A 52,287-nucleotide genomic window follows, 5' to 3' on the forward strand; every position below is an offset into this window, starting at 1 on the left:
GTTTTGTGCCACGCAGACGAGTTGACTTATGACCTCGAGCATCAGGGAGTCGGAGCTGGATTGGGTTACGAAGCGCCGTAAGGCGGTCTTGATGATATTCAATGTTGGTTTTATCCAGTTTTGGGCGAACAAGCTCATCTGTCTGGTAATGATGGCGAAGAGGTCACACCCGTTCCCATACCGAACACGGAAGTTAAGTTCTTCAGCGCCGATGGTAGTAGGGGGCTTCCCCCTGTGAGAGTAGGACGTTGCCAGGCAGTATAATTTATAAAGCGAAGACGACCGCTTTGATGCAATATGCATCAGGAAGTCGAAGCTGGATTATACATATTAGTAGTATTTGGTCCCGTGGTGTAGCGGTTAACATGCCTGCCTGTCACGCAGGAGATCGCCGGTTCGATCCCGGTCGGGACCGCCATTTATTTAAACTTTCAAACCGATTCGGGAATACCCGGATCGGTTTTTTCATGATTTCTATGACTGCCGGGTGCAGCCGCGAGCACTTTCCGGTACACTGGTACTATCAACAGAAAAGGAACGGATGCGCTATGAAATTTACGATTGATACAGCCGCGGCTTCAGAAACACAAGACTTCGCTGAACGGCTGGCTGCGCACTTGGCTCCGCCTGACGTCATCACCCTGGAAGGCGACCTCGGGGCAGGAAAGACGACATTCGCTCAAGCCTTGGCCCGGGCGCTCGGAGTCACGCGCACCGTGAGCAGCCCGACGTTCACCATTGTGAAGCAATATGAGGGGAAGGTCCCGCTCAACCATCTGGATGTATATCGGCTGGAAGGAAGCGACGAGGATTTCGGATGGGACGAGCTGTTCTATGGAGATGCCATTACGCTCGTGGAGTGGGCGCAATTCATCCAGGACGAACTGCCGGAAGACCGGCTGGACATCCGGATCCTCCGCACGGGTGAGACGTCCCGGCTGCTGGAATTGGAACCGCACGGCATTCATTTTAAAACGATTTGTGAGGCGATCACGAAATGATCTGGTTAGGCATAGATACTTCAAACGCTCCTTTCAGTGCAGCGTTGGTGGAAGACGGAAAGATTCTTATCGAACAGACATCTGCGATGAAGAGGACGCACTCCATCCAGGCGATGCCGGCTGTGGAGCAGTTGCTCGCGGCCGCTGATTTACAACCGGCTGATCTGGATGCCATTGCTGTGGCAGAAGGTCCCGGGTCCTATACGGGTGTGCGGATCGGCGTCACCCTGGCGAAAACGCTGGCGTGGACGCTGGATATTCCGCTCGTCGGCGTCTCCAGTCTGGAAGTGCTGGCAGCGAACGCAGTGCCTTTCGAAGGGGTGATCTGTCCGCTGTTCGATGCGAGACGCGGCAACGTCTATTGCGGGCTGTACAAGTCGAAGGGGGAGCGGCTGCACCGGATTTGGGAAGACCGGCACGGATCGCTTGAGGAGCTGCTTTCCGACGTTTCTTTCATCCATCAGCCGGTCTTGTTCATCGGTGCGGATGCGGACATGCATAAGACTGCTATCCGTGAGTCGCTCGGGGAGCAGGCGGTCTTTGCGCCGTTTCCGCAGCAGCTGCCGCGTGCCTCCCAGCTTATCCAGCTGGCTGAACAGCGTCTGCCTGTCACTGACGTCCATGATTTTGTACCGTCCTATCGGCGGATCCCTGAAGCGGAAGCGAATTGGCTGCAGCAGCAGGAGTCCCGCCATGATTGAGGGGATACTTTACCGGCAGATGGTGTCTCAGGACATCGAAGCTGTCGTCGCGACCGAAACAGAAGTGTTCCCGACTCCGTGGACGGCAGAAGTGTTCGAGCATGAACTGACGGGAAATGACTATGCCACCTATATTGTTGCAGAGTATGATGGGTCAGTGATCGGTCATGTCGGCATGTGGGTGGTGCTGGATGAATGCCATATTACGAACGTGGCTGTCCGGAGACAATACCAGGGGCACGGCATAGGAGAAGCCCTCATGCGGCAGGCGATGGATCTCTGCAGGAACCACGGTGTCCGTGCGATGTCCCTGGAAGTGCGTGTGAGCAACGAAGCTGCCAAGAACTTGTACAAGAAGCTCGGTTTCCAGCCGGGCGGAATCCGGAAAAACTATTATACGGACGACCATGAAGATGCGCTCGTCATGTGGGTGGAATTGACATGAAAACAGATATCTATGTGTTAGGAATCGAAACAAGTTGTGATGAGACAGCGGCGTCTGTCGTGAAAAACGGCACGGAAATCATATCGAACGTCGTCGCGTCCCAGATCGAAAGTCAGAAACGGTTCGGCGGTGTCGTTCCGGAGATCGCTTCCCGGCATCACGTTGAAGAGATTACCGTCGTTATTGAACAGGCACTCACGGAGTCCGGACTGAAGCCGGCTGACCTGGATGCCGTTGCGGTGACGGAAGGGCCTGGCCTTGTCGGTGCCCTTCTGATCGGCGTTAATGCGGCAAAAGCGTTCGCTTTCGCCAATGGGCTGCCGCTGATTGGCGTCCATCATATCGCCGGTCATATCTATGCGAATCAGCTCGTCCAGCCGATGGAATTCCCGCTGCTGGCACTGATCGTCTCAGGCGGCCATACAGAAATGGTCATCATGAGAGGGCATGGTTCCTTCGAACTTATCGGGGAAACACGGGATGATGCGGCAGGGGAAGCTTATGACAAAGTCGCTCGGGTGCTCGGCCTGCCTTACCCGGGTGGACCGCATGTCGACAAGCTGGCGCTTGCCAGTGAGATAGCTGTCGAATTCCCGCGCGCCTGGCTGGAGCCTGACTCGTATGATTTCAGCTTCAGCGGCTTGAAATCCGCGGTGATCAATTATAAGCACAATTTGGAGCAGCGCGGTGAACAGCTCGATCCGGGAGCGGTAGCAGCAGGTTTCCAGCAGAGTGTCACCGAGGTGATCACGACAAAGGCCGTGCGGGCAGCGCAGGCATACAGCGTGAAACAGGTGATCGCTGCAGGAGGCGTTGCAGCAAACAAAGGCCTGCGTGCATCGCTTGAAAATGCCTTCAATGAACTGCAGATCCCGTTCGCTGTCCCGCCTGTCCACTTATGCACAGATAACGCTGCCATGATCGCGGCAGCAGGCACCCAGATGTATTTGAGCGGTGTCCGCAGCGATTTGGCTATGAATGGCCGTCCAGGAATGCAGTTAACTTCTTGGAATGAGTAAACCTGCATGGAATTCGTCATTTTCAGACGGATTTCATGTTTTTTTGTCCTCAGCTTTTTCAGTTTGTCAATAGAGAACATTCGTACTTATGCACAATTTGTGGATAACATGTGTGTAAGTACAGAAGTAGTTGATAAATTCACTCGCTCGCTTGGATAACTGTGTGTACATAAAGGATAGCAAATGTGGATAACGTGGATAACTTTGTGTATAGCGATAAAAACAGGCTTGCTCATGTGGAAAAGAATGTGGACAACATACATTTCGGAATGTCGAAACGGCGCGGACAAATGTCTTATCAACACGGATGCTCTGTATTGCATATTCGTTTGACAAATAGGAGGATGGAAAAAAGCAGCGGACAGGTCCGCTGCTTTCATGTTTATACCGTTTCGAGCTGTTCCTGGAGGTCGAGCCACGTTTCCGCGTGCTGATCGTGCTCTGCCTGCAGCGCATCGATCGACGCCTGCAGCTCCATAAGTTTGACGTGATCATCTGCATGCAGGGGATCCTCGAGCTCCTGCTGGAGACGTGCAATCTGTTCATCGAGCTCAGTCATCTTCGCTTCTGCCTGCTCACTCGCGCGTTTCAGCCGGCGTTCCTGTTTCTGTCGTTCTTTGTCGAACTCCTGCGTCTGCGGCTTCACAGTCGTTTCCGGCTGCAACGTGCCGATTGACTCCGCAAGCAGTTCTTCCTGCTCCGTCTTCTTCTCGACGAAGTAGTCGTAGTCCCCAAGGTACTCGACAGCCCCCGTATCAGTCAAGTCGAACACTTTCGTCGCGATCCGGTTGATGAAATACCGGTCGTGCGAGACGAACAGGATCGTCCCCGGGAAGTCATCGAGGGCATTCTCGAGCACTTCCTTGCTGTCGAGGTCCAAGTGGTTCGTCGGTTCATCGAGGATGAGGGTGTTCGACTTCGCGAGCATCAGCTTGGCGAGCGACAGCCGGGCTTTTTCGCCGCCCGATAACGACTGGACGGGCTTGCTCACATCGTCTCCTGAGAACAGGAAACGGCCGAGCAGTGTCCGGATGTCCTTTTCGTTCATGAGCGGCCAGTCGTCCCAGATTTCCTGGAGGACAGTCCCGGTTCCGACGAGTGTCGCCTGGTTTTGATCATAATAGCCGAACTGCACGTTCGTGCCATATGCAATTTCCCCGGCGATCAGCTCCTGCCGCCCGACGATCGTCTTCAGGAGTGTGGACTTGCCGACCCCGTTCGAACCGAGTATCGCGATCCGGTCCTGCTTATAGACACGCATGTCGATATGTTTAGAAACGGCCTTGCCGTCATACCCGACAGACGCATCCCGCACGCCGAGAACGTCATTTCCGCTCGGCCGGTCGATCGTGAAGGAGAAATTCGCCGATTTCTCCCCGCCGTCCGGTGATTCCATCCACGTCGTCCGTTCCAGCTGCTTGCGTCGGCTCTTCGCCATCTTGCTCGTGGACGCCCGGGCGATATTCTTCTGGATGAATTCCTCGAGCTTCGCCTTTTCACTCGTCTCCTTCTCGAACTGCTTGCGGTCTTTCTCATAGTTCTTCGCCTTCTCATCGAGATAGGCGCTATAGTTGCCGGCATACCGCGTCACTTTGCGGTGGGACACTTCATAGACGAGCGTCACGACCTGATCGAGGAAGTAGCGGTCATGCGACACGATCAGCAGGGCGCCTTCGTACGATTTCAAATAGTTTTCGAGCCAGCCGAGCGTTTCGATGTCCAGATGGTTCGTCGGTTCATCGAGAATCAGCAGGTCGGGTTTGCTCAGCAGCATCTTCGCAAGCGCGAGCCGGGTTTTCTGGCCGCCCGACAGCAGGCTGACCGGCTTGCTGTAATCATCCGGATAGAAACGCATGCCGTGCAGGATGGACCGCGTGTCCGATTCGTACTGATAGCCGCCGAGGTCTTTGAACTCGATCTGAAGCGCATCGTATTCGCCCATCACACGGGCTGCCGCTTCTGCATCTTCGTAAATATCCGGTTCCGCCATACGGGCTTCGAGCGCACGCAGACGCCGTTCCATCGCCTGCAGCGGCTCGAACACCGTCATCATTTCGTCCCAGATGGTCAGCTCGGACCTGATGCCGCTATGCTGCTCCAAGTAACCGATCCGGACCCCTTTCGGAATGATGATGTCCCCTGAATCCGCCGCCATTTCCCCAGCGATGATCTTCAGCAGCGTCGACTTGCCGGCACCGTTGCGGCCGACAAGCGCGACCCGGTCACGATGCTGGACTTCCAATTTCACATTTTGCATAATATCGGTACCTGAAAACGACTTCGTTACACCGTTCACTTGCAGGATTATCATCGTGTCACCTCAATTTCCATTCCTCTTCAGTTTACTGGAACGGCGTCACAGGCGCAATGATCGGCTTTACAACGGGGCGCTTCTCCTGTACGATAGAAGCGATTCGAAACAGCAGCAGGAGGTTTACGATGGCTGAAGAAACGGTTAAAATTCCCCAGGCAACGTCCAAGCGTCTGCCTCTGTACTATCGGTTTCTTCAAAATTTCGCGAACAGCGGGAAGAAGCGTGTCTCTTCAAGCGAGCTCAGCGAGGCGATGAAGATCGATGCGGCCACCATCCGCCGTGACTTTTCGCATTTCGGCGCACTCGGCCGGAAAGGCTATGGCTATGATGTCGACTACCTTGTCAGTTTTTTCAGGAAAACACTCGATCAGGATGAAGAGACGGACGTCGCACTTATCGGTGTCGGCAGTCTCGGCCATGCCTTCTTAAAATATAATTTCCACAAGAACCACAATACACGCATCGCTGTCGCTTTCGACCCGAAAGCACCGCCGGAAGGGAAGATCATGGCGGACATCCCCGTGTACCCGCCGGACCAGCTGGAGGAGCGACTGGCCGATCTCGGCATCGACCTTGTCATCCTGACCGTGCCGTCACGTGTGGCACAGAAGCTGACCGACCGGCTCGCCCAGATCGGGGTGAAGGGGATTCTGAACTTCACGTCTGTCCGGCTGTCCGTACCGGAGTCGATCCGCGTACATACAATCGACTTGTCCGTTGAACTTCAATCCCTCATTTACTTCATTAAAAATGACGTAAAAGATTCACAACTGTAATGGGGTGAGGGTAGTCAAAAAATGTTGATAGGTGTAGAATAGATGTATTCAGAAGGAGGTGTCCGAAATGTCACCAGGTATCGGAAGTTTACTAATGATCGCTGTAATTGCCCTTCTCATTTTCGGACCGAAAAAGCTGCCTGAAATCGGTAAAGCGTTCGGTTCTTCACTCCGTGAGTTCAAAAACGCCACAAAAGGACTTGTCGAAGATGACGACAAAGCTGACGTGAAAAAAGTGGAAGACAAGAAAGAGCTTTAAGTTAGGATGTCTGTCCAATGGAAGAACGCGATCTGACCATTATTGAGCATATAGAAGAAATCCGGAAACGACTGATTACGATCGTCGTTTTCTTTGCGATTTCAGTCATCGGCGGCTTCCTGTTAGCGAAGCCGCTTATCAAGTTCCTGAAGTCGAACGGACCGGCTGCCGATCTGTCGCTGAACGCATTCAATGTCATCGACCCGATCGCCATCTATTTGAAGGTCGTCGTCTTCATCGGCATCATCATCATCCTGCCGATCATCATGTACCAGTTCTGGGCATTCGTCTCGCCGGGCCTGCTGGAGACGGAGCGGCGGGTGACGCTGAGTTATATCCCGTTTGCATTCCTGCTGTTCCTGGCGGGGATCTCGTTTTCATATTTCGTCCTGCTGCCATACGTCGTGAAGTTCATGTTCACGCTGTCGCAGGACCTCGGCATCACACAGACGATCGGCATCAACCAGTATTTCTCGTTCCTGTTCCAGATCCTGCTGCCGTTCGGCTTCGTCTTCCAGCTGCCGGTCGTGCTGCTGTTCCTGTCCAGGCTCGGCTTCTTGAATCCGAGTGTGCTGGCCAAGTTCCGGAAGATCGCCTACTTCATCCTGTTTGTGATCGCGGCCTTCATCACCCCGCCGGACATCGTGTCGCATCTGTTCGTGACAGTGCCGCTGTTCCTGCTCTATGAGATCAGCATCATCATCGCGCGGATCGGTTACCGGAAATTCCTGAAAGCGGAAAAGGTGCGGATCGAAGAAGAGGAAGAAGCGGAGCGCGCCCGGCTGTTCGCGGAAGCAAAAGCCGAACAGCAGCGCCAGATCGAAGAGGTCACTGCACGGAGTAACGAAGAGAACTGAAAAAAAGACTTGCAGAACCGGCTGACGGCTCTGCAAGTCTTTTTTTGTGTCGGGAAACGGCTTACCAACCGATGAGCTTGAGCAGATGGATGGCACCGTTCCTGAGTTTTTGCAGCTCGAGGATCTTGTCTTGGTTCAGCGTCACCGTCATGACGAACCCGTTCATGAGCAGGTGGGCGATCATCGGCGTCCAGATGCGCTTCGTCCGGTAATAGATGTAGGAGAACACTAGGCCCGGCATGAGATAGATGAGGATATGCTCCATCTCGTTATGCACTGCCGCGAAGATCAGCGCGCTTGCGACCGCCGCAATCCAGAAATTCGTCTTTGTGTAAATGCCGCCGAAAACGACCCGTCGGAAGACGATCTCCTCGAGGATCGGAGCGAACAGCACGATGCAGACGATCATTATCGGCGCGATGGCGGAGACTTCCGTCAGACGGGCGGTGTTATCGGAGCCGTTCTCGATGCCGATCAATTTCTCGATGATGCCGGCGATCATCTGTCCGCCGAGCGCAAGGAAGAATCCGAAGATGCCCCAGAGGATGGCCTGCCAGACGGGCGCTTTCTTCCCTTTGAACACCTGCCAGAAGTTTTTGTCCGACCGGATGACTAGGAAGAAAGCAAGGATGGCGAGAATATTGGAGATGAACAGTCCCCATGCGACCCCGCTGTACCGCGCTTCCTGATCAGCCATTCCGTTGCCTGAGAAAATGGTGATCATCCCTTTGGAGATCGGAAGGCTGCCGAACTGCATCGCAATATATAGAAGGAGAATGGTAAGGTACAGGATCCATGGCCTGCTGGTTCTTTGCTTCAAACGAATCGTTCCTTTCCGACTGTGTCCTGATTAGTGTAGCCGTTTTACAAAAGAATCGCAAAGGGGAACAGTGAAGTGTTTTACTTGCAATTCTGTCTCAAAGGTTTTATGATAGGAAATGTGTTAGCACTCCTGTTAAGTGAGTGCTAAAAAAGAAAACTAGCCGTATGAGGAGGGTGTTTCAGTTGTTGAAACCTTTAGGTGATCGTATTGTAATCGAACTGATCGAAGTGGAAGAGAAAACGTCAAGCGGCATTGTATTGCCCGATTCCGCAAAAGAAAAACCTCAAGAAGGTAAAGTCATTGCAGTCGGTACAGGACGCGTCCTCGACAATGGCCAGCGCGTAGAGCTGGAAGTCAGTGAAGGCGACCGCATCATCTTCTCAAAATATGCAGGCACTGAAGTGAAATATGAAGGCCAGGAATACTTGATCTTGCGCGAAAGCGACATTCTGGCGAAACTCTGAAATCGATGATTGAACTTATGGATGTACGATAAAGGAATAACGAAACGACAACAGGAAGGACTGATTGACGATGGCGAAACAGATTAAGTTCAACGAAGACGCACGCAGCGCAATGCTCCGCGGCGTGGATACATTGGCAGACGCAGTGAAAGTGACACTCGGACCAAAAGGGCGCAACGTCGTCCTGCAGAAAAGCTTCGGATCTCCGTTGATCACCAATGACGGGGTGACGATTGCGAAGGAAATCGAACTCGAAGACGCATTCGAAAACATGGGCGCACAGCTCGTTTCTGAAGTAGCTTCGAAAACGAACGAAATCGCAGGGGACGGAACGACAACTGCGACTGTCCTCGCACAGGCGATGATCCGCGAAGGGCTGAAAAACGTCACAGCAGGCGCAAATCCGGTCGGCATCCGCAAAGGGATCGAAAGCGCAGTGGCAACAGCAGTAACAGAACTGAAAGGCATTTCCGATGAAATCGAGAGCAAGCAGGAAATCGCACAAGTCGCTGCAATCTCTTCAGGCGACGAAGAAGTCGGCAACCTGATCGCTGAAGCGATGGAGCGCGTCGGAAATGACGGCGTCATCACACTCGAAGAATCGAAAGGCTTCACGACGGAACTTGACGTCGTGGAAGGGATGCAGTTCGACCGTGGATACGCATCTGCCTACATGGCAACCGATACGGACAAGATGGAAGCGATCCTCGACAACCCATACATCCTGATCACCGACAAGAAGATCACGAACATCCAGGAGATCCTGCCGGTGCTCGAGCAGGTCGTCCAGCAGGGCAAGCCATTGCTCATGATCGCTGAAGACGTCGAAGGCGAAGCACTTGCAACACTCGTTGTGAACAAGATCCGCGGAACGTTCAATGCTGTCGCTGTCAAAGCACCAGGATTCGGCGACCGCCGGAAAGCGATGCTCGAAGACATCGCCATCCTGACAGGCGGCGAAGTGATCACAGAAGACCTCGGACTCGACTTGAAATCCGCAGACATCTCCCAGCTCGGCCGTGCATCGAAAGTTGTCGTCACAAAAGACAACACGACGATCGTTGAAGGTGCAGGCGAAGCGGATAACATCGCAGCACGCGTCGGCCAGATCCGTTCACAGCTCGAAGAAACAACGTCTGAATTCGATAAAGAGAAACTGCAGGAGCGCCTCGCGAAACTCGCTGGCGGCGTAGCAGTCATCAAAGTCGGTGCAGCAACTGAAACAGAACTGAAAGAACGCAAACTCCGCATCGAAGACGCCCTCAACTCGACACGCGCAGCAGTCGAAGAAGGCATCGTCTCCGGCGGCGGTACCGCGCTTATCAACGTCTACAGCAAAGTGGAAGCACTCCTCGAAGGTATGGAAGGCGACGTCGCAACAGGCGTCAAGATCGTCCTCCGTGCGCTCGAAGAGCCCGTACGTCAGATTGCGAACAACGCAGGCCTCGAAGGCTCCATCGTCGTCGACCGCCTGAAACGCGAAGAAGTCGGCATCGGCTTCAACGCAGCTAACGGTGAATGGGTCAACATGATCCAGGCCGGCATCGTCGACCCAACGAAGGTCACACGCTCTGCCCTGCAGAATGCAGCCTCCGTCGCAGCGATGTTCCTGTCGACCGAAGCAGTCGTCGCAAACCTCCCGGAACCAGCAGGCAGCGGTATGCCTGACATGGGCGGAATGGGTGGCATGGGCGGCATGATGTAAGCGAACCTTCGCTAATATTGTAGTGCCGGGCTTTGTTCAGCTTTAACTTGCTAATTTGCTCTAAAAACTAACAAGAAAGAAACATTTCTTGAGAAAAATTTAAAAAGTGGTGCCTTGAAGGATGTTTCCGTACAAGTTTGTTAACTTGTCGGAAGCATCCTTTTGCATTTTCTGAGTGACGTGTGTATAGATCCGCATTGTCGTATCCATGTCATCATGTCCGACTCTTGCCATGATGGTTGCGATGTCGACTTCCGCTTCTGTGAGCATACTGACATGCGTATGCCTAAGAAGGTGAGGGGTGGCATGTTTCTTGATCGTCGTCTTCTCCATAAGACGTTCCATCCGCAGACCGATGTTTTTGGGTGCGAAAGGGTAACCGTTACTTCGGGCGAAAACAAAATCCATGTCATGGTACTCTTTATGGAGGTGGCGATATTGCAGGTTATATTTGTCCCGCTTTCGAACAAGCTGCTTCAGCATATCCATGATAGGTTGTTCGACATGAACATCGCGAATTGAGCCCTCTGTTTTTGGCGGAGTCAACTCGTACTTCCTCATGTTGTTTGTTTCATTATAGAGCGTCTTTGTAATACTGATTATATTATTTTCGAAATCCAGATCATCTTTCTGAAGGGCACATATCTCACCTGATCGCATGCCGGTAAATGCTAAAGTGAAAAATCTCTCTAGGTCTAGGGGCAACCCCTCATTCCTCACAACATCCAGGAACTCCATCAATTCCTCTCTCTCAAAGTAACTCTCCTCAACAGGATCATTTTTGATTTCATCCACAGTCTTGCGTTTTTTGGGGATAACTACCCCGACAGTGGGATCGTCCTTGATCTTTTTATCGCGGATGGCGTACCGGAAAATCATGCCTGCAGTAACGTTTACCCCTTGCAGCGTAGTCCGAGCGTACAAGGGCGCGAGGTCATTTAGTACTCGCTGGTAGACGGAATGAGTAATGTTCCCAATAGGCATCTTTGCGACATAACGATTCAGGATTTGAATTTCTTTTTCCCTTATCCGGACTGTGTTTCGCTTCACACCTGTTAGTGCATAGGTGATCAACCACTCTGCGGCCAAATCATCGAAAGTCATCGTTCGGCCAATTCGTTGGTCAATCCCCTCTTCTTTCATTGAGCGAATTGCTTCAGTTACTCGATCCATCGCTTCTCGTTTTGTCTTTCCTCTTCTCCAAATTTGCTTTCGTTTCCCGGTTGCCGGATCCGGCGGCCCGTCCTCTGCACATCGCCAACGGATCTGCCCGGATTCTAAAGTGATTTTATCGCAGTACATAGAAATCCCCCTATCTCAGTTATAGAAAAGACTTTTCTCCAAAGAAGCCCCCAAGAGTTTTTGATGGTAACGAGCCATTCGTTTCTCGGCGAAGGACAGCTCCACGTTGAAAAGTTCAGCAACAAGGGCTGCAGCTCTCGGAAGTTCTGGCGGAAGTCGAATCCGATCTAACATAAAACTTGGGACACAGAAGTGATAAGCAAAATGCGTGGCCTGGTACTCTTGCAGCTCAACAAACAGTTCATGCATAAACCGTTGATCTCCGCAATGCCGCAAATAGTGGCAAATTTCATGGCCGAAGCGTTGCCAGTTTTGCTGCTTCGTTCCTCCTCGAATCACTAGAATGCCATCCCAACGGAATGACAAAGCAGGATGAAGGATAACCTCTAATCCAATCTCACGGGCTATCTTGTAGATATCCAGCTGTCCTGGCGTAGCGATGCCAAGTTCGTAATAAAACTGCTTGACGAACAATTCTATTGGCGAATCTGTTTGAGGCATAGGCGTCTCTCGCTTTCTTTGGTGGGAATGTATGTTCTTTTTGCTTGTATAAAAAGAGGCACACTTGATGTGCCTGGTTATTGAATGTTACTCCGATACTGATCAGCAATTTTTTCAAGTTCACTTATTTTTACCCGACTATTCTTGATTGTTTCAAGCGTTTTTCTCTCCAAAGAAATTTTGGAGGCAAATATATTTTCAATCGTACCGTCCTTTCGTTCTATTGGGATGGACCAAAAGTAAGTGATGCTGTCTATAGTGAAATTGATGTCGGGATTCTGGTAAATTGCTTCTGTGATTTCAAGAGTCTGCATGTCAATCTTTTGCTGCGTTTTGTTGTTAGTCAAACCGATAGGGGAGTTCAGATGAATTAAGATCAACTTACTACCATCATTCTTACCCACATTATCGTTCACTTGAACTTTATCGATCACAGCTACTTCCTCGTTCTTCACCTCTATATACTCGCCCATCACTTCTTCGACATCCATTTTTATGTCTAAAACGTAAGTGTCGTTATTAATTGGCTCATCTTCTATATCTGCAGCGTCTTCAGTAGGCTTATAGGCTAGGTCGTTATTAACTGAAATACGCTCTTCCTCTAAGTTATTCGGAGTTCCATATAAAATGTAGTAGTCGCCCCACTGCCGATCTTCTGGAAGATTTCCTTCAAGGACGTAGTGAGATTCATCGATTTTTCTTAGCGAAGCACCTTCATCGCTCCTGGGCTCGAAAAACTCAACTGGAAGTCCTTTGCGAACTGTAATAGCTAACGAGAAATCACCATTTTCATCAGTAACTGCAGCTGATTCTTCATAAGAAAACACCGGGAGTGCCTCATCTTCTGTTGCAGTATTTTCTACAGCTTCATAGTTATCTTGGGCTTCGGCTGCAATATTTTCTTTGTCAGTATCATCTTGAAAGTTAAGAGAAACAATCATGAGGACTAATGAGCACAAAAATATACCCACAGAAGAATAGAATCCTTTCTTCAACATCCCGGGAGCCCTGCTGCGCATGATTAGAAAACATATCCCTGTTCCTATACTTGCAAAGAATCCAAGAATGACAAGGATTGCAAAGACAGCAATTAGATTGTCCATATCATTTTCCCTTCTTCTCTTTTTTACTCCGCAGATACTCCATGAAATCAAGGGCTTCTTTTCTTTGATCATCATCCATTTCAAGCCAACCGTCAAATAATAAGTTGGTTTGAGGATCTCTTAAATCATCTTTATGTTCATCAGTCTTTTTCTCTTCAGATGCCGATCTCCCTAGTAAATAGTCAGAGGATACATCATAAAAGTCAGCTATCTTTTTTAGGGTCTTGTAATCTGGTTCGCGGTTTCCTTGCTCGTACATGGCATATGTAGTTCGAGCAACTTCTATTTTCTTAGCAAATTCAGCTTGTGTGAAATTTGTCTTTGATGTCCTTAGTGATCGTAATCTATCAGCAAGCATAATAAAGCCTCCTTTACCCACATTATACCTACACAATAAGTGTAGTAAATACTAATACACAAAATGCGTAAATATTGTTTGACATTACACAAAAGGTGTATTAAGATGAATACAACAACTACACAAAAGGTGTACAGGAGGTGAGAGGGTGCGAACTTGGTTAAAAGAGAAACGCCTCAAGTCTAAAATGACGCAAGAGCAAGTGGCTAAGAAGGTAGGGGTTGCTAGAACTACTTATGCCATGTACGAGCAAGGAGAAAGAGATCCTAGCGTAGGTGTTGCCGTAAGCATTGGAGATGTACTCAAATTCAAATGGACTCTTTTTTTTGAAGACAAAGTACACGAAACGCGTATTAAAAAACAAGTCGGATAGGAGGTAACACCATGCAAGTGACACTAGATGAATTTCTCGCTGGCCACATGCAATTGAAGCTGGAAGCCATGTTTCAGCAAGCGTACGAGCAAGGAGTCCAGGATGCAAGGACACAGTACGAACTTCCGCAGCTAATGACGCGCAAGCAATTCATGGAGTTCGCTAATATCAGTGAACCGAAATGTGCTGAACTGTTTCGCCGGGCAGATTTTCCCCTTACCCGCGAATTCGGTCATCCACGAGTACCGACTCGCTTGCTGTTCGAATGGATTGCAGAAAACACAGAGTGGGTGCGATTCAATGCGCCGGCTATGCGGCAGCGTCAAAAGAAGATTTCAGGATGAGTAACCAACTCAGAAGAGGAGGAAAAACGATGAATCAACTGACAAAGGTTTTTGACGGCCAGGAGATCCGCATGATCGATCTGGATGGTGATCCGTGGTTTGTCGCTTCAGATGTATGCGGAGTGCTCGGCCTTACGAATCCATCCGTGGCACTCAGCCGACTGGATGAGGATGAACGGTCTAAGTTCAACTTAGGGCGACAGGGAGACGTGAATACAGTGAATGAGTTTGGCCTGTATGCGCTGATCTTGGGAAGCCGAAAACCTGAAGCGAGAAACTTCAAGCGCTGGGTAACGCATGAAGTCATCCCATCTATCCGGAAAACAGGAACCTACGAAATGGGGCAGCAGCCTAACAACACGAAGCTCCTTTTGCAGGCGGCGCTCGAGCAAGAGCAAAGGTTGGGAACGGTGGAAGGTGATGTGAAATACCTGAAAGACAACATGCGGATCAACGGACCGCAGGAGCAGCGGATCAATATGAACGCCCGCGGCAAGATCATGGAGTGTCTCGGCGGTAAGGACGCCAACGCTTACAAGCGGATCGGCAAGAAAGCTTTCTCCCAGTTCTGGCGAGAATTCAAAGCTTACTTCCAGATTCCAAGGTACGGTGAATTGCCGAAGGTGAAATTTGAGGAAGCGCTGCAGTTTATTCAGGAGTGGACGCCAGATACTGCGCTGCGCATGGAAATTAGAAAGTTGAATGACCAGCAGCATTTACGACTGGCGGAGTAGCGGGGAGCCGGGCGGCAACCCGGCTGATATGAAAGGCTTTGGAAAGAAGTGGAGTTGCGAAGAGTAGAGGGGTTCTACATCTATAGAGTACACCATCCCCAAGATTGTGAGTATGTGAGATGACGTAGTAAAAATGTCAATTTCACATATTTAATTGAAAGGGGGTGAGCGGGGTGGAGTACGGAGCGATTTTGAAAGCCTGCCGGAAACGGAAAGGCTGGACGCAGGAGGACTTAGCACACGAGCTGCAGATCGAGCAAGCAGACGTGTCCCGGTTCGAAAATGATCGCCGGGAGTTGCCGATGTCCATGTTTCAGAAGTGGGCGATGGCCACTCAGTCACAGGACGTGCTGGTTGCGTTTATCGCCGGCATGGACGGCATCACGATTCTGGCAAATCTCTTGACCACAATGGCGACACCGATAACCGGTTTTATTTCATTTTTTGGAGGATTGGCATGAAACTAGCAAACTACCGCCGCTCAGACATCGAGCAGGCAATTGAACTGAAGAAAATGATCCAGCATCAGATCAGCACCATCGAAATGTGCAACTGGACGGATCAGCTGGAGGAAGCGATATTGCGGACAGAAAACGTGCTGCAGAACCTGCAACTGCTGCGGCAGATGAAGATGGAGAAGGTGCTCGACAACCGGGAGAATATGATGGTTGCCAAGCTGAAGTCACAAGGCGTCAATGCAATGGCATTCCGTTTTACACACAAAAAAACCGACTGACGTTGGAGCGTCAAATCGGTCACACAAGAAAATTCATTTGAACCAAGTATACCACAGAACGGAGGCAGACGACATGCTCTCAGACTTAAATAAAATTCAATTGTTGCTCATCACGATCCCTTGGGCAGCTCTCTACATTACTTGGCTGTATATGTACTGCAATTATGAGGAGCGCAAGACTGCTCGGAAGGAGCAAAGCAATGGGTGAATTTGCAGATCTAATTCTGGAAGGCGTCTATTGCGAAAGCTGCGGCTGCTTCACTGGTGTCGAGCCGGGTCATCCCGTCAAATGTGAAGGCTGCCATGCGGAAGCTATGAAGCAGGACATTGAGGACGCATACGAGCGAGGTGAGCGGCTGTGATAGATCCAGTGACCGAACACATCATGCTGACCGGCTACCCGTCGCGGGACTACCTGGACTATGAGCGGCAGCAAGAAGAGCAGCTGGACCACGGACCGTACGACAGTTTCAATGACTTCTTTATAGAGGAGGAAGCGGAATGAACAATCTAAATGAAATCTATCAGGATCTGCGCGATCCGGAAGGTAACATACACGACGACTTCGCTACGCTCAGAAGATCGTTCGCCCTCTGCGCGAAGCTCATTAAAAACACTGCGACAGTCGAAGATTTCCAAAAACTTGTGGATGACTATCAGGACGCGGAACGTGCCCTACACGCTGAAATGAGGAGGCGAAGAGCATGCAAGCCGAAGTCTTGATCAGCACGGTGGACATGAGCCGGGAGGACTGGCTGCAGGCACGGAAGAACGGCATCGGCGGCAGTGACGTCTCGGCCATCGCCGGCCTGAATAAATGGAAGTCTCCTGTCGGCGTGTACCTGGACAAGATCGGTGCTTCTCCGGAAGAGGACACGGCGGGCGAGGCGGCCTACTGGGGCAACGTGATGGAGGACATCGTGGCACAGGAGTTCACGAGGCGCTCAGAGCTGAAGGTCCGGCGCCGGAACGCCATCCTGCGCCACCCGGAGTACCCCTGGATGCTCGCGAATGTTGACCGGCTTATCGTCGGGAAAAAAGAGGGGCTCGAGTGCAAGACGGCCAGTGAGTACCTGAAAGGCGAGTGGGAAGGCGAGGAGATCCCGGCGGCCTACCTGCTGCAGATACAGCATTACATGGCCGTGACCGGCTTCCAAGCCTGGTGGATCGCGGTCCTGCTCGGCGGCAATAAATTTCATTTCAAGCGGATCGAGCGCGACGAGGAAATGATCCAGTACCTGATCGAGATTGAGCGGGATTTCTGGAAAAACCACGTGGAGAAGGAAGTGCCTCCGGTCTTTGACGGATCGGATGCCTCAGTCGACTTGCTGAAGGCCCTCTATCCGGAATCGAAAGCGGAATCGGAGATCAACCTGCCGGGTGAAGCAGAGACGCTCATCGAAGCGCTGGACGCTCTGAAAGAGGAACTGAATGCAACGGAGGACCGGAAAAAAGAGTACGAGAATCGCCTGAAAGACATGCTGAAAGATAACGAGACGGGTCTGGTCAGTCACCGGATCGTCACTTGGAAATCACATAGCCAAAACCGGCTGGATACAAAACGTCTGAAAGCGGAACGGCCAGACATCTACGAAAAATTCGTCAAAGTCTCGTCCGTCCGTAAGCTCACCATCAAATAAGGAGGAATCATACAATGGCATCGAAAGAAACGGTAAAAAACCAACTCGCCCAGCGCGCAAACAACGGAGTACAAAAGCAGGTCAGCCCGGAGAATCAGCTGAACTCCCTGCTCAAGAAGATGGGGCCGGAGATCCAGCGAGCCCTTCCGAAGCACTTGGATGCAGACCGCATCGCCCGGATCGCCATGACAGCCGTCCGGACCACCCCGAAGCTGCTCGAGTGCGATCAGATGTCCTTTATCGCGGCGATCATGCAGTCGGCCCAGCTCGGCGTCGAACCGAACACAGGACTTGGGCAGGCCTATCTGATCCCGTACGGAAAGCAGGTACAATTCCAGCTCGGCTACAAAGGGCTCATCGACCTCGCTGTCCGCAGTGGGCAGTACAAGTCGATTTACGCCCATGAAGTATATGCAGACGATGAGTTCGAGTTCCACTATGGCCTGACGAAAGACTTGATTCATAAACCGGCTTCCGTCCCGACAGGTGAGCCGATCGGTTACTACGCAGTGTATCACCTCCAGAATGGTGGCTACGACTTCGTGTACTGGACTCGGGAGCGCATTGACAACCACGCACAGAAGTTCTCGCAGGCCGTCCAGAAAGGCTGGACAAGCCCTTGGAAAACGAACTATGACGCGATGGCGAAAAAGACGGTCCTGAAAGAGGTCCTGAAGTACGCGCCGAAATCCATCGAGCTGCAGAAGACGGTGGAGGCGGATTCCACGATCAAGACAGAACTGTCCCAAGACATGAGCGACGTGATCGATGTGACCGACTTCTCGGTCATGGAAGACGAGCAGCAGACGGTCCTGGAAGATCCTCAGCAAGAGGAAAAGACGACACGGAAACCGGCGGCCGAAGTCATGAAGGAAATGGTGTGAGGGGGCTTTCCCCTCCTCCCTCTATATAAGGCGGTGGCAATATGAACTACATCAAGGAACTGAACGCATTCTATGATTGGCTCGAACTGAATTCCGTGCGACCATCGACAGTTATCTTATGGCATTCGTTGATGCACTTAAATAACAAGTCGGGATGGGCTGAAGAATTCACGGTAGCCAGATCAGTGATAGAAGCGAAAACGGGTCTGAAAAAAGACGCCTACTATACTGCCAGAAATCAGCTGAAGCAACTCGGTCGGATCGACTTCAAAGAGCGGGGAACAAAAGCTACTTCCTTCCGGATGATTCCCTTCTCGTCTGAAAAACAGACAACAACCCAGACGATAACCCAGACAACAGACCCGACAACAACCCAGACAACAACCCCGACCGTTACTAAACAAAACGAAACAAAACGAAACGAAACAAGACCGGAAGAAGGTAAAGGCGCGCAGGCTGTCCCGGTCAATCCGTTCGTGTTCTACGAGCGAGAAGGATTTGGCACACTCAGTTCCTTCACCGGAGACTTGATCGGTGAACTAATTGACCGGTATCACGAAGTAGCTGTCCTGGCTGCCATGAAAGAGGCTGTGACCCGAGGAGCCCGAAATCTGAAATACGTGGAAGCCATCTTGAAAAATCCGAACAAGGGGAAACCGGCAAACAACGTGCATCCCTTCACGCAACCTGCAAAGCCGAAGCAAGACGAATACAAATACGATTACGGATTCTAGGAGGTGCAGCCATGCAAGGCATACAGGAATTGCTTGAACACCAAACACAGCCCATTCCGCTCAACTCGTACACCTGCGACGGATGCGGCCAGGAAGTCACCGTGACGGAAATGACGATCGCCGGCGGCCCGGACAAAGGTAAGCGAGAACCATTCTACCTCGGCTGTCGATGTGAAGATCGCATGCTGGCCGAGCGAGTCATCGAGAACGAGAAGCGGGCCAAGATGAACCGGGCGAAGGACGTATTTGACCAGAACTCGCTGGTCAATCAGTCGCTTCTGAAAGCATCATTCGAAAACTACCAGCCGACGTCTCAGGAGCTTAACCAGGCTAAGCAGGCGCTGCAGTCGTTCGTGCAGCAGTTCGACCCGGCTTCCGGGCACAATCTGCTGCTGACAGGCACCTACGGCACCGGCAAGAGCCACCTGTCCTTCTCGGCATCGAAGCAGCTGATCCAGGACGGATACACGGCGCTCTTCCTGTCAGTTCCGAAGCTGTTCACGAAGATCAAGGACACCTACAACAGCAAGGCGGCCTTCTCGGAAAACGACCTGCTGGACTACATCGCAAACGTCGACCTGCTCGTCCTGGATGATCTCGGGGCCGAGTATACGAATATCCGGAACGGCGCCGACAACTGGGCGCACACCAAGCTGTTCGAAGTCATCGACAGCCGGTCCGGGAAATGCACGATTTACACGACGAACCTCGCGGCGGCCGATCTGGAAATGAAGGTCAATCCCCGCAACTTCTCACGGATGATGGAGAACACGGAAATTGTGAAAATGCATGGCCGGGACTACCGGAAAAAAGATTTCTAGGAGGCTCACTCATGACAAAAGAACAACTCATCGACCTGCTCATCCTTACTGCCGGCAGCTGGAACGCAACCGGCCAGACGGACCAGCGGCTCGAGCGGCAATTCGACAGCTACCTCACACAGCTACAGAAAATGACCGGCACAGACCGGGAAGGCGCCATGCAGATCCTGCTCACGAGTCAGAATGAAAAGGGGGCTGCGGCATGATCACATTCATCGGCACCTTTGGGGTGCATGACAGCATGTCGGATCGCTATCAGCCCATCTCTGCTCATACGGAGGCAGCAGCTGCCCAAGCCATGGAGCGGCAGCACGGCACCGGCTACTGCGCCATTTACACCGCAGACGAGTTTCTCCAAGAGCGGAACGCCGGACGGTATGCCGGCACTCGTCCGCTTAAATTGATCGGGGAGGAGATCGCATGAGCCGGGAAACGGAAAAGCAGATCATCATCGCTGAATTAAACAGACTCGGAATTTTTGAAACTACGCAAAAGCGTCCGCTGCAGGAGCAGTCGTATTACTCGCTCCGGTCGATGCTGGCGCAGGAGAGGGCGGTGCGGTCGTGAGGGAGATTAAGTTTAGGGCATGGGAAGAATCCGAAAAACGGATGTACGCCGACATTCAAAAAGGCATCTGGGAAGACCCTGACGACTGGCTTTACTTTGGGGACATTTTAGGTCTTGAAAGATTTAAAGTCATGCAATACACCGGCCTGAAAGACAAGAATGGCAGGGAGATTTACGAGGGAGACATAATCATTTGCAGAAAATATATCGATGGAAATATCGTCGAATATACGCGCGAAAGAGGTTACGTTAATTGTGCATTTGGAGCATTTGGTCTTCACAGAAAACAAGGGTATTACAGGCCGTTTAAAGATTGGTTGGAAGATTATGAATTCGAAGTCATCGGCAACATCCACGACAACCCGGGGCTGTTGGAGGTCGCGGAATGAAGCAGGTTATCTGTTCAAGTGATATCGGCCTCCTTATCGCCAAGCTTGAAAAAGAGATTCGCCAAGAAGCTGCGGACGCAAAAGAATGCCCCTCTTACAGCTTGACGAGAGGCTGGCATATGGGCAAAGAAGAAGCATTTCGATACACAGCAGAATTACTTCGGGAGTTATTGGAGGCGGAAGAATGAGGACGTGCATCGTATGCGAAAAACAAATGGACGATGGTTTTTTACATGAGCCGAGTGGCCTGACATTCTGTGAGGAAAAGTGCGTGAATGAGAAGTACAGCCGAGAAGACCAGGAAGACATGATTCCCGATGAGCTATTTTGGACGAAATGGCACGACGAAGCGGAGGAGTCGCGATGCTAAACCGCATCATACTCGTCGGCCGTCTCACAAAAGATCCTGAATTGAAGTACACCCAGTCAGGTATCGCCGTCTGCCGCTTCACCCTCGCCGTCAACCGGCCGTTTAAGAACGGCCAGGGAGACCAGGAAGCCGATTTCATCAACTGCGTCGCCTGGCGCAAGCAGGCGGAGAACACGGCGAATTTTCTCCGCAAGGGCAGCCTTGCCGGCATCGATGGGCGGATCCAGACGAGCAACTTCGAGGGGCAGGACGGTAAACGCGTGTTCCTGACGGAAGTTGTGACGGACAGTGTGCAGTTCCTGGAACCGAAGGGCAACCGTTCGGAGCAGTCGGATAGTTCAGCGAGACATGCCCGTCAGGATCCACCACCTGCCCAGAACAGCTACGAAAATCAAAATGCGACCCGACAGCAGGACTACAGCCAAACAAGCTATGACGAGCCTCCTGACGACCCTGACGATCTTCCGTTCTAAATTCGAAAGGAGAGGATAGCGATGACTAGCAAACCAACAGACTGGGACCGCCTGGAGACTCTGGAGAGTGCCGTTTACCAGGCAGGAGACAGCCTGACAATCACAATCAGCCGTGCCAACTTCAACTGGCTGCTGCTCCAGGCCGGCAGGTGGTTGTCACGGGACGAGCGACGCATCAAGAACTCATACAGCTGGACGCCGGAGGAACGGCAGATCATGAAGGAGAACGGTTTGATTCCAAACAACTGTGTATCGCGGATGCAGTTGGGCTGGAGCCGGGAGGATGCTGTCAATACACCCAAGCTGTCCGCAAAAGAACGGGGCAGCCGGTTGAAGGATGGCGCACAATGATGCCCGGCAAGATACTGGACGCCTGCTGCGGCAGCCGGATGTTCTGGTTCGACAAAGAGCATGAGGATGTTGTGTACATGGACAATCGGGAGATCAACGAGAAACTATGCGACGATCGGCAGCTGATCGTCTCGCCTGATGTCGTTGCCGATTTTCGGGACATGCCATTCCCGGATAACTCGTTCTACATGGTCGTATTTGATCCACCGCATCTGATCAAAGCAGGTGAAGATTCCTGGTTGGCCAAAAAGTACGGTCGTCTGGACGATCTCTGGCAGTTCGACATCCGGCAGGGGTTCAATGAGTGCATGAGGGTCTTGAAACCGAACGGCACGCTGATATTCAAGTGGAACGAAGATCAGGTTTCCCTGCAGGAAGTCATGCAAGCAATCGATCACCGGCCGCTTTTCGGCAACCGGCGGAGCAAGACACACTGGCTTGTGTTCATGAAGGAGGAATCGGAATGACAGCTGAAACGAATGAGGAGCGGTTGGATCGGATCAAAAGAAACTGGGGCAGCGATATTCAGGAAAACTGGGAATCCGTTGACGGTCAGGAAATAGATTGGCTCATCCAGCAAGCCGAGCGAGCAAAGGATCTTGAAGGTGAAAATTCTTATCTCATCAGAATTTGGGATAAAAAGTATGCAAGCATCATGCAGGAAAACCCTCGTCTGCAGAAAGAAATTCAATCCATGCGCCACCGCATTCTCAAAGTCTGCAATAATGTCGGGGCGTTTCCGAAAGCGACTGTCAAAGATTATGTGCAGGGCGTGTTTAAAGACTATCTGCCAGGGAGGAAAGCTGAATGAAAATCACAGTAGGTGATGTCATGAAAAGCAAGGCCAACGTCCGAGATTATTTATCCGTTCATCCGGAAAACGGCAGGATATATGCGAATATCGACTGCGTAGACATTGTCCTGATTGACCGGACAGAAGAATGGGATGTACTGCGAGCTGAAAACGCCTGTCTGCGGGAAGCGTTGAAGTTTTATGCGCTGAAAGGTTGCTGTACTGATGCTGGTCTTTTGGACGACGGTAACAGAGCACGCCAAGCCCTGAAAGGAGAATCACAATGACAGACAAAATAAAAGCAAACCCGGTCACGCCGGAAATGGTCGCGGATCTCATCCGCAAGATCGAGGAGGACTCACATGAACCTACAACCACTCTTTGAATCTCAGAAAATGCTAGACGCACTGATAGTCGAACAACACGGATTGGAAGGACAGGACCTGCTGCCGGAAAAGATTCTTGCTCTGCAGGTGGAGCTGGGAGAGCTCGCCAACGAGTGGAGGGGCTTCAAGTTTTGGAGAGAGGATCGGGAGCCTTGGGGTGAGATGGAGTGCGGTCATTGCACAAATGGATACAGTCACAAAAATCTTGGAGACGGAGATGTCTGGATAGAGACGTGCAAGACGTGTGATGGTCGCGGAACTCACAATCCAATGCTTGAGGAATACGTAGACTGCCTGCATTTCATTCTGTCGATTGGTAATGACATCTACGCTGCAAATATAAAGCCAACAAAGCTAATATCATTTAGCGCTAATATAACAGGTCAATTTAATGCGCTATTTCACTTGATATCGCATTGCGATACAGTAACGCTCTTGATTGACGACGGAGCATATAGAGTTATTTTCAACAACTTCTTGCACTTAGGCGAAATGCTCGGATTTACTTGGCAGCAGATCGAAGAAGCCTACTACGCCAAAAACAAGATCAATCACACCCGGCAGGCCACCGGTTACTAACCACGAGGAGTGATCCGGATGCTCACGACGATGACCAAGCGTGTCAGCAGGCAGCAGCTGTACATTTACGGGGATCTTACCAGCCGGGAAGTGCAAGAGTACCGCCGCGACGGTTGGGTCGTGGAGCATCGGGACAAGCCTTCCGGCAAGCACGGCATACCACAAGAGGGGGCGAGGGGATGGCAGCATGCGGACGATGCGGGCGGCCGCTCAAGACACCGGAAAGCGTCCGGGACGGGTACGGGCCGATCTGCAAAAGGAAGCAGGAGGAGGCCGAAGCAGAGTTCCTCCGAATCCAGGTGACGATTGATGAGGAGCTCGAATATCAGAAGAAGGTGAAACGATGAGGAACCGACAGAAAGGCGGGCGCGCCGTCCGGCAGCCCCGTCAGTTCATTGCCAAGAAGATCACGGTGGATGGCGTGGAGTTCGATTCCCAGACCGAGGCGGCCTATTACCAGCTGCTCCGCCGTGATCCGACCATCCGAGACATCGAGATCCAGCCGCAATACAAGATCATCGACAATTACACCGTCACCTGCAAGCGCTGTGCCGGCTCTGGTAAGCAGGTGAGCGTCAAGACAGGCAATCCTATCAACTGCAAGCTCTGCCGCGGTAACGGCGAGCGGGAGAAGGCAGGCGCGGTGTACACGGCAGACTTCCGTGTGACGTATATGGACGGGTTCCAGGAGATTGTGGATGTCAAAGGCGGCCCGGTGACTCGGGACTTCCCGCTGCGGAGAAAGTTGCTTGAGAGAGCGATCGGCCGGGAGTTGGTCGTCGTCCGCCGGAAAGGCAAGGAATGGGTCCGGGAGTGAGACGGATTTGACGGAGAATATGTAAACGGAAAGGGAGATGAAAATGCCTAAATACAGCATCTACGGCGTTGTAATAGGAACAAAATATATCGGTGAATTTGAGGCTGATAGCAAAGAGGAAGCGGAAGAAATGGCGTGGGAGCACGACAATGCTAGCGTTTCACTTTGTCATCACTGCGCAGGAAAAGAAATTGATGAGCCGGAAATTGACAGGCTAGTAGTGGAAGAAAGCGAAGTCGAATGACGTATTCCGAAGATTACCCGCAGCGAGGGGGAAGGTTTTTGCAGAACTACATTGTGAAAAATAACAAATCGTACCGGATTGGTCCATTGAGTTTTCGATATGTAGAAGTGGACATAGGGAATGACGAAATCATAAAAGGTGGGGGCTTTTATATCTCCAGTAAATGTTTTCTAACTATCGGCTACTGCAATCAGCCGTGGATCGATGAGGAAGGGCGCCCGTACAATTTCAAGGTTGACGGCGATATATTGTTCCTCCGCAAACTTGCTTTCAGTTTGAAATAAGCCGTAGCACGAATGTTTTCTAGGCAGATGACAACATGACGATTTTGACAACACCCGAGGTAGTGGCGTTCGTCGCGGCCGGCGTGCTCCTGAGTGCTTCCGGCTTTGCGTTGGGGCGATGGAGCGCAAGAAAAAAAAGACAGCTGATCTTACTCGGTCAGCCGTCTCTTTACAGTCACCTTTATGGCGAAGTTTAAGTGTTTCCGAATTGAAAACGCATTATACGTGAGGAGTGAGGGCATGGCGGAAAATCCGTTGAGAGAAATAGCAAAGATTTCGCACAAGCTGCCGCTGGCCGTCTTGGAGGATATCGATTACAGGGTCACCAGCTGGCTCGCTGGCGGCGGGAAAGAGACCGATCCGTATATTCATCAGCAGCTGCGATTCGCTTTGAATGCCGTTGCGCGAGAGGAGAGGATGAGTTCGTGACCAAGCGAGAAAAATATCCACCGCTGAAGCCCTGGCAGCAGGCGGTCGTGAAAAAGCATCAAATGAGGGACCGTCTTACAAACGGCACTCCATACGACCAGGCGAAATACGCATATATGACGTGCCGCGATATGAGTGAAGAAGAGTTCGACAAAAATAGCGAACAAGTCGGCTGCACATCAGAGTTTCAGCGCATATTGTTCCGCAGAAAATTCATCCGATCGGTAAATGATTTTGCCGAATCCCTAGCAAAGCGGTTAGGTCGTTATGGTCGCTAAACACGAGCCGATCTATCTGCTGTTTGAGGACGCGGACATCAAGTGGAAATGGATAGAAAGCGAGCTGATCCGGTTCAGGGAGTTGTGGAAGGAAGGCAAGGGAATTAAAGAATTGGCGAGTGAATTCCGAACCAATCAGAAGAGCATTGCTCTCGCAGTTATGGACCAGGCAGAAGCAGGGCATATCCGGCAACGGGACGGTGGGTTGTTTGGAGACAAATAAAAAAGACGAGGATCCCTCCCCGTCGTAGCTGACATTATCTTACCACATTGGAGGGGTCCTAGTGGGGAAAACAGAGGAAGTTATCGATTTGAGCAAGAACGGGACGTACATCGTAAAAGACGGCAAGCTTTTACTCGTCCCAAGTCCTCCGGCAGGGTTTGGCAAGCAGGTCATCAACTGGCAGGGCGGCAAACCTTGCAACGGCACTATCGAGGAATCAGTGAAATTCTAATACGCTTATCGGAACAACCGAGGGCACTGAGAATGGCGTGTATTCGCCGTTTCTTGGTGCCCTTTTAATGTTTACAACTTTTGTACCTAAAAAGCACGATTTTCACAACCGAGGGGGATGGCGATGCAGAAGCCACAGGAGCCACAAAGCAAGCCGGGAACATCACGGAATACCAATACAGCGGACAAGCCATCAGAGTGTCTGTCTGCACGAGAACTGGCAGATCTGATGGGCATGAATCGAGATACGTATACACGGCGGCGGGGAGCAGTTAGAAAACGATAAGAGGGGGAAGCGGGATGGAGAACTGGGCGGATAAGCTGCTGCAGGAGTATGAGGTGGGGAAAAGAAATTTGACGAAAATGCGGGACGGACTCGATCGGCTGGATCCCTCAGCGAAACAGGAGCTGACACAGATCAATAGCATGATCGACAGCATGGCGTATTCCATGGACTGGATGGCAACCGGGCGACAACCGGGGAACTATCGTGGCGCGGACAAAAAGGCGATCTACCAGCAGCAGTATTTCGAGAGCATGGATCTTATTCCGGACATTCAGGAGCAGCTGCAAGACATGGGTGCGAAACAGCTGTACATGACGCAGGAGGAAAAGATGATTCTCTCGCAGATTTTCGGCGCGATGTCACTTCGGGAGCGGCAATGTTACATCCTGCATGTCGGGCAGAAAATGAGTATGGGACGGATTGCTGAAGAGATCGGTGTGAGCAAGGCAACGGTCCAGAAGTACATCAACCGCGCGAAGGAAAAGGTGCTGGAACGGGTGTCCTGAATGTTCCTTGTCATACGCTTGTCATACGAAGTCTGTATAAGTGAGGGGAACCATTAAAGGAGGGGTGCGCTCGAGCGACTCAGCCACCTCTGTATGCCCCGTACATAACGAGTGATTTTTAGAGGGTTTGCATAAGATTTGGCGAAAGGTGCCATATGGAGGTGTCAGAAATGGTGGAATCAACTTATGAGAACTTTTTAATCGAATTAAACAAACTCGCTTTTTATAATTCGGAGGCAGAAGAACAGCGCTATTCTTTGAAGGATGTAGTGAATGAGGATGATATTAAGCAATTTTACGTGAAAGGTTTTTACTTTAAGGATCAGCCTTTGGAGAACACAGAAATCCTATTACTCACCGAGAGCAGTATTCGCATTATCAGGTTAGTAGAGGATGGTTATATCGAGGTTGTCGATCGAAGTTATGACAGTCTGAGTAAAGTGAGTCTCATACACCGAAACAGAAAATCCACTTCGCTAAAGTTGAGCTTCGCAGATAACGTCCTGTTCGTTTTAGACAGCGTTCGGGACAGTGAGCATCGGAAATCGGAGTTCCAAACAAGGATCATGGAAATCTACAAATTTCTGTTGTTAAAACTAGAAAAATAAATTGTCTACCTAACCGCTTCTTAGAGGCGGTTTTTGTTTGGGAAAATACACAAAGCAAATAGCGCAATGAGGTGATCAAGATGGCAAAGAAAACTGGAAGAAAGGGGAAATACCATGACTGGCTGACGAATGAAGGGCTGCTGACGCTAGAAGGATGGGCACGTGACGGCTTGATCGATGAACAGATCGCTCACAACATCGGCATCAGTCGTTCCACGCTGAATGACTGGAAGCTGAAATACCCGGACATATCGGACGCCTTAAAGAGAGGCAAGGAAGTGGTTGACCGGCAAGTGGAGAACGCACTGTTGAAGAATGCCCTCGGCTTCCAGTACGACGAAGTGACCCGGGAAAACGTGTGGGACGAGGACAAGCAGGTGCACCGCATGACGGTCACCAAGGTGGTCACGAAGGAAGTGAAGCCAGATACCACCGCCCAGATCTTCTGGCTGAAGAACCGCAAGCCGAACGAATGGCGCGACAAGCGGGACATCGAGCACTCCGGTACTGTACAGAACAACGTGGACCTGTCTGCTCTGTCAGTTGAGGAGTTGAGAAACCTTGCCAACATTGACGATTGAGCAGCGGGCGGCACTTGCGGAGATGGCACAGAACGAACTGGCAAAGCGCTCCTACCGAGATTATGTGGTTCGTGTTCATCACGGCAGCTTCCAACACTTCCGTCACACCGAGCTCGTCTGCGAGACCCTGCAGCGGATTGCAGATGGGGAAGAGCTGTCCGTCCTGATCGAGATGCCACCGCGGCACGGGAAGTCGATGACCGTCACCGAGACATTCCCCAGCTATTACATCGGCCGCAACCCAGACAAACGGGTTATTGCAGCTGCCTATTCAGATGGACTCGCAACGAAGTTCGGTCGATTGAACCGGAACAAGTTCAGCGAGTTCTCTTTTTTGTTTGGAGAAGACTTGTCCGATTCCAACAGCGCGACGAAAGACTGGGGCGTGGAGGGAAAGCGAGGCGGCATGATCTCCACAGGAATCGGCGGCTCTATCACCGGTCAGGGTGCGGATCTTATGATTATCGACGACCCGGTGAAGAACGCTGAGGAAGCTGCCTCGAAAGTCATGCGGGAAAAGATATGGAGCGAATGGGAGTCCACGCTGTCCACTCGTCTACATAAAGGCGCCTCGCTCATCGTGATCATGACTCGCTGGCATGAAGACGATCTGATTGGCCGGCTGCTGAAGAAGAGTCCGCGAAAGTGGGTCCGGCTCCGACTGCCTGCAATCGCAGAAGACGAGGATGATCTGCTCGGGCGAACAGAAGGCGAGCCGCTTTGTCCGGAACTAGGCTTTGACGAGCAGTGGGCTGCAGACAAGAAGACGGAGGTCGGAACCCGTACCTGGTCCTCACTGTACCAGCAACGGCCGACACCAGACGGCGGGGCTATCTTTAAGCGAGAGTGGATCCGATTCTATGTTCGCGACAAAGAGACGCACCGGGAACACCGATTGAGCGATGACGTGCTGATCATGCCGCGCGTCTGGGATAAGCAAGCGCATTCCTGGGACTGCACCTTCAAGGGCACCAACACTAGTGACTATGTGGCCGGTCAGGTATGGGGCAAGAGGGACGCGAACTTCTTCCTGCTCGACCGCCGTAAAGAGCGCATGGGATTCTCTGACACGATAAAAGCGATCAGGCAGATGGCCGACAAGTGGCCGAAAGCAAAAGCGAAATACGTGGAAGACAAAGCAAACGGGCCGGCGGTCATCGAGATGCTGAAAGACGAAATCAGCGGCATCATTGCGGTCAATCCGGAAGGCGGGAAGGAGACACGGGCAAACGCCGTGTCTCCTCTTTTTGAAGCCGGTAACGTTTACCTGCCTCACCCGCTCATCGCACCGTGGGTAGAGGAACTGATTGAGGAACTCGTCAGCTTCCCAAATGCCGCGCATGATGACGAGGTAGACGCCTGTACTCAGGCATTGAATCAGCTGTTCTCCGTCAAGAGCAATCCGCTCGATCGCTACAAAAAAATGATGGGAAGGGGGTAAGGCTATGCGGACAATCGATCGAGCACGAAAACAAATGCGCACCGACTTCATGGCGGCGCCCGGTAAAGGATATGGGAAAGACGCGCTGTCCCGGCAGGAACCTGGCTTCCGCCGGGGGTTGACGGATGCCGATATCTCCGAAATGTACGCGACCAATCGGATCGTGCAGAATATCATCGAGATTCCAGCCGAGGACATGACCCGCAATTGGTTCACCCTCCGGATGGATGACGAAAAACTGAAGCGGAATATCATGAGCAAGCTGGCTGACCTGAATGCTCGAGAAGCATTTAAGAAGATGCGGGTATTTGAGCGGTTGAGGGGCGATGGGTTCATCTCTCTCGGGGTAACGCAGAGCAGCCAATTCCAACTGTCCGATCGCTTAGATGAGACGAAGCTGAAGCGCGTCGATTACATCCATGCATTCAGCGGCCAGAAGGTAACAGATTTTATCCTGAATGACGACATGTTCAGCCCTCAATTCGGGCAGGTCGAGACCTTCAAAATGAAGCGCCGAAATAACAACGGAATCATCCTTCCAAATAACGGAGAGACGTTGGTACACTCTTCCCGTCTTTTGCACGACCAGTCCAGGAGGCTGGAAGACGAGCACCGCGGGCAGTCCCTGCTTGAACCGCTGTACGATATTATCACGGTGCTGGATACGTCCTTGTGGTCCGTAGGTCAGATCCTCTATGACTATGCCTTCAAAATCTACAAGTCCGAAGGCATTGAGGACATGAACCCGGAGGAGAAAAACGAGCTATCCATGTTGATGGACTACATGTTCCGCACCGAAGCGCTTGCCATCATCGGCAGTAAGGAAGAACTGAAGAAGGAGTCCACCAATACGGCCGGTCTGAAGGACATGCTGGACTACACTTGGGACATGCTGTCCGCTGCTGCACGGATGCCGAAGTCGGTCATTAAGGGACAGGAGGCGGGCACCATTACGGGCGCGCAGTATGACGTGATGAACTACTATGTACGGATCGCGGCCCACCAGGAAAACGAACTGAAGCCGAATCTCGAGCGCCTCATCCGTCTTCTCATGATGGCGGAAGATGAACTCGGAGGGCGTATCGATCCTAATTCGTTAGAGTGGGAAATCAAGTTCAATCCGCTCTGGCAGGTCGACCCAAAGACGGATGCAGAGATCCGGAAGATTCAGGCCCAGACCGATGAAATTTACTTGAAAGGCGGCGTCCTTCTTACTGATGAGCTGCGGGAAACGCGCTTCGGCCAGTTCGGTCTGACAGACGAAATGAAATACAGCGGCGATGCAGAGGACCTTGAGCGTATTGCTCGCGAGGTCTATTCGGCGTGGGAGGAGAACGGCAGCCATGGCTAAGTTCGTGCCGCCGACACGCTTTCCAGACGCTGCTACCGTGCAATACAGCAGAGATATGAAGAAGATGGTACGGGAGCTTCGGAAAACGGTCCTCCGTGTTTTTGATGACGATATCGGGCCTGCGGTGCTCCAGTACCAAAGAGGACTGAAGCAGGACGCGCTGCGAAATGATGGCCCGCTGGATGTTATCAGTCGAGCCCTGCAGCTGATCAGGGGGCTGTCGCTCGGCATCTTTTCAAATGCTGCCGTTGAACAAGCTGCCTCCCGGTTCCTGTATACAGTGAACGAGTTCAGCGCGACGCAGGCGCGGGAGCAGGGCGCCATCAAGTCCATCGATCCGACAGTCAACGAGCCGTGGCTGGACGAATTTATCCGCTCGGCCATCAGGGAGAATGTCGGCTATATTCAAAAGCTGCCGGCTGATCACCTGTCGGCCATCGAATCGATCGTCTACCAGGGCACCAAGAACGGGACAAGCACCAAGGAAATCCGTCAGCAGATTGTCGCTCAGGCAGGGGTGACGGAGAACCGGGCCGAGTTCATTGCGGTCGACCAGGCGGGCTCCGTCTTCGGTCAGATGACAGCGCGGCGCCATATCGAAATGGGAGCGCCGAAGTTCCGCTGGAAGTCGTCTAAGGATGAGCGCGTGCGCGAGCGTCACCGAGAACTGGACGGCCAGGTCTTTTCGTATGAGGATCCGCCGGCAGAAGGATTGCCAGGCACGCCATTCCGCTGCCGTTGTGTTGCGCAGGCAGTATTTGATGATGAGGAGGATGCATGATGAGTAGATACAGAAAAAAGCAGGTTGTCGTAGAAGCGGTGCAATTCAATGGCGAAAATCATCGTGAGATTTTGAGTTTTATTTATCCCGATTTGACCGGTTCCGACTTATCTGGAGCTGAAAGAATGAGACTTCCAATTGTCATTGAGACATTAGAAGGAACTATGACTGTCCGAGAAGGGGATTTCGTCATCAAAGGCGTGCAAGGCGAATTCTATCCGTGTAAGCCGGACATCTTCCGACAAACATATGAACTTGTCGAAGGAAATGGATGTTACAGAGAGGGATGAACAGCAAGCCAGAAAGGGGGTGAGAAAGTGTGAAGAAACAGCGATATGATCGCATGATGATTACAGACGCCATGATCGAGGAGCGGCCGGACGGTTTTCTGACTGTCGATGTGCCGATCACCCGACCTGGCGTTTTTCCGTATCAGCGGAACGATGGAACGATCCAGATGGAAGCCAAGCTGCCGGAGGAAATCTTCAGTGATCTGACGATTACCTCCGCCCGGGCGAAGCCGGTCACCGATCAGCACCCGCCGGAGCCGGTGACGCTCGAGAATATCACCCGGTACAGCCGGGGCATGAGCCATACAGACAGCCGCGTAGAAAACGGCATGCTGAAAGTGTCGGTGACCATCACAGACCAGGCGCTGATCGAGCGGGTCCGATCGGGAGACCAGCGGGAAATCAGTATCGGTTTCCTGAGTGATGTGATTGAGGAACCCGGCTCCTATCAGGGAGAGGCGTACCAGTACGCGCAGCGCAACATCGACATCAATCACATTGCAGTGGTTGAGCGGGGACGGGCCGGCTCACAAGTCTCCATTCGGGCCGATTCGGACGCATGGCAGATTGATGAAACAGACCAATCAAAAGGAGGAAACGGAATGGCAACTTACAAGATTGATGGCAAGGATTACGAAGTAGATTCGGCGGTGAAATCCTTCATGGAAGCACAGGCGGCCAAGTTGGAAACTGCTACTACCAAGGCAAGGGATATGGACACGCTGCAGGGGCGCTATGACGCCCTGGAAACGAAGCTGCAGGCTAAAGAGACGGAGCTGGAGGACGCTAAGAAAAAGCAGCTGTCCGCCGACGAACTCGACAAGCAGGTGGAAGCTCGCGTGATGCTCATCAGTGGTGCGAAAACGTTGCTCGGTGATTCCTTCGAGTTTACCGGCAAGTCCGAACGCGAAATCAAAGAAGCCGTCATCACGAAAGCAAAACCGGATTTCAAGGCGGATGGGAAGTCAGACGAATACGTGAACGCCTTCTACGATGCCACAGTGGAGCAGTCGGCTACAGCTGGTTTTGGATCGACTGGCGCCAACCATCTCTTCTCAGGTGACAGCCGGACGACAGACAGCCAGAAGATCTCTGATCTGAAAGCCAAGCGTATGAATATGAACGCACAATAACAGAGGAGGAATCATCCATGATTACACAATACGACAAGTACATGCCGGAAGCGTCGCACGCCGGGAAGATTGCAAACTACCAGGACTACCAGGCGGACACGAAGCCTGCCAGCGAAAAGATTCCGTTTGGCGCAGCCTTGCAGCTGACTGCCGACGGAGAATCAGTCTCTACTGTCAAAACGGGAGGCAAGCCGGTCGGCATCGCCCTGGCTAGTGAGGTCCACGACTGGATCAACAACGAGGACGATCAGCACTACAAGCAATTTAACCCTGTTGCCGTAGTCCGCAAAGGGACTATTTGGGTCCGGGTTGGCGAGGACGTCATCGCTGGCGAGGAAGCGAATGTCAACCCGGAGGACGGCCGCTTTTATGCAGCCGACACGGCGACGGTGAATACGATCAAGTTCCCGACTGCCGTCTTTAAGACGAAAGCGAAACTTGGCGGACTGGCTCAACTGCAAATCAACTTGCCATAAGGCAGACACAAAATGGAGGAGTGACACACATGATTATCAGACCACAAGATCTTGAAGCAATCGACAGCGTTGTCTATGAGCCGAACAAGGAAGAGCTCATCGGGCGAACGCTTTTTAACGTGAACAGCAACGTGCCGGCCGGCGCAGAAACGTATGGCTATGACGTCATGACCCGCAGCGGATCGGCAAAAATTCTTGCTGCCGGTGCAGACGATATTCCACTCGTTGACGCGGACAAAAAGCGGCAGACGGTCAACATCTACTCGATCGCCGCTGCCATCCGATACAGCGTCCAGGAATTGCGTCAGGGACAGATGGCCGGAACTCCGATCGATAGCGCGAAAGCGATCATTGCTCGCCGGGCGATCGCGGAGAAAGAAAACCGCATCATCTGGCACGGCGACAAGGCGTACAACATCCCCGGCGTCGTGAATGCTACTGGTATTCAGGTGCTGGCGGTGCCGACCGGTACGGGTGCTTCAACAAAATGGGCAGACAAGACAGGACGCGAGATCGTAGCAGATCTGCGGAAAGCCCGCTCCCTCGTCAACCGGCTGCCAGGCCATCAGGCGAATACGCTCGTTCTGACACCAGCAGGCATGGAAGCTCTTGAGGCGGAATACAACGCAAATACTGACAAGACCATCCTGGAATACATCCGCAACCAGAACTGGTTCACGAACATCGTGGCGACGTCTGATTTGGAAAAGCAGGGCGACGCGGAATCTGATTGTTTCCTGGTGATGGACAACAATCCAGCTGTCCTGGAAATCGTCATTCCGATGGACATCCAGCGTCATCCGGAAGAGTACAAGTTCCCGAACTACAAAGTGCCTTTTGAGGAGCGCATCGCCGGCGCGGTCGTTCGTTATCCAATGGCAATCGTGAGAGGAGATGGCATCTGATGATCGTACAAAACAAGGGAAATTTCGTCCGTCATGCTGCCGGCGTCACGCTGATTCCCGGCGCCAATGAAATCACTGAGGAGCAGTGGGAGGCATACCGCGCCCACCCGCTCGCCAGTGCGCTGATCAAGAAGGGGGAAGTCGAAGCAAAGGAAACCTTCGGCAGCCTGTCTGCAGCGGATGCGATCGACTTGGCGAAAGACACGTTCGACATGGAAGTGCTCGAGCAGATGAAGCTGCATGAAAAGCGCACGACCGTCCTGAAAGCGATTGATGAGCAAATTTCGGAGCTGCAGCAAGAAGGGGAGTGACCTGGATGATTGAACCACTGACAACTGCCGAGCGCGTGAAGGCGATTGCCAAACATCTGAATGCTCTCACCGATGATCAGGTGTCCGTGTTGATCGAAGACGCATCGGCAGAGGTGGTCGCGCTGCCGGTGAAAGAGGAATTCAAGGAGCGCCTGGCGCGGTACCTGGCCGCCCATTACGGCTCGCTTAACATACGTCAGGCTCAATCAGAGACCGTGGGCCCTCTCAAGAGGAGCTACACGTCCGATTCCATCGACCGGAGCAAGGGGCTGGATGGCACTTCATACGGACAAGAATATCTGCGTCTTCTCAAACTGTATTCGCCGAAGAAGCTGCATTTGACGGTGCTCTGATGGAGATCCAAGACGACAGAAGTATGTTGGATGACTTGCTCGCGCGACTGGGGGAAATGGACCAACACTCGCTGGAAATCGGCATCTTTGGCTCGGATGATTCCTTCTATGCTATGATCGCCAACGTGCACGAATTTGGGATGACGATCAAGCCGAAAAACGGCAAGAATCTCGCCATTCCGGTGCATCGGAAAGCGGTCGGGAAGAGTCCTCATGACTTCGGAGATGAGTTGCAGCCGATGTTCACGAAGAAGGGCGGCAAGTCCCGTGTGTATGGTCTTGGCGTGAAGACGGGGACGAAGGGCGAAATGGAGATGTACTTCGTTCTGAAAGAGAGCGTCAACATCCCGGAACGCTCGTTCATCCGCTCGACATTCGATGAAAAGCATGATGAGTGGATGGACTACTTGGAGCAACTTATCGAGAAGTTGTGTGATCTGGAGCTGACAGCAAAAATGGTGTTCGACCGTCTCGGCTCCCGAATCGCTGAAGACATCCAGGACAAGATGACGGATATGCGGAGTCCGAAGAACGCGGCACTGACCGTGCAGAATAAAGGCTCGAGCAATCCGCTTATCGACACCGGTCAGCTGCGGCGGCGAGTGACTTGGAAGGTGGTGAGCAGGCGATGATGTTTCAGTTTCAGGATATGCTGCAGGACTACGAGTCGGATATCGCTATTCTGACGAGCCTGCCCGGAACGAACGGCGGCTACGACGACGAAACCGGGGAGCCCATTAAGGGGACTCCCGCTACTACGAGCCGCACGGAAGCCAGGGCAGTTGTTCTGCCGTATTCGGCCAATCAGATCTATCAGTCCGGCGGTCGGCTTACCCAGACCCATCGCCAGCTCATAACGGACCTCGTTCTCCCGACGAAAGCAATCATCGAGCATGCGGGTCTGAAATACTCGGTGGAGAACAAAACCGGTTACGAAGAGCACGCAGATTTCAGCGTCTACGAATTGAAGTGGGTGAGTGCTTTTGGCTAACTACTTTGACTATCGTGTCATCACCAGTTCACTGATCCAAGCTGTCCGGACGGCGACCGGTTACCCGTGTATCGAAGCCAACGGAACCGGCGAGCAACCTGCTTATCCATTCGCTACGTTCACGATCACAAGTCCGAAAATCACCATACAGCGTGACGATGAAAACGCTCCGTTTGAGCTCACCGTGTCCCTTACCTGGCACGATGAAAGCTCACTGAGCGTTTTAAATTTGGCGAAAAAATGTGAGTCCTATTTCAAATCGACTGCCGGCCGTTCTGTCTTCGTCGCAAAAGGCGTGGTCATTGTCGACATCATGGGATTCGACCGACGGGACAATTTCATCTCGATCGAGTATGAGCGCATGGCGGGATTTGATGTCTCCATGCGAGTGCTCGATCCATTCTTGGATGAAGTTGATCCGATCACTCAAATACGAACAAATGGAGGAATTTAGATGGCACTGAAAGACGTGAGTGTAGTAATTGACATCCTGCATCCGGCGTCCGTAGCCGGTCTTGGGCGCCCGCTTATTTTAGTAGCAGGCGACGCAGTAAAGTACACGGAATACAAAGGCTTGGAGACACTGGTCGCTGACTTTAATAGCGGCACACCTACCTATAAGCTGGCACAAACCATCCTGGCACAGAAGAACAAACCGGAAGTGATCTGTGTCGCGACTTATGTGGGAACTACGCCAGCGCCTGGACAGGCGCTAGGAGATGTACTCGAGAAATACTATGACAAGTCATGGCATTTCGCCCTTCTGGCTGAATCGACAGCGGCAGACCGGTTGGTCCTTTCCAATAAAGTCGAGTTGCATGATTTCAAGTTCGCGGTTGTGCAGGTTTCGGATAAGGCGGAAATTCAAGCGTTCAAAGGAAATCCGCACACGCTGGTCTACTTCCATACGAACGAAGAGGAGCGTCTAGATGGCGCTGTCATCGGCGATGCGGCCAATCTGGAAGTCGGATCGATCACATGGAAGTTCCGTCGCAATCTGAAGGCCGTGACGCCTATCGAGATTAGTCCGGATGACTTGGATACGGTCCATACAGCGGGCGCCAATGCCTATGTGACGAAAGCGGGTATTCCACAAACGTCCGAAGGCATCGTGGCGACTGGAGAGTACATCGACTTCTACCATGGCCGCGACTGGATCAAAGCGAATATGGAAACGGACCTGCAGACCATGCTTGCTGATAATGACAAAGTACCTTCCAACACAAATGGTGTGTCCATGGTTGGTGCGATTGCAACCAGCGTCCTCTCAACTGCCGGTAAGCAAGGCATCATTGAGACGAATGACGAGGACCAATATGCGTTCAATGTCTACACGCAGCCATATGACGAGGGCACGGTTGACGAGCAAGGCAAGCGGGTCTACAGCGGCTTGTCCTTTGACTACAGAGCTCAAGGCGCAATCCACAAAATCAACGTCCGGGGGTCAGTCGTCTCAGGAGCGTAACGCTTCGACACGCCAGGCATCTTGACTAACAAGGAGGAAAACAGATGGCTACAGCACCAGGAGTATATGATGCGTCCCTCATCACGACGACGCTCAACAATATGATCGTGACAGGGTTCAAGAAAGGTACCTTTGTCACGGCTAATACAGACGGCGACCGGGTGACGGTCGAGTCCAATGCGCAGGGAGAAGCGTCATGGGCGCTCAATAACAGCAAGCTCGGCACGGTTACGCTGACGCTCAACCAGACATCCCCGTTCATCCGAGTTCTGAACGAATTGGCGAACAAGAAATTGTTCTTCCCGATTTGGGTGGATGATCCGATCAACAAGGAACGCCGCGGCGGCACAGAAGCATTCGTCACAAAAATTGCAGATGCTTCGTTCTCGGAGGGTGTCGAGGGTCGTGCCTATACGATCAAAGTCGGCGATTTCAGCGTACTGAATTACTAAAAGGGCGGGTTTCCCCGCTCTTTTTTCTCTGCACGAAAATACAAACAATACAGGAGGAATCACTCATGTCAGAAAAGACAACAGAAACGACAGCATCGGCTCAAAAATTCGGTAAGCAGGAAACGTATTCGAACTCAGGTGTGGATTACACATTCCAGTTTCCCGGCACCCGGAAGACGCAGGAGATTCTGGATAACTCGAAAGGGCTCGGCGGGGTGTTCTCGGACACTCGTTATCACGAGCAACTGATGGAGCACGTCATTGTCTCTCCTAAAGTCAGCTTTGAATATTTCGATGAACACGATGGCTATCGCGAGGTAATGGCTGCGGCAGACCGATTTCTTGGGGGATTGCTCTAATCCTCGGGATCCACAATCATACGAGATGCAGTTCGAGGAAGAATTGGCCTACTGGCTGCCTGTAGTCACCGGAATTGCCACCTACCAGGAAGTAGAGAGCATGACACGTGATCAGCTAGAGATGGCAATCATGGCGGCCAACTTCAAGATAAAACTGCTCAAGCAAGGGGGTATGGCAGATGGCTAAGTCGTTGCGGCAGACCACTATGAAAGTGAAGGTCGACGTCGAAGCAAAGGAATTAGACGCGGTCGATGAGCGGTTACGCAGCACTGCCAAATCTGCCGAAGCCCTTGAACATTCCGCGAAGAAAACCGATCGTGCAGTAGAAGATACCGGAAAAACATTGAAGAAGACGTCAGATGCCGCTGAGCAGCTGGACCAATCCAACAAGCGCGTCGACAAGTCCACGGAGAACACTGGCAAGTCGATGAAGCAGACGGCCATCGAAGGCAAAAAGAATGCTGATGCTCTCAAAGATCAATCTGAAGAGAGCGAACGCACTGCTTCGGCGCTTGAAAAACTGTCTCATAAAGGCACGTTATTGAGAGATACGTTCGCGGGTATCGGCGCTGCTGCCGTTACTCGTGGAATGTATGATCTTGGTAAGCAGGCAATAATAACGGGCAAGGAATTTGACCAGGGCATGAGTGCCGTCAAAGCGGTAGCCGGCGCGACAAATGCCGACTTTAAGGCGATGCGCGAGCAGGCGATCCAGGTCGGCGCAGATACGACCAAGTCTGCTAAAGAAGTTTCTGACGCACAGTTGGAACTTGCCAAGTCGGGTATGTCCGCGAAAGAGACGATGGCGGCCATTCCGGGTGCTATTAGTGCCTCGACTGCAGCAGGTGAAGACATGGCAATGACTGTCGGGGTAATGACGGCAGCGTTGAACGGTTTTCAGCTAGAAGCGAGCGCTTCTGCTCACGTTGCGGACGTTTTAGCTGAAGCAGCTAACGGATCCAAAGCCGATATTCTGGACATGGGTTATGCATTCAAGTATGCTGCGACACCGGCGAACACCCTCGGCATTCAGCTAGAGGAATTGTCTGCAGCTACCATGATCATGACGAATGCCGGTCTTGCAGGAGAGCAAGCTGGTACCTCGTTGCGTGCTTCTCTCATCCGCTTGGTAGACTCACCTGAAAAAGCGTCCAAGGCAATGGAGAAATTAGGCGTAGAGATAGCTGATGCAAAAGGGAATATGCGTCCTTTCACTACCATCATCAATGAACTTCGGGGCGCTACAGAAGGCATGGGGAACGCACAGAAACTGGCGGCCATGGCGACTATCTTCGGGACAGAAGCGGCCACCGGTATGGTATCGATTATCGATTCCGCGCCAGGTACAATGGAGAAATTCACGAAGTCCCTTCAGGAATCCGACGGAGCGTCTGCAAAAGCTGCCGAGACAATGACTGACAACTATTACGGTGCGTTAGAAGAATTGGAAGGTACGATTGAAAGTATTTCAATCAACGTATCGGATGTTCTGACTCCAACAGTACAGGGAGCTACTGAGATCCTGTCTGGATTAGGGGATAGATTCAACGATCTAAGTCCGTCTGCGCGTTCCATGGTTGTATGGGGTACTGTAGTCGCCGGCGGAGTGTTGCCGGCGACTGTTGCCTTGTTCAAGGTGGTCGGCGCTGTCCGTTCTATCAGCACAGTGATGTCTGGAGCAAATGCTTTCTTTGCGTCCTATCGGACACAGATGCAGATGACTGGCGCCCAGGCAACTGTTACCGCCGGTCAGGTCGAACGCCTGAACCGCGCAATGGTCTTATCGAGGACTCCTGTAGGCGGAACCATTAAAGGTGCCAAGCCTGTACCAGGACCTGTCGTCGCCGCAAGCAAGGGCACTGCCGCGAAAGCAGCTGCGCCGATTGCAAAAGGCGGCGGGAAGGCATTACCGATTATCGGTACTGCGATTGCGGCTTCCTCTCTTATCGGCATGTCACAAGAGACAGCGGGACAGGATGTCGGCGGTTTTGCTGGATCACTGGCAGCTGGTTTCGGAGGGGCCAAAGTTGGTGCGGCTATTGGGACTCTGATCGCTCCTGGAATAGGTACAGCGATCGGCAGCGCAGTCGGAGGAATTGCCGGATCAGTAGCTGGAGTTAAGTTCGGCAGTGATTTCGGTGATTATCTGCAGGAACAATGGCCAAAAATCAGCAAAAAAGCGAAAAACTGGACTGAAAAGAATCCGATTGCAGTGAAATCGGTAATGAACACATCTCCTGCCGGCGTTGACGGCCCGGGTCCTGCAAGCATATCTCCTGGGACTACATTCAAAGCTAAGGGTCCGTTAAATGACAAGGTGACATTTGACGAGTCTGTCTCTAAATCCACTGCTAAAGCATATGCCAGCTATAAGAAGTTCACCGACAAGGCGACGGTGGAACTTCAGTATCTTGCCAATTCGGGTGATGTACTGAGCAAGAAGGCCTCTGATAGCATTGCTAAAAACTTCAGTAGTTCGGCAAAGGTTTTGGAAGATAAGCTTGAAAAAAGTGCAAAGTCCTCTGCCGCTAACCTCAACTCTCTCGTTGAATCTGGATTTCTCGGAAAGAAAGAATTCAGCAAGATCGAGAAAGAGCAGAGTGCCCGTTTGGCCAAGCAGAAAAAGACGATCCAGGACACCAATGCTTCCATCCAGAAGCTGAATGAAAAAATGTACAATGAATCCGCGAAGATCACGAAGCGATCTGAAGACGAGATTGCAAAAATTAAAGCGGAGGCGGCCAAGAAAGGCAGATCTCTAACTTTGGATGAGCAGAAGAAGATCACTGCTTTGGAGGAGAAGGCTGCTACCGATCGCAAACGGGTTCAGAGTAAGTACAAAAACGAAATTCTGCAACTGCAGGAACAACAGAACAAGACTGCTGTTAAGACGTTGTCCAAGTCAGCGAAAGAGCAGAGAACCATCCTGACTACCTTGCAGCACGAATCGAGCAGTATCAGTGCTAAACAAGCTGCAGATGTAGTAAAGCAGTCAGTCAAGGCAAGGGACGGCGCCGTTAAAGAAGCAAACAAGAAATATAAAGATGTCGTCGCAGCTGCAGACGCTGAGTATTATGAGAACGGAACGATTACCAAGAAACAGCACGATGACATTATCGCTAAGGCGAAAGCGCAGCGAGATGGAGCAGTAACGCAGGCGGAGGATATGCATCAAAATGTTGTGAAGCAGGCGAAGTTGCAGGCGCAAGGCCACCTTGATCAAGTGGATTGGGAAACTGGTCAAGCGTTGTCTAAGTGGCAGCTGTTCAAGGTGGATCTGGCCCGTGTGGTCAATAGTGTTACCGGCGGCATCAACAAGGTCCTCGACTTCTTCAACATTCCGAAGATTCCCGAGTGGAATCCTGCCGGCTATACAAGTTCGCCGAGTGCCGCTTACGGCTCCGGCGCCTCTACAGGCTCTAAAGGAACGGCCATCGCTGCCAATGCCAGAGGAACATCCAGTTTCGCCGGCGGTCATTCACTGGTGGGCGAGGAGGGCGTTGAGCTTGCGTACAAGCCGTTCGGCGGGTCGGCGCAGCTGTTGGGTGCCAACGGTCCGGAAGTGGCAAATCTTGATGCGGGGACACGCATTCTGAATCATCGGGATACCATGTCTGTTCTTAACGGCGGTATCGGTGCCGGGCTGACTCTGCCAGGGTATGCAAAAGGCAATTCGTCCATCGCTGATTTCGCAAGTTCTGCAGTTTCCGGTGTCAAAAAGGCCGGTTCGGCAATCGGCGACTTTGCATCGGACGCCGTGGAATGGATGATGCATCCCGTCGAGTCGGCGAAAAAGCTGTTCGGCAAGTTCATTCCGTTCTCCGGTAACGACGTCGGTGGACTGGGCACGGGAATTCTCACTCATATGCGAGATGGCGCGGCCAATTATTTCAAAGAAAAGTTTGCCGACATGGCTGGCTTCGGCGGGTTAGTCGATCCCGGATCATTCACAGGCGGCGGTGCTGATTCTGCTCGAGCATGGATCCAGGCGGCCATGGCGATTACGGGAACCAATCCAGCGTTCCTCGGCGGGCTGATGACGATTGCGAAGAAGGAGTCCGGATTCAACCCCCGGGCGATCAACCTCTGGGACATCAACGCAAAACGTGGGATTCCATCCAAAGGTTTGTTCCAGACGATTGATCCAACGTTCAATCAGCACAAAATGCCGGGCATGGGGGACATCTATAATCCGATTCATAATGCCGTGGCGGCCATCCGGTACATGAATAGCCGGTACGGCGGCATCGGTAACGTGCCGGGCTTGCGAAATATGGCAGGCGGCAAAGGATATGTCGGCTACGCGAAAGGCGGCTTTAAGGACAACAATCTGGATAAGGTGGTTGTCGGAGAAGATGGTCCGGAAATCGTGGATCTGCCGTTCGGCTCTCGTGTACACAACAACCGGAAGACGAATGAACTGCTGCAAGGCAAAGGGCAAAATGTTTACAACTTCAGTCCGGTCGTTAATGTTAATGTGCAAGCTAACGAAGGAGAGACCAGTCAAAACGTAATCAAGCGTGCTGTGAATGAGGCTCTTGAAGAGGCATTCAGAGAATGGCGCGGTCTCATGGCAAGCGGGGTGGAGTACTGATGGCAAAATTAGATGGGCACAAGATTGACAATATGCAAGAGTCCTTCACCAATTCTGTCTACACGACAGCTTATCCAGTGGAGAAGGGTCTGCCGATCACAGATTCCGTTCAGCGGCAGCCGAAGACTTTCAGTGTTAGCGGTCGGATCCTCGGGAAGACACCGCAAGCCGCGGAAACCATCCGCAACGCTTTGGAAGTGAAGCAGAACAAGGGACAGTTGGTGAAGTACGTCGGCCGCATCAGCGCATCTGACGTACTCATCACCAACCTGAACGGGAACTACGATGCAAACATCGCCAATGGGTTCTCGGTGAGCATCGATCTTCAACAGGTGCGGATCGCCAAAACGCCCTATGTCGAAAAATCCAGCAATCAGACTGTCAGCGGGAAGAAACCGGTCGTGAATAAAAAACCGTCTTCAAAATATCACACGGTAAAGGCCGGGGACACGTACTGGGCATTGGCAAGGAAATACGGTGTGCCTCTCGCAACTCTGATGAAACAGAACCCATGGCCGGCGCGAAAAATACCGATTGGCGTAAAAATGAAAATCAAGTAAGGAGGAATGACGGTGCAACGGAGCTATATCGAATTGGATCCAGAAGAGATCCCGGTCATCTTCGACATCTCTTTAGCGGAGGATGAGTTCACGATGGGGCTGAACTACAACCAGACGTTCGATTACTACACAGTCGACCTGTGGGACATCGAAGGCGAACCAATTGTCTTGGGTGAGAAAATTGTCCTCAACGAGCCGTTGTTCTCTTCTCTGATTGACGAGCGGCTCCCTGCGCCGTCCATTGTTCCTTTTGACGAATCAGGGAAGGCGTTGGCTGTGACGAAAGAAAACTTCTACAAGACCGTCTTTCTGACGATTGACGATCTGCCGGCAGGTGATCCTGATGGCGACGAGTAAGGAGCTGTTTGGTCGTGTTGTTAGGGTCACAATCGACACTGGAAAAGGGCATCTGAAGTTTGACGGCGACGAACTGGAAATACACTTCGAAGTGCCGTTTGATGATGACAGTGTGCCGAATGTATCGACAATCCAAATCTATAATTTGACGGCGACGACTATCAATCGAATGAAGAAGGGCCAGAACGTGGTCCTTGTCGCCGGTTACCGCAGCGACAGCGGTGTACTCGTGGAAGCGAAAATCACATCGGTCATTTCTCGTTATGAGGGTCCGGAGAAGATTACGACCATTACCATGAAGGAAGGCACGGACTACAGCGGAGTCCAGGTGACCCCTGCCGTTGCCGATGCGGCCAAGAAATACGTAGTGAAAAAGCGTGTCAAGTTGGCGAAGCCTGTGAAGACGACGACCGTCGGGAAAAACGGCAGAAAATACACGCGGACGGTGACCACCAAAACGGTGAATGTGACGAAGACGCGCAAGCAGACCATGAACATCACCTTCGCTGCGGGCACTACTGGGATGACAATTATCAAGCGCCTGACAGCCATCCTTGGTGCTAAGCCAGCTGAAATCAATCTTCCTAAGAACAAAGTGTACAAAACAGGCTTCAAGGTGACTGGCAAAATTGAAAGCAAGCTGGCGACGGTGGTCAAGGACTGCGGCGCCTCCATGTATTGGCGTAAAGGAAAGCTCGTGATCCGGTCAATTGAGGTCGGGAATGATGAACGGTTCACTTTGAAAGAAGAGACCGGTTTGTTAGAGCCTCCTGCCGAGTATGAGGACGAGGACGTCAAAGGTTACCAGGTGCGCTGCCTGCTCCAGCATCGGATCGGTACGGCTTCCATCATCACATTGGAGAGCAAGACAGCCAAAGGGAAGTACCGCGCCCGCAAAGGCAAGCACAGCTGCGACGGCAGCAACTTTGAAACGAATTTCGAGGTGATCTGATGAGCGAAGCAACTAAGTTCTTTGCTGAGTATCAGCGGGAGATTTTATTGAGCGTGGCTACCCTGGCACCTGGAAAAGTGATTTCCTACAATCCGGGGACCAAACGCGCTACCATTCAGCCGCTTTTCCTGACGGCCGACGAAGAGAATATTTACGAGCAGTCCCCGATTTTTGATGCGCCCGTGCTGAAACACTGCCAGGCGGATTGCAAGGTCGGAGCGGCTGTTTTTTATATTCCGGCACAGCGATCCCTGGCCGGCTTGAATGGAACAAGTTTCATCGATCCGGATTCCCATGATCTGATGAGTTCCAATGACGCTGTAGTAGTAGGAGTGTGGGATGGATGAAGACATTGAAAGTGGAGAACGGGGACTTGGTCCTTAACGAGAATGGTGAACTGGCGATGGTAGACGGTGATCAGGAAGTCGCTCAAAGCGTCATGATGAATCTCGCAATTCAAAAAGGTGAGTTTCCGTTGGATGAGTTCATCGGACTCGACACGTCCTTTCTTCAGGAGAAGAGGGTGTCTGAAGAGGAGATGACTGACTCGGTTCTAGGCGCGCTTCAGGTCATGACCGACCAGAATATCATCGAAGGTGCCGAGGACATTACTATGAGCCAGCATGGGCGTGTAGAGACGATCGGACTTCGGGTGTTGCTAGCAGATGGCAGTTCGATAGATCTGACAGGAGGAGGGCGCTATGGGGCTTGATCGCTACGGTTTTAAGAAGAAAGGCTACGCTGACTTGCTGGCCGAGTCGCACGAGAAATACCGGGAACTGTTTGGTCAGGACGTTAATCTGGCCTCCTACACGCCTCTCGGCATCATCAGCCGCGTTCAGGCTTTTTTCTATGCGCGCATTTGGGAGACCATTGAAAAGGTATACAATAGCCGGTTTATCCGGAAAGCTGACGGAGTCTCGCTGGATTACCACGGCGGCGATAAAGGACTTCCGCGGAATCCAGCGCTGCCTTCATATGTTGAGCTGTCGTTCACTGGAGAGCCAGGTCATCTGCTGGACGTCGGTGAAGAATTCACGACAGAAGGGGACGTGCATTTTGTCTTGCTCACGCCTGTCGCGCTCGACTTTTTTGGCAAGGGGACAGGCGAAGCCGTCTCGGCTGATGTGGGGGACTTTACGAATGTCTTGGCGAATACCATCACCACTCAGATTGAGCCGAGTGAGAAAGTTACTTCGGTGACCAATCCACTGCCCTCTGTAGGCGGCGCAGATCTGGAGAGTGATCTCTCTTATAAGAGGCGCCTCTTAAAAGCAAACGAATCAAACGGTAAAGCCACCGCAACCGCAGTAGAAACAGCTTTGCAGAACACCCCTGGTGTCCGTTCTGCCAATGTGGTATTCAACCGGACGTTAGAAGTGGACTCCTCCGGGAATCCGCCGAAATCGTTGCACGCGTTTGTCCTCGGCGGAACAGCCGTTGACATCGCGGATTCCATCTTCAACAGCATGGGGGCGACAACAGAGACAGTTGGTGCCTCCGCCGTGCCGATCGATGATCTCTCCGGAAATACACACGTTGTTCGATTCGATTATGCGCAGGTAGTGGAAATCTACTTGAAAGTGAATCTGGTCACGAACTCGGCATTCCAGGAAGACGGTGCTCGTCAGGTGCAAGACAAGATGATTGCAGTAATCGGTGGTGTTGACTCTGAAAAGGTAGAGCAAGCTGGGTTGTCCATGGGTGGGGATGTGATTCTGTCCCGTCTCTATGGTGCTGCGTATCAAGTTCAAGGAATCGAGGATGTCAAGATTTCCATAGGGAAACTGCCGACCGCGGTGGGAGTTGTAAACATTTCTATTCTGCAAAACGAGGTGGCAGTCACAGGACCCGACCATATCGAGGTGATTGTGAATGCTTAAAGACATGCTCTCCATGTTGACCAGCGCCTTGTCCCAGAAACCTCAGTCGAACATCGGCAAGCTGTTTGCGGTCTTTGCTCTGCAGCATGATGAGGTGCTGCAGACACTTCGAAAGATGGAGGAGTGGGTGGATGTTGACAAGGCGGAGGGTAAGGAGCTGAACGAGTTGGGGGCCGACATTGAGCAGCCCCGTGGGTTGGCTACGGATGCTCAGTACCGAATGATGATCAAATCTAAGAGGATCCGCGCCAAGTCGGACGGCACCTACAATGCCATCATCGATGCTATGGCTAAGACGTTGAACTGTCGTCCGTCCGATATGCGACTCACCAGCGATCGAGCCCTCGGCGGTACGGAACCACTCGCCCTCGTTGTCGAAAAGCTGCCGTTGGCTGTCATGAACAATGCTGGTCTTACACAGAGCCAGTTGATCGCACTTATCGAGCGAGTAGCTCCAGGGGACGTCCGGGTTGCTTCTGCAAACCTGGAGGGGACTTTCGAGTTTGGCAGCATCGCCATGGAGGCGGACAGCGAAAAAGGGTTCGGCAATGTCGAGGGGACCATCGGCGGCTACCTCGGCGCTGCCTACGCACCTAGCGGAAATCAGGAACTACCGATCTAAGAAAGGAAGATGGGAATGGCATTTACTCAAAAGTTACCCGTGTGGCTCGCCCCTGGCGTTGAGCCTCCTGAGATTTTGAAAAACGAAGGATGGAAAGCGGGCATCAAGCCTCCGGACGCATATTTCAACTATCTCCAAAATACCGCATATCTGGCTCTCAAGGAATTGCAGGAAAAGGCTGTGGAAGCATCAGCGCTCGCCGGCAAGGTCGATAAAGAACCCGGCAAAGGGTTGTCTTCGGCAGATTTTACGACGGCCGAAAAGGCCAAGCTGGCCGGCATCCAAGCAGGCGCTACAAACTATCAGCACCCTGCCACTCATCCGGCCACCATGATTACCGAGGATGCGACGCACCGGTTTGTGACTGATGCCGAGAAAACGAACTGGAACGGCAAGGAGACTCCTGCCGGCGCCCAGGAGAAAGTCAACGCCCTGGCCGGCCCCGGAAACACGAAAACGGTGAAGCAGCTGGACAATGCGCTTGCGACGCATTCGGCGGATGAAGCGCTGCACAACATACCTGTCAAAACAATCAAATCCAACATTGATGAAAATTATATTTTCACAACCGTTGAGCATCGAAGGAAATCCGATAACACATTAGTCCGTAAATCCGTTTTAAGTGGCGGTGAAAGCCCTCAGTACACGACCCGAACCATTACTCAATATGCAGCCGATGGTGTAACTGTAGTGGGGACCCCATCCATCTATACACTGAGTTACAACGATGATGGCATATTGACAAGCGAGGTGTAAGGATGATTGATATTCGAGAACATGGAATAGGAGTGGGAAAGAGGAACCCTTTCCTAGTAGTGGGAGGGAATAACCTCCTAGAACTGAGGAATTGCTATGCCACTGAGAAGTACTTTTATGTAGACGAATACAGTGGCGTTTCGAGTGGATACGTAAAGAAGTATGACCGAGACTTCAATTTGATTGCTACCCTCACGTTAAAAGGGGAGAAGTATTTCCGAGATGATTTTCTCATAAATACCGACGCCGGACGAATGACTAAAATAAGACTCGATGATTTTTCCACTATTTCGTCCGTTTTTGTTGGCGATGAAATCACTGGATTGTCTTTTGACTATGACGGGGGAATTACGATTTCTACATTCCGCAGTGGCTCTACCGTCAGGAGATATACCCAGAAATACAACAGTTCGTTAGCAGTTTTGCCAGGTACGCCAACGAGAAATATGGAGGACGTCTTATCCGGATTGGAATCAGACAACACATTTTTTTACGATTTTTATAATGGCGGCGGTGCAATTGTAAAAAGAAAGTTCCCAGAAGGAACTGAAATTCTAAGAATAAATGCGTTAGGCGCCTTTTTAACAACCACCTCAACTCCTCAGTATATTTTTGCATTAAGGCGGACGACCAGCTCGGCGACTTTTGAAAAAATCAATGCTGCAACAGGGACTGTCGAAGTGTTGGAAACATTTCCTGTCGCGAAATTCTTAGCTCTTGCGAATTTCTTTCATGGCGTTTCAGCCGTGGTTGGCAACAAAGTATTGTTCTTCAGCCATGCCTTCCCCGGATTAAAAATCTATGACGTAGCTGGCAGAGAATTAAGTTACCATCCCGAAATAAATAATCGTATCGTCAATACGACTGTGAAAGGAAATATGATTTCCGCAGTTCACGCGAGAGAAGTCGATAAGTATGGCTACTTTTTCACTTTGAAAATCATCTAACAAGGAGGCAACACAATGATCTATCTCAAACACATAAATGGAAAAGTCGCATTCACACACTTCATGCCGTTTGACGAAAAGGAAGGTCTCGGCAAATCCGAAGAGGAATTAAAGAAAGAGGGTATTCTCGTCGAGTCAATTCCTGAACCCGAGCAACGCGAAGGATTTGCGTCTATCCTGAACGTGAATCCTGAGGACAACTCCCTCTTCTACACATATGAAGAAGTCCCGATGTCACAGGAGGAACAATACAAAGCGGAGATTGACGGGCTAAAAGTATCGCAGTTGCAGCAAGATGAAATTCTTATGGATCTTATGTTGGGAGGAGTCTGAGATGAAGGACGCGAAATACAACTTATTCCTGCGTAACTGGGTGAACGGAATCGCTCAAGAGTCTCATTTGGACAAGGCGGTCGAACTTGGCTATATCTCAGCTGATGACAAAAAGGAAATTATGAATAGCACTCGTAATTAAGCATTCGGACCATAATGCGTCTTACGTAAAAGAAGGACTCCCTTCTCCTTTGTCGAATATTGGAAGATGAAGGGAGGGATATTGATTGCCTGCATTTCAAGGTTTTCGTTATACCACGATCGTAGACAGGATCTTCTGTCCGATTCGAGGTAGTTACGAACTAGATAAGAATCAGCTAACTATCACATTTTCAGGAACGGACATTGTTAATGAACTCTTTTATGCCAGACAGGAACTTGGAGATGTCTGTCTGATTGACGGCGGAAAGGAACGTCTATTCAGGATTAGCTCTGATACTGTGATCAGAAATGGCAACCAGGTTATTCTATACGTCAAATAGTGGTATCAACAAGCGTCCTGCGGGACGTTTTTTCTATGCAGAAAAATAGAGAAAAGGGGTCGTGGGGTGAGATATGAAAGAAATCGAGGTGGGAGACAGCATGTATGAAATGCTCAAAAAGCAGGGTGAGTCCATCGTTGATCACGACAATCGTATCGGCAGCCTGGAAGAGTTGACACTGGCACTCAAAGAGGCAGACCGGCAGCATGAGGAAAAGCTTCTTCAGATGGAGACCCAAAATATTAAGCTGCAGAACACAGTACTGACCACTAGCCGGGAGACACAGGAGATTGTCAGGGCGCAGGCGGACAAAATGTACGAGCTCGCGAAATCGTCTATGAACTATCAATCGCTGTCTGCCGAGCAGGCCCACGAACTGCAGATGGCCAAATTGAATGCTTGGGCGACGTTTGCCATGAAACTGAGTGGAGCCCTGGCAACGCTCGCTGGATCCGGTGGACTAATCTATTATGTGGTCACGCATTTCATTAAGTGAGGAGAGATCGAATGAACATCAACTGGAAAGTACGCATTAAAAATAAGTTCTTCTGGCTGGCCCTGGTGCCGGCTTTTTTGTTGGTCACGCAAATCGTCGCCGGCTGGTTCGGCCTTGAACTGGCAGCCGATCTGATCGGGGAGGAAGCGGCCGGATTCGTCAATGCGGTCTTCGCGCTGCTAGCAATACTCGGGGTCGTCGTGGACCCGACCACCGCCGGCGTGGATGACAGTAAACAGGCAATGAGATATCACGCACCTAAAAAGGAGGAAAAGCGATCATGACAAAAACAGAGTGTGCCGTGTGCGGCAAAGAGATCGAAGTACTGGAGCAACGGAACGGGGAGCAGCTCTGCCAGGACTGCTACGACAACTACAAAAACGAAGAAAGCGATGTGGTCGACAATGGCTAAAATTTTCATTGATCCAGGACACGGTGCTCACGACCCGGGAGCTGTCGGCAAGAAATCGAAGGAAAAAGACAACGTCCTGAAAGTCGGTCTGCGTCTGAAAGCATTGCTCGAAGCTGCCGGCCACACCGTAAAGATGTCGCGATCGACAGACGTATTCATTCCACTGTCTGAGCGTGCCCGCGTGGCGAATAGCTGGGGCGCCGACTATTTCGTGAGCTTACACAACAACTCGGCTGTGTCGTCTGCGTCCGGCTTTGAGACATTCATTCATACTCATACTCAATCCAAGACAGCAGGCTTCCAGGCGGCCATCCACAAGGCGATTGCCAGCAAGATCGGTATCCATGATCGCGGCCGTAAGCGCGCCAACTATGCTGTCCTCAGGGAAACACGCATGCCGGCCGTGCTGATCGAGTATGCATTCATCTCCAACTTGGAGGATGAAGCTATCCTCATCAACAAAGTCGAGCAGCTGGCACAGTGGACGGCAGAGGGTATTACGGCGTATGTGGGCGGTACGGTCAAGCCGGCAGCAAAGCCTACTCCACCAAAAAAGGAGGCGATTCCATTGGCGGAACAGAAGAATGCAGCTCCGTCCGCATCCTTGGCTCCCGAAGTCGCGCTTGCGAAAGAAGCGGGCATTACAGACGGGACGTATTTGCACCGTACGGCAACTCGTGAGGAAGTGGCCGCGATGAACTACCGGGTATATAAGAAGCTGGAAGCGGAGATTAACCAGTTGAAGAAGTAACCAGATATGGGTATACTAAGAACTAGCTGATCTGACTAGTTTCAGAAACAGACCGCTGGTATCGGCAGGGTCGAAACCGGCCGTTGAATCGGTGGCGGAAAAGGTAGACGCTAACTAAACGCGGCCCCAGTTCCAGACGGCGTAGTTGTATGCGGGGACATAGTAACGGTGCAGACAACATGCAGGGTGCAAATCCCTGCCCGATTCCTTGCTTGTCTTGTTACAGGCACTCGACACCTTCGGGTGGTTCTTCTTATCGTGGTCAGCCTTTCGGATATAGGGTCGCAACCTTGCCGACAGCACGCGAGTAGTATGCAGGCCTTCCTATAGGCTAAAAAAGCTCTCTCATCCATTGCGGACGGGAGAGCTTTTTTTATTCCTTTACATACGAACAAACATTCCCTATAATTATTTTAAGGAGGGGAACATATGTGCGTAAAACGTTAGAGAGAGCGATAATGTTTGGTGAACTACTTGATATGGTTTACATAGCGGGCGACGGCAAGATCAGCAGGCGGCGCGTCAGGGTGCTGCAGGTAGGAGA

80 protein-coding genes, 1 tRNA gene and 1 rRNA gene are annotated in these 52,287 nt (G+C 51.7%); 76 read left to right on the top strand and 6 right to left on the bottom strand.

The window, feature by feature from the left end; translation table 11 throughout:
- The first annotated feature begins 141 nt into the window (after window positions 1-141).
- From rrf to tsaD, 6 genes are all read left to right on the top strand, one after another.
- Window positions 142-257 (top strand): 5S ribosomal RNA (gene rrf / locus NFU03_RS13665).
- Between the two features lie 85 nt (window positions 258-342).
- Window positions 343-418, top strand: a tRNA-Asp gene (locus tag NFU03_RS13670).
- Window positions 419-548: 130 nt separating this feature from the next.
- A complete protein-coding gene (tsaE, locus tag NFU03_RS13675; protein ID WP_251639554.1) occupies window positions 549-1,001 on the top strand; it encodes a tRNA (adenosine(37)-N6)-threonylcarbamoyltransferase complex ATPase subunit type 1 TsaE in 453 nt (150 codons plus the stop codon).
- Window positions 998-1,702, top strand: a complete 705-nt coding sequence (gene tsaB, locus NFU03_RS13680) for a tRNA (adenosine(37)-N6)-threonylcarbamoyltransferase complex dimerization subunit type 1 TsaB (RefSeq protein ID WP_251639556.1) — start codon at window positions 998-1,000, stop codon at window positions 1,700-1,702. The genes tsaE and tsaB overlap by 4 nt, the downstream gene beginning before the upstream one ends.
- Entirely contained in the window at window positions 1,695-2,147 is a 453-nt protein-coding gene (rimI, locus tag NFU03_RS13685; RefSeq protein ID WP_251639558.1) for a ribosomal protein S18-alanine N-acetyltransferase, read from the top strand. The genes tsaB and rimI overlap by 8 nt, the downstream gene beginning before the upstream one ends.
- The gene (gene tsaD, locus NFU03_RS13690; protein ID WP_251639560.1) at window positions 2,144-3,166 is read left to right on the top strand and encodes a tRNA (adenosine(37)-N6)-threonylcarbamoyltransferase complex transferase subunit TsaD; all 1,023 of its coding nucleotides are present in this window, start codon (window positions 2,144-2,146) and stop codon (window positions 3,164-3,166) included. The genes rimI and tsaD overlap by 4 nt, the downstream gene beginning before the upstream one ends.
- 382 nt (window positions 3,167-3,548) lie before the next feature.
- Here the strand turns inward: tsaD and NFU03_RS13695 are convergent, their stop codons facing one another.
- The gene (locus tag NFU03_RS13695; protein WP_251639562.1) at window positions 3,549-5,477 is read right to left on the bottom strand and encodes an ABC-F family ATP-binding cassette domain-containing protein; all 1,929 of its coding nucleotides are present in this window, start codon (window positions 5,475-5,477) and stop codon (window positions 3,549-3,551) included.
- Between the two features lie 128 nt (window positions 5,478-5,605).
- On the opposite strand from NFU03_RS13695, the gene NFU03_RS13700 reads away from it, so the two are divergent.
- The 3 genes from NFU03_RS13700 (at window position 5,606) to tatC (ending at window position 7,372) form a co-directional block, all read left to right on the top strand.
- Window positions 5,606-6,256, top strand: a complete 651-nt coding sequence (locus NFU03_RS13700; RefSeq protein ID WP_251639564.1) for a redox-sensing transcriptional repressor Rex — start codon at window positions 5,606-5,608, stop codon at window positions 6,254-6,256.
- Between the two features lie 67 nt (window positions 6,257-6,323).
- The gene (locus tag NFU03_RS13705; protein ID WP_251639565.1) at window positions 6,324-6,515 is read left to right on the top strand and encodes a twin-arginine translocase TatA/TatE family subunit; all 192 of its coding nucleotides are present in this window, start codon (window positions 6,324-6,326) and stop codon (window positions 6,513-6,515) included.
- Between the two features lie 17 nt (window positions 6,516-6,532).
- Window positions 6,533-7,372, top strand: coding sequence for a twin-arginine translocase subunit TatC (gene tatC / locus NFU03_RS13710; RefSeq protein WP_251639566.1), 840 nt, complete (start codon window positions 6,533-6,535; stop codon window positions 7,370-7,372).
- 61 nt (window positions 7,373-7,433) lie between these two features.
- Here tatC and NFU03_RS13715 read toward each other — a convergent pair whose 3' ends face one another.
- Window positions 7,434-8,192 carry a CPBP family intramembrane glutamic endopeptidase gene (locus tag NFU03_RS13715; protein ID WP_251639567.1) on the bottom strand — a complete coding sequence of 253 codons (759 nt, stop codon included), beginning with the start codon at window positions 8,190-8,192 and terminating at the stop codon, window positions 7,434-7,436.
- A gap of 185 nt (window positions 8,193-8,377) precedes the next feature.
- Between NFU03_RS13715 and groES the strand changes: the two genes are divergently transcribed.
- The gene (gene groES, locus NFU03_RS13720) at window positions 8,378-8,659 is read left to right on the top strand and encodes a co-chaperone GroES (RefSeq protein ID WP_251639568.1); all 282 of its coding nucleotides are present in this window, start codon (window positions 8,378-8,380) and stop codon (window positions 8,657-8,659) included.
- A gap of 70 nt (window positions 8,660-8,729) precedes the next feature.
- Window positions 8,730-10,364, top strand: a complete 1,635-nt coding sequence (groL, locus tag NFU03_RS13725) for a chaperonin GroEL (RefSeq protein WP_251639569.1) — start codon at window positions 8,730-8,732, stop codon at window positions 10,362-10,364.
- A gap of 99 nt (window positions 10,365-10,463) precedes the next feature.
- On the opposite strand, the gene NFU03_RS13730 is transcribed toward groL, so the two are convergent.
- The 4 genes from NFU03_RS13730 to NFU03_RS13745 form a co-directional block, all read right to left on the bottom strand.
- Window positions 10,464-11,666, bottom strand: a complete 1,203-nt coding sequence (locus tag NFU03_RS13730) for a tyrosine-type recombinase/integrase (protein ID WP_251639571.1) — start codon at window positions 11,664-11,666, stop codon at window positions 10,464-10,466.
- A 15-nt stretch (window positions 11,667-11,681) separates the two neighbouring features.
- Complete coding sequence (locus NFU03_RS13735; protein WP_251639572.1) at window positions 11,682-12,167, bottom strand: ImmA/IrrE family metallo-endopeptidase; 486 nt, start codon at window positions 12,165-12,167, stop codon at window positions 11,682-11,684.
- Between the two features lie 77 nt (window positions 12,168-12,244).
- Entirely contained in the window at window positions 12,245-13,270 is a 1,026-nt protein-coding gene (locus NFU03_RS13740; protein ID WP_251639573.1) for a hypothetical protein, read from the bottom strand.
- Between the two features lies 1 nt (window position 13,271).
- Window positions 13,272-13,628: a helix-turn-helix domain-containing protein gene (locus NFU03_RS13745; RefSeq protein ID WP_251639575.1), complete on the bottom strand. Its 357-nt coding sequence runs from the start codon at window positions 13,626-13,628 to the stop codon at window positions 13,272-13,274.
- A 148-nt stretch (window positions 13,629-13,776) separates the two neighbouring features.
- Between NFU03_RS13745 and NFU03_RS13750 the strand changes: the two genes are divergently transcribed.
- The 65 genes from NFU03_RS13750 to NFU03_RS14065 all read left to right on the top strand — a co-directional run bounded on the left by NFU03_RS13750 (window position 13,777) and on the right by NFU03_RS14065 (window position 51,743).
- Entirely contained in the window at window positions 13,777-14,001 is a 225-nt protein-coding gene (locus NFU03_RS13750; protein ID WP_251639577.1) for a helix-turn-helix transcriptional regulator, read from the top strand.
- Between the two features lie 11 nt (window positions 14,002-14,012).
- On the top strand, window positions 14,013-14,345 hold the full coding sequence (locus tag NFU03_RS13755) for a DNA-binding protein (RefSeq protein ID WP_251639578.1): 333 nt from the start codon (window positions 14,013-14,015) through the stop codon (window positions 14,343-14,345).
- A 29-nt stretch (window positions 14,346-14,374) separates the two neighbouring features.
- Window positions 14,375-15,079, top strand: a complete 705-nt coding sequence (locus NFU03_RS13760) for an ORF6C domain-containing protein (RefSeq protein ID WP_251639580.1) — start codon at window positions 14,375-14,377, stop codon at window positions 15,077-15,079.
- 173 nt (window positions 15,080-15,252) lie between these two features.
- On the top strand, window positions 15,253-15,540 hold the full coding sequence (locus NFU03_RS13765) for a helix-turn-helix domain-containing protein (RefSeq protein WP_251639582.1): 288 nt from the start codon (window positions 15,253-15,255) through the stop codon (window positions 15,538-15,540).
- Window positions 15,537-15,815, top strand: coding sequence for a hypothetical protein (locus NFU03_RS13770; RefSeq protein ID WP_251639584.1), 279 nt, complete (start codon window positions 15,537-15,539; stop codon window positions 15,813-15,815). Before NFU03_RS13765 ends, NFU03_RS13770 begins: the two co-directional genes overlap by 4 nt.
- Before the next feature lie 200 nt (window positions 15,816-16,015).
- Window positions 16,016-16,177, top strand: a complete 162-nt coding sequence (locus NFU03_RS13775; protein ID WP_251639586.1) for a hypothetical protein — start codon at window positions 16,016-16,018, stop codon at window positions 16,175-16,177.
- Complete coding sequence (locus tag NFU03_RS13780) at window positions 16,174-16,320, top strand: hypothetical protein (RefSeq protein WP_251639587.1); 147 nt, start codon at window positions 16,174-16,176, stop codon at window positions 16,318-16,320. Before NFU03_RS13775 ends, NFU03_RS13780 begins: the two co-directional genes overlap by 4 nt.
- Entirely contained in the window at window positions 16,317-16,538 is a 222-nt protein-coding gene (locus tag NFU03_RS13785; protein WP_251639588.1) for a hypothetical protein, read from the top strand. The genes NFU03_RS13780 and NFU03_RS13785 overlap by 4 nt, the downstream gene beginning before the upstream one ends.
- Window positions 16,520-17,455, top strand: a complete 936-nt coding sequence (locus NFU03_RS13790) for a YqaJ viral recombinase family nuclease (RefSeq protein WP_251639589.1) — start codon at window positions 16,520-16,522, stop codon at window positions 17,453-17,455. Before NFU03_RS13785 ends, NFU03_RS13790 begins: the two co-directional genes overlap by 19 nt.
- Before the next feature lie 14 nt (window positions 17,456-17,469).
- Entirely contained in the window at window positions 17,470-18,339 is an 870-nt protein-coding gene (locus NFU03_RS13795; protein ID WP_251639590.1) for a recombinase RecT, read from the top strand.
- A 41-nt stretch (window positions 18,340-18,380) separates the two neighbouring features.
- Window positions 18,381-19,073, top strand: coding sequence for a DnaD domain-containing protein (locus NFU03_RS13800; RefSeq protein ID WP_251639592.1), 693 nt, complete (start codon window positions 18,381-18,383; stop codon window positions 19,071-19,073).
- Window positions 19,074-19,084: 11 nt separating this feature from the next.
- Window positions 19,085-19,894, top strand: a complete 810-nt coding sequence (locus NFU03_RS13805) for an ATP-binding protein (RefSeq protein ID WP_251639594.1) — start codon at window positions 19,085-19,087, stop codon at window positions 19,892-19,894.
- A gap of 11 nt (window positions 19,895-19,905) precedes the next feature.
- Window positions 19,906-20,100, top strand: coding sequence for a hypothetical protein (locus tag NFU03_RS13810; RefSeq protein WP_251639596.1), 195 nt, complete (start codon window positions 19,906-19,908; stop codon window positions 20,098-20,100).
- Complete coding sequence (locus NFU03_RS13815; RefSeq protein ID WP_251639598.1) at window positions 20,097-20,318, top strand: hypothetical protein; 222 nt, start codon at window positions 20,097-20,099, stop codon at window positions 20,316-20,318. Before NFU03_RS13810 ends, NFU03_RS13815 begins: the two co-directional genes overlap by 4 nt.
- On the top strand, window positions 20,315-20,461 hold the full coding sequence (locus NFU03_RS13820) for a hypothetical protein (RefSeq protein WP_251639600.1): 147 nt from the start codon (window positions 20,315-20,317) through the stop codon (window positions 20,459-20,461). Before NFU03_RS13815 ends, NFU03_RS13820 begins: the two co-directional genes overlap by 4 nt.
- Window positions 20,458-20,850, top strand: coding sequence for a YopX family protein (locus NFU03_RS13825; RefSeq protein ID WP_251639602.1), 393 nt, complete (start codon window positions 20,458-20,460; stop codon window positions 20,848-20,850). The genes NFU03_RS13820 and NFU03_RS13825 overlap by 4 nt, the downstream gene beginning before the upstream one ends.
- Complete coding sequence (locus tag NFU03_RS13830; RefSeq protein WP_251639604.1) at window positions 20,847-21,038, top strand: hypothetical protein; 192 nt, start codon at window positions 20,847-20,849, stop codon at window positions 21,036-21,038. The genes NFU03_RS13825 and NFU03_RS13830 overlap by 4 nt, the downstream gene beginning before the upstream one ends.
- A gap of 175 nt (window positions 21,039-21,213) precedes the next feature.
- Window positions 21,214-21,693 (top strand): single-stranded DNA-binding protein, encoded by a 480-nt coding sequence (gene ssb, locus NFU03_RS13835; RefSeq protein WP_251639606.1) that lies wholly within the window; start codon window positions 21,214-21,216, stop codon window positions 21,691-21,693.
- Between the two features lie 21 nt (window positions 21,694-21,714).
- Window positions 21,715-22,044, top strand: a complete 330-nt coding sequence (locus NFU03_RS13840; protein ID WP_251639607.1) for a hypothetical protein — start codon at window positions 21,715-21,717, stop codon at window positions 22,042-22,044.
- A complete protein-coding gene (locus tag NFU03_RS13845) occupies window positions 22,044-22,511 on the top strand; it encodes a class I SAM-dependent methyltransferase (protein WP_251639608.1) in 468 nt (155 codons plus the stop codon). Before NFU03_RS13840 ends, NFU03_RS13845 begins: the two co-directional genes overlap by 1 nt.
- A complete protein-coding gene (locus tag NFU03_RS13850) occupies window positions 22,508-22,855 on the top strand; it encodes a hypothetical protein (RefSeq protein ID WP_251639609.1) in 348 nt (115 codons plus the stop codon). Before NFU03_RS13845 ends, NFU03_RS13850 begins: the two co-directional genes overlap by 4 nt.
- Complete coding sequence (locus NFU03_RS13855; RefSeq protein WP_251639610.1) at window positions 22,852-23,124, top strand: hypothetical protein; 273 nt, start codon at window positions 22,852-22,854, stop codon at window positions 23,122-23,124. The genes NFU03_RS13850 and NFU03_RS13855 overlap by 4 nt, the downstream gene beginning before the upstream one ends.
- A 75-nt stretch (window positions 23,125-23,199) precedes the next feature.
- Complete coding sequence (locus NFU03_RS13860) at window positions 23,200-23,802, top strand: dUTP diphosphatase (RefSeq protein ID WP_251639611.1); 603 nt, start codon at window positions 23,200-23,202, stop codon at window positions 23,800-23,802.
- Window positions 23,803-23,981: 179 nt separating this feature from the next.
- Entirely contained in the window at window positions 23,982-24,149 is a 168-nt protein-coding gene (locus NFU03_RS13865) for a DUF6011 domain-containing protein (RefSeq protein ID WP_251639613.1), read from the top strand.
- The gene (locus tag NFU03_RS13870; protein WP_251639615.1) at window positions 24,146-24,619 is read left to right on the top strand and encodes a DUF1064 domain-containing protein; all 474 of its coding nucleotides are present in this window, start codon (window positions 24,146-24,148) and stop codon (window positions 24,617-24,619) included. Before NFU03_RS13865 ends, NFU03_RS13870 begins: the two co-directional genes overlap by 4 nt.
- A 43-nt stretch (window positions 24,620-24,662) precedes the next feature.
- The gene (locus NFU03_RS13875) at window positions 24,663-24,863 is read left to right on the top strand and encodes a hypothetical protein (RefSeq protein ID WP_251638910.1); all 201 of its coding nucleotides are present in this window, start codon (window positions 24,663-24,665) and stop codon (window positions 24,861-24,863) included.
- Window positions 24,864-25,402: 539 nt separating this feature from the next.
- Window positions 25,403-25,576 carry a DUF6877 family protein gene (locus NFU03_RS13880; RefSeq protein ID WP_398290437.1) on the top strand — a complete coding sequence of 58 codons (174 nt, stop codon included), beginning with the start codon at window positions 25,403-25,405 and terminating at the stop codon, window positions 25,574-25,576.
- Window positions 25,573-25,854, top strand: a complete 282-nt coding sequence (locus NFU03_RS13885; protein ID WP_251639619.1) for a hypothetical protein — start codon at window positions 25,573-25,575, stop codon at window positions 25,852-25,854. Before NFU03_RS13880 ends, NFU03_RS13885 begins: the two co-directional genes overlap by 4 nt.
- Window positions 25,844-26,077 carry a helix-turn-helix domain containing protein gene (locus tag NFU03_RS13890; RefSeq protein WP_251639621.1) on the top strand — a complete coding sequence of 78 codons (234 nt, stop codon included), beginning with the start codon at window positions 25,844-25,846 and terminating at the stop codon, window positions 26,075-26,077. Before NFU03_RS13885 ends, NFU03_RS13890 begins: the two co-directional genes overlap by 11 nt.
- 61 nt (window positions 26,078-26,138) lie before the next feature.
- Complete coding sequence (locus NFU03_RS13895) at window positions 26,139-26,309, top strand: DUF3954 domain-containing protein (RefSeq protein WP_251639623.1); 171 nt, start codon at window positions 26,139-26,141, stop codon at window positions 26,307-26,309.
- A gap of 299 nt (window positions 26,310-26,608) precedes the next feature.
- Complete coding sequence (locus tag NFU03_RS13900) at window positions 26,609-27,100, top strand: sigma-70 family RNA polymerase sigma factor (protein ID WP_251639625.1); 492 nt, start codon at window positions 26,609-26,611, stop codon at window positions 27,098-27,100.
- Window positions 27,101-27,270: 170 nt separating this feature from the next.
- On the top strand, window positions 27,271-27,708 hold the full coding sequence (locus NFU03_RS13905; RefSeq protein ID WP_251639627.1) for a hypothetical protein: 438 nt from the start codon (window positions 27,271-27,273) through the stop codon (window positions 27,706-27,708).
- 80 nt (window positions 27,709-27,788) lie between these two features.
- The gene (locus tag NFU03_RS13910) at window positions 27,789-28,289 is read left to right on the top strand and encodes a DNA-packaging protein (protein WP_251639629.1); all 501 of its coding nucleotides are present in this window, start codon (window positions 27,789-27,791) and stop codon (window positions 28,287-28,289) included.
- Window positions 28,270-29,730: a phage terminase large subunit gene (gene terL, locus NFU03_RS13915; protein ID WP_251639631.1), complete on the top strand. Its 1,461-nt coding sequence runs from the start codon at window positions 28,270-28,272 to the stop codon at window positions 29,728-29,730. The genes NFU03_RS13910 and terL overlap by 20 nt, the downstream gene beginning before the upstream one ends.
- Before the next feature lie 4 nt (window positions 29,731-29,734).
- On the top strand, window positions 29,735-31,081 hold the full coding sequence (locus NFU03_RS13920; RefSeq protein ID WP_251639633.1) for a DUF1073 domain-containing protein: 1,347 nt from the start codon (window positions 29,735-29,737) through the stop codon (window positions 31,079-31,081).
- A gap of 55 nt (window positions 31,082-31,136) precedes the next feature.
- Window positions 31,137-31,862 (top strand): phage head morphogenesis protein, encoded by a 726-nt coding sequence (locus tag NFU03_RS13925; protein WP_251639634.1) that lies wholly within the window; start codon window positions 31,137-31,139, stop codon window positions 31,860-31,862.
- Window positions 31,862-32,152 (top strand): hypothetical protein, encoded by a 291-nt coding sequence (locus NFU03_RS13930; protein ID WP_251639636.1) that lies wholly within the window; start codon window positions 31,862-31,864, stop codon window positions 32,150-32,152. Before NFU03_RS13925 ends, NFU03_RS13930 begins: the two co-directional genes overlap by 1 nt.
- A 29-nt stretch (window positions 32,153-32,181) precedes the next feature.
- Window positions 32,182-33,285 carry a DUF2213 domain-containing protein gene (locus NFU03_RS13935; protein WP_251639640.1) on the top strand — a complete coding sequence of 368 codons (1,104 nt, stop codon included), beginning with the start codon at window positions 32,182-32,184 and terminating at the stop codon, window positions 33,283-33,285.
- A gap of 17 nt (window positions 33,286-33,302) precedes the next feature.
- On the top strand, window positions 33,303-33,761 hold the full coding sequence (locus NFU03_RS13940; protein ID WP_251639642.1) for a structural cement protein Gp24: 459 nt from the start codon (window positions 33,303-33,305) through the stop codon (window positions 33,759-33,761).
- A gap of 29 nt (window positions 33,762-33,790) precedes the next feature.
- Window positions 33,791-34,666: a DUF2184 domain-containing protein gene (locus NFU03_RS13945; protein ID WP_251639644.1), complete on the top strand. Its 876-nt coding sequence runs from the start codon at window positions 33,791-33,793 to the stop codon at window positions 34,664-34,666.
- Complete coding sequence (locus NFU03_RS13950; RefSeq protein ID WP_251639647.1) at window positions 34,666-34,977, top strand: hypothetical protein; 312 nt, start codon at window positions 34,666-34,668, stop codon at window positions 34,975-34,977. The genes NFU03_RS13945 and NFU03_RS13950 overlap by 1 nt, the downstream gene beginning before the upstream one ends.
- A 5-nt stretch (window positions 34,978-34,982) precedes the next feature.
- Window positions 34,983-35,330, top strand: a complete 348-nt coding sequence (locus NFU03_RS13955; RefSeq protein ID WP_251639649.1) for a DUF4054 domain-containing protein — start codon at window positions 34,983-34,985, stop codon at window positions 35,328-35,330.
- 56 nt (window positions 35,331-35,386) lie between these two features.
- Window positions 35,387-35,962, top strand: a complete 576-nt coding sequence (locus NFU03_RS13960) for a hypothetical protein (RefSeq protein WP_251639650.1) — start codon at window positions 35,387-35,389, stop codon at window positions 35,960-35,962.
- Window positions 35,959-36,321, top strand: coding sequence for a hypothetical protein (locus tag NFU03_RS13965; RefSeq protein ID WP_251639652.1), 363 nt, complete (start codon window positions 35,959-35,961; stop codon window positions 36,319-36,321). Before NFU03_RS13960 ends, NFU03_RS13965 begins: the two co-directional genes overlap by 4 nt.
- Window positions 36,314-36,775 (top strand): phage neck terminator protein, encoded by a 462-nt coding sequence (locus NFU03_RS13970; protein WP_251639654.1) that lies wholly within the window; start codon window positions 36,314-36,316, stop codon window positions 36,773-36,775. The genes NFU03_RS13965 and NFU03_RS13970 overlap by 8 nt, the downstream gene beginning before the upstream one ends.
- A complete protein-coding gene (locus NFU03_RS13975; protein WP_251639655.1) occupies window positions 36,776-37,786 on the top strand; it encodes a DUF3383 family protein in 1,011 nt (336 codons plus the stop codon). It begins immediately after the preceding gene.
- Between the two features lie 44 nt (window positions 37,787-37,830).
- Entirely contained in the window at window positions 37,831-38,238 is a 408-nt protein-coding gene (locus NFU03_RS13980; protein WP_251639657.1) for a phage structural protein, read from the top strand.
- 65 nt (window positions 38,239-38,303) lie between these two features.
- The gene (locus tag NFU03_RS13985) at window positions 38,304-38,597 is read left to right on the top strand and encodes a hypothetical protein (protein WP_251639658.1); all 294 of its coding nucleotides are present in this window, start codon (window positions 38,304-38,306) and stop codon (window positions 38,595-38,597) included.
- A 43-nt stretch (window positions 38,598-38,640) separates the two neighbouring features.
- Window positions 38,641-38,784 (top strand): hypothetical protein, encoded by a 144-nt coding sequence (locus NFU03_RS13990; RefSeq protein WP_251639659.1) that lies wholly within the window; start codon window positions 38,641-38,643, stop codon window positions 38,782-38,784.
- Complete coding sequence (locus tag NFU03_RS13995) at window positions 38,777-43,192, top strand: phage tail tape measure protein (RefSeq protein ID WP_251639660.1); 4,416 nt, start codon at window positions 38,777-38,779, stop codon at window positions 43,190-43,192. The genes NFU03_RS13990 and NFU03_RS13995 overlap by 8 nt, the downstream gene beginning before the upstream one ends.
- On the top strand, window positions 43,192-43,752 hold the full coding sequence (locus NFU03_RS14000) for a LysM peptidoglycan-binding domain-containing protein (RefSeq protein WP_251639661.1): 561 nt from the start codon (window positions 43,192-43,194) through the stop codon (window positions 43,750-43,752). Before NFU03_RS13995 ends, NFU03_RS14000 begins: the two co-directional genes overlap by 1 nt.
- A gap of 12 nt (window positions 43,753-43,764) precedes the next feature.
- Window positions 43,765-44,109, top strand: coding sequence for a phage baseplate plug family protein (locus tag NFU03_RS14005; RefSeq protein WP_251639662.1), 345 nt, complete (start codon window positions 43,765-43,767; stop codon window positions 44,107-44,109).
- The gene (locus NFU03_RS14010) at window positions 44,096-45,061 is read left to right on the top strand and encodes a phage protein (protein ID WP_251639663.1); all 966 of its coding nucleotides are present in this window, start codon (window positions 44,096-44,098) and stop codon (window positions 45,059-45,061) included. The genes NFU03_RS14005 and NFU03_RS14010 overlap by 14 nt, the downstream gene beginning before the upstream one ends.
- Window positions 45,061-45,408, top strand: a complete 348-nt coding sequence (locus NFU03_RS14015; protein ID WP_251639665.1) for a hypothetical protein — start codon at window positions 45,061-45,063, stop codon at window positions 45,406-45,408. Before NFU03_RS14010 ends, NFU03_RS14015 begins: the two co-directional genes overlap by 1 nt.
- The gene (locus NFU03_RS14020) at window positions 45,405-45,773 is read left to right on the top strand and encodes a hypothetical protein (RefSeq protein WP_251639666.1); all 369 of its coding nucleotides are present in this window, start codon (window positions 45,405-45,407) and stop codon (window positions 45,771-45,773) included. The genes NFU03_RS14015 and NFU03_RS14020 overlap by 4 nt, the downstream gene beginning before the upstream one ends.
- Window positions 45,763-46,944, top strand: a complete 1,182-nt coding sequence (locus NFU03_RS14025; RefSeq protein WP_251639667.1) for a baseplate J/gp47 family protein — start codon at window positions 45,763-45,765, stop codon at window positions 46,942-46,944. The genes NFU03_RS14020 and NFU03_RS14025 overlap by 11 nt, the downstream gene beginning before the upstream one ends.
- Window positions 46,937-47,566, top strand: coding sequence for a hypothetical protein (locus NFU03_RS14030; protein WP_251639668.1), 630 nt, complete (start codon window positions 46,937-46,939; stop codon window positions 47,564-47,566). Before NFU03_RS14025 ends, NFU03_RS14030 begins: the two co-directional genes overlap by 8 nt.
- A 15-nt stretch (window positions 47,567-47,581) precedes the next feature.
- Complete coding sequence (locus NFU03_RS14035) at window positions 47,582-48,322, top strand: hypothetical protein (protein WP_251639669.1); 741 nt, start codon at window positions 47,582-47,584, stop codon at window positions 48,320-48,322.
- Window positions 48,323-48,324: 2 nt separating this feature from the next.
- Complete coding sequence (locus tag NFU03_RS14040) at window positions 48,325-49,269, top strand: hypothetical protein (RefSeq protein WP_251639670.1); 945 nt, start codon at window positions 48,325-48,327, stop codon at window positions 49,267-49,269.
- Between the two features lie 15 nt (window positions 49,270-49,284).
- Entirely contained in the window at window positions 49,285-49,602 is a 318-nt protein-coding gene (locus NFU03_RS14045) for a hypothetical protein (protein ID WP_251639671.1), read from the top strand.
- Between the two features lies 1 nt (window position 49,603).
- Complete coding sequence (locus tag NFU03_RS14050; RefSeq protein WP_251639672.1) at window positions 49,604-49,744, top strand: hypothetical protein; 141 nt, start codon at window positions 49,604-49,606, stop codon at window positions 49,742-49,744.
- A 413-nt stretch (window positions 49,745-50,157) separates the two neighbouring features.
- Entirely contained in the window at window positions 50,158-50,580 is a 423-nt protein-coding gene (locus NFU03_RS14055) for a hypothetical protein (protein ID WP_251639673.1), read from the top strand.
- 11 nt (window positions 50,581-50,591) lie between these two features.
- On the top strand, window positions 50,592-50,864 hold the full coding sequence (locus tag NFU03_RS14060) for a phage holin (protein ID WP_251639675.1): 273 nt from the start codon (window positions 50,592-50,594) through the stop codon (window positions 50,862-50,864).
- On the top strand, window positions 50,861-50,992 hold the full coding sequence (locus NFU03_RS15740) for a hypothetical protein (RefSeq protein WP_285835453.1): 132 nt from the start codon (window positions 50,861-50,863) through the stop codon (window positions 50,990-50,992). Before NFU03_RS14060 ends, NFU03_RS15740 begins: the two co-directional genes overlap by 4 nt.
- On the top strand, window positions 50,985-51,743 hold the full coding sequence (locus NFU03_RS14065; protein ID WP_251639678.1) for an N-acetylmuramoyl-L-alanine amidase family protein: 759 nt from the start codon (window positions 50,985-50,987) through the stop codon (window positions 51,741-51,743). The genes NFU03_RS15740 and NFU03_RS14065 overlap by 8 nt, the downstream gene beginning before the upstream one ends.
- The last annotated feature ends 544 nt before the right edge of the window (window positions 51,744-52,287 follow it).

It is taken from the genome of Sporosarcina sp. NCCP-2716 (assembly GCF_023707985.1).
Lineage (GTDB): Bacteria > Bacillota > Bacilli > Bacillales_A > Planococcaceae > Sporosarcina.

Excerpts from the sequence above, each read along its gene's own strand:
- tsaE (WP_251639554.1), top strand. The coding sequence starts at position 549 with ATGAAATTTACGATTGATACAGCCGCGGCTTCAGAAACACAAGACTTC.
- tsaB (WP_251639556.1), top strand. The coding sequence starts at position 998 with ATGATCTGGTTAGGCATAGATACTTCAAACGCTCCTTTCAGTGCAGCG.
- rimI (WP_251639558.1), top strand. The coding sequence starts at position 1,695 with ATGATTGAGGGGATACTTTACCGGCAGATGGTGTCTCAGGACATCGAA.
- tsaD (WP_251639560.1), top strand. The coding sequence starts at position 2,144 with ATGAAAACAGATATCTATGTGTTAGGAATCGAAACAAGTTGTGATGAG.
- NFU03_RS13695 (WP_251639562.1), bottom strand. The coding sequence starts at position 5,477 with ATGATAATCCTGCAAGTGAACGGTGTAACGAAGTCGTTTTCAGGTACC.
- NFU03_RS13700 (WP_251639564.1), top strand. The coding sequence starts at position 5,606 with ATGGCTGAAGAAACGGTTAAAATTCCCCAGGCAACGTCCAAGCGTCTG.
- NFU03_RS13705 (WP_251639565.1), top strand. The coding sequence starts at position 6,324 with ATGTCACCAGGTATCGGAAGTTTACTAATGATCGCTGTAATTGCCCTT.
- tatC (WP_251639566.1), top strand. The coding sequence starts at position 6,533 with ATGGAAGAACGCGATCTGACCATTATTGAGCATATAGAAGAAATCCGG.
- groL (WP_251639569.1), top strand. The coding sequence starts at position 8,730 with ATGGCGAAACAGATTAAGTTCAACGAAGACGCACGCAGCGCAATGCTC.
- NFU03_RS13730 (WP_251639571.1), bottom strand. The coding sequence starts at position 11,666 with ATGTACTGCGATAAAATCACTTTAGAATCCGGGCAGATCCGTTGGCGA.
- NFU03_RS13735 (WP_251639572.1), bottom strand. The coding sequence starts at position 12,167 with ATGCCTCAAACAGATTCGCCAATAGAATTGTTCGTCAAGCAGTTTTAT.
- NFU03_RS13740 (WP_251639573.1), bottom strand. The coding sequence starts at position 13,270 with ATGGACAATCTAATTGCTGTCTTTGCAATCCTTGTCATTCTTGGATTC.
- NFU03_RS13745 (WP_251639575.1), bottom strand. The coding sequence starts at position 13,628 with ATGCTTGCTGATAGATTACGATCACTAAGGACATCAAAGACAAATTTC.
- NFU03_RS13755 (WP_251639578.1), top strand. The coding sequence starts at position 14,013 with ATGCAAGTGACACTAGATGAATTTCTCGCTGGCCACATGCAATTGAAG.
- NFU03_RS13760 (WP_251639580.1), top strand. The coding sequence starts at position 14,375 with ATGAATCAACTGACAAAGGTTTTTGACGGCCAGGAGATCCGCATGATC.
- NFU03_RS13770 (WP_251639584.1), top strand. The coding sequence starts at position 15,537 with ATGAAACTAGCAAACTACCGCCGCTCAGACATCGAGCAGGCAATTGAA.
- NFU03_RS13775 (WP_251639586.1), top strand. The coding sequence starts at position 16,016 with ATGGGTGAATTTGCAGATCTAATTCTGGAAGGCGTCTATTGCGAAAGC.
- NFU03_RS13785 (WP_251639588.1), top strand. The coding sequence starts at position 16,317 with ATGAACAATCTAAATGAAATCTATCAGGATCTGCGCGATCCGGAAGGT.
- NFU03_RS13790 (WP_251639589.1), top strand. The coding sequence starts at position 16,520 with ATGCAAGCCGAAGTCTTGATCAGCACGGTGGACATGAGCCGGGAGGAC.
- NFU03_RS13795 (WP_251639590.1), top strand. The coding sequence starts at position 17,470 with ATGGCATCGAAAGAAACGGTAAAAAACCAACTCGCCCAGCGCGCAAAC.
- NFU03_RS13800 (WP_251639592.1), top strand. The coding sequence starts at position 18,381 with ATGAACTACATCAAGGAACTGAACGCATTCTATGATTGGCTCGAACTG.
- NFU03_RS13805 (WP_251639594.1), top strand. The coding sequence starts at position 19,085 with ATGCAAGGCATACAGGAATTGCTTGAACACCAAACACAGCCCATTCCG.
- NFU03_RS13810 (WP_251639596.1), top strand. The coding sequence starts at position 19,906 with ATGACAAAAGAACAACTCATCGACCTGCTCATCCTTACTGCCGGCAGC.
- NFU03_RS13815 (WP_251639598.1), top strand. The coding sequence starts at position 20,097 with ATGATCACATTCATCGGCACCTTTGGGGTGCATGACAGCATGTCGGAT.
- NFU03_RS13820 (WP_251639600.1), top strand. The coding sequence starts at position 20,315 with ATGAGCCGGGAAACGGAAAAGCAGATCATCATCGCTGAATTAAACAGA.
- NFU03_RS13830 (WP_251639604.1), top strand. The coding sequence starts at position 20,847 with ATGAAGCAGGTTATCTGTTCAAGTGATATCGGCCTCCTTATCGCCAAG.
- ssb (WP_251639606.1), top strand. The coding sequence starts at position 21,214 with ATGCTAAACCGCATCATACTCGTCGGCCGTCTCACAAAAGATCCTGAA.
- NFU03_RS13840 (WP_251639607.1), top strand. The coding sequence starts at position 21,715 with ATGACTAGCAAACCAACAGACTGGGACCGCCTGGAGACTCTGGAGAGT.
- NFU03_RS13845 (WP_251639608.1), top strand. The coding sequence starts at position 22,044 with ATGCCCGGCAAGATACTGGACGCCTGCTGCGGCAGCCGGATGTTCTGG.
- NFU03_RS13850 (WP_251639609.1), top strand. The coding sequence starts at position 22,508 with ATGACAGCTGAAACGAATGAGGAGCGGTTGGATCGGATCAAAAGAAAC.
- NFU03_RS13855 (WP_251639610.1), top strand. The coding sequence starts at position 22,852 with ATGAAAATCACAGTAGGTGATGTCATGAAAAGCAAGGCCAACGTCCGA.
- NFU03_RS13860 (WP_251639611.1), top strand. The coding sequence starts at position 23,200 with ATGAACCTACAACCACTCTTTGAATCTCAGAAAATGCTAGACGCACTG.
- NFU03_RS13865 (WP_251639613.1), top strand. The coding sequence starts at position 23,982 with ATGGCAGCATGCGGACGATGCGGGCGGCCGCTCAAGACACCGGAAAGC.
- NFU03_RS13870 (WP_251639615.1), top strand. The coding sequence starts at position 24,146 with ATGAGGAACCGACAGAAAGGCGGGCGCGCCGTCCGGCAGCCCCGTCAG.
- NFU03_RS13875 (WP_251638910.1), top strand. The coding sequence starts at position 24,663 with ATGCCTAAATACAGCATCTACGGCGTTGTAATAGGAACAAAATATATC.
- NFU03_RS13890 (WP_251639621.1), top strand. The coding sequence starts at position 25,844 with ATGGTCGCTAAACACGAGCCGATCTATCTGCTGTTTGAGGACGCGGAC.
- NFU03_RS13900 (WP_251639625.1), top strand. The coding sequence starts at position 26,609 with ATGGAGAACTGGGCGGATAAGCTGCTGCAGGAGTATGAGGTGGGGAAA.
- NFU03_RS13905 (WP_251639627.1), top strand. The coding sequence starts at position 27,271 with ATGGTGGAATCAACTTATGAGAACTTTTTAATCGAATTAAACAAACTC.
- NFU03_RS13910 (WP_251639629.1), top strand. The coding sequence starts at position 27,789 with ATGGCAAAGAAAACTGGAAGAAAGGGGAAATACCATGACTGGCTGACG.
- NFU03_RS13920 (WP_251639633.1), top strand. The coding sequence starts at position 29,735 with ATGCGGACAATCGATCGAGCACGAAAACAAATGCGCACCGACTTCATG.
- NFU03_RS13925 (WP_251639634.1), top strand. The coding sequence starts at position 31,137 with ATGAAGAAGATGGTACGGGAGCTTCGGAAAACGGTCCTCCGTGTTTTT.
- NFU03_RS13930 (WP_251639636.1), top strand. The coding sequence starts at position 31,862 with ATGAGTAGATACAGAAAAAAGCAGGTTGTCGTAGAAGCGGTGCAATTC.
- NFU03_RS13940 (WP_251639642.1), top strand. The coding sequence starts at position 33,303 with ATGATTACACAATACGACAAGTACATGCCGGAAGCGTCGCACGCCGGG.
- NFU03_RS13945 (WP_251639644.1), top strand. The coding sequence starts at position 33,791 with ATGATTATCAGACCACAAGATCTTGAAGCAATCGACAGCGTTGTCTAT.
- NFU03_RS13950 (WP_251639647.1), top strand. The coding sequence starts at position 34,666 with ATGATCGTACAAAACAAGGGAAATTTCGTCCGTCATGCTGCCGGCGTC.
- NFU03_RS13955 (WP_251639649.1), top strand. The coding sequence starts at position 34,983 with ATGATTGAACCACTGACAACTGCCGAGCGCGTGAAGGCGATTGCCAAA.
- NFU03_RS13960 (WP_251639650.1), top strand. The coding sequence starts at position 35,387 with ATGGACCAACACTCGCTGGAAATCGGCATCTTTGGCTCGGATGATTCC.
- NFU03_RS13965 (WP_251639652.1), top strand. The coding sequence starts at position 35,959 with ATGATGTTTCAGTTTCAGGATATGCTGCAGGACTACGAGTCGGATATC.
- NFU03_RS13975 (WP_251639655.1), top strand. The coding sequence starts at position 36,776 with ATGGCACTGAAAGACGTGAGTGTAGTAATTGACATCCTGCATCCGGCG.
- NFU03_RS13980 (WP_251639657.1), top strand. The coding sequence starts at position 37,831 with ATGGCTACAGCACCAGGAGTATATGATGCGTCCCTCATCACGACGACG.
- NFU03_RS13985 (WP_251639658.1), top strand. The coding sequence starts at position 38,304 with ATGTCAGAAAAGACAACAGAAACGACAGCATCGGCTCAAAAATTCGGT.
- NFU03_RS13995 (WP_251639660.1), top strand. The coding sequence starts at position 38,777 with ATGGCTAAGTCGTTGCGGCAGACCACTATGAAAGTGAAGGTCGACGTC.
- NFU03_RS14000 (WP_251639661.1), top strand. The coding sequence starts at position 43,192 with ATGGCAAAATTAGATGGGCACAAGATTGACAATATGCAAGAGTCCTTC.
- NFU03_RS14010 (WP_251639663.1), top strand. The coding sequence starts at position 44,096 with ATGGCGACGAGTAAGGAGCTGTTTGGTCGTGTTGTTAGGGTCACAATC.
- NFU03_RS14015 (WP_251639665.1), top strand. The coding sequence starts at position 45,061 with ATGAGCGAAGCAACTAAGTTCTTTGCTGAGTATCAGCGGGAGATTTTA.
- NFU03_RS14020 (WP_251639666.1), top strand. The coding sequence starts at position 45,405 with ATGAAGACATTGAAAGTGGAGAACGGGGACTTGGTCCTTAACGAGAAT.
- NFU03_RS14025 (WP_251639667.1), top strand. The coding sequence starts at position 45,763 with ATGGGGCTTGATCGCTACGGTTTTAAGAAGAAAGGCTACGCTGACTTG.
- NFU03_RS14030 (WP_251639668.1), top strand. The coding sequence starts at position 46,937 with ATGCTTAAAGACATGCTCTCCATGTTGACCAGCGCCTTGTCCCAGAAA.
- NFU03_RS14035 (WP_251639669.1), top strand. The coding sequence starts at position 47,582 with ATGGCATTTACTCAAAAGTTACCCGTGTGGCTCGCCCCTGGCGTTGAG.
- NFU03_RS14040 (WP_251639670.1), top strand. The coding sequence starts at position 48,325 with ATGATTGATATTCGAGAACATGGAATAGGAGTGGGAAAGAGGAACCCT.
- NFU03_RS14045 (WP_251639671.1), top strand. The coding sequence starts at position 49,285 with ATGATCTATCTCAAACACATAAATGGAAAAGTCGCATTCACACACTTC.
- NFU03_RS14050 (WP_251639672.1), top strand. The coding sequence starts at position 49,604 with ATGAAGGACGCGAAATACAACTTATTCCTGCGTAACTGGGTGAACGGA.
- NFU03_RS14055 (WP_251639673.1), top strand. The coding sequence starts at position 50,158 with ATGAAAGAAATCGAGGTGGGAGACAGCATGTATGAAATGCTCAAAAAG.
- NFU03_RS14060 (WP_251639675.1), top strand. The coding sequence starts at position 50,592 with ATGAACATCAACTGGAAAGTACGCATTAAAAATAAGTTCTTCTGGCTG.
- NFU03_RS15740 (WP_285835453.1), top strand. The coding sequence starts at position 50,861 with ATGACAAAAACAGAGTGTGCCGTGTGCGGCAAAGAGATCGAAGTACTG.
- NFU03_RS14065 (WP_251639678.1), top strand. The coding sequence starts at position 50,985 with ATGGCTAAAATTTTCATTGATCCAGGACACGGTGCTCACGACCCGGGA.